General features: G+C 63.8%; 58 protein-coding genes and 1 riboswitch (2 of these 59 only partly in view). Of the genes, 18 read left to right on the top strand and 40 right to left on the bottom strand.

Annotation, left to right across the window (positions count from 1 at the left end):
• A protein-coding gene (locus DYZ14_RS00840; RefSeq protein ID WP_154718912.1) for a MarR family winged helix-turn-helix transcriptional regulator crosses the window boundary here: on the bottom strand, window positions 1-78 show its beginning. The gene continues 420 nt to the left of window position 1, outside the view; 78 of the gene's 498 nt are visible here — the first part of the coding sequence; the start codon lies at window positions 76-78; its stop codon lies beyond the left edge, outside the window.
• 78 nt (window positions 79-156) lie between these two features.
• On the opposite strand from DYZ14_RS00840, the gene DYZ14_RS00835 reads away from it, so the two are divergent.
• On the top strand, window positions 157-1044 hold the full coding sequence (locus DYZ14_RS00835) for an EamA family transporter (RefSeq protein WP_154718911.1): 888 nt from the start codon (window positions 157-159) through the stop codon (window positions 1042-1044).
• Between the two features lie 45 nt (window positions 1045-1089).
• Here the strand turns inward: DYZ14_RS00835 and DYZ14_RS00830 are convergent, their stop codons facing one another.
• From DYZ14_RS00830 to DYZ14_RS00750, 17 genes are all read right to left on the bottom strand, one after another.
• A complete protein-coding gene (locus DYZ14_RS00830) occupies window positions 1090-2343 on the bottom strand; it encodes an aminopeptidase (RefSeq protein WP_154718910.1) in 1254 nt (417 codons plus the stop codon).
• A 105-nt stretch (window positions 2344-2448) separates the two neighbouring features.
• Window positions 2449-2922 carry a Cys-tRNA(Pro) deacylase gene (gene ybaK, locus DYZ14_RS00825; protein ID WP_154718909.1) on the bottom strand — a complete coding sequence of 158 codons (474 nt, stop codon included), beginning with the start codon at window positions 2920-2922 and terminating at the stop codon, window positions 2449-2451.
• Between the two features lie 3 nt (window positions 2923-2925).
• Window positions 2926-3276 (bottom strand): ArsC family reductase, encoded by a 351-nt coding sequence (locus tag DYZ14_RS00820; RefSeq protein WP_154718908.1) that lies wholly within the window; start codon window positions 3274-3276, stop codon window positions 2926-2928.
• Between the two features lie 109 nt (window positions 3277-3385).
• Window positions 3386-4954 carry a globin-coupled sensor protein gene (locus tag DYZ14_RS00815; RefSeq protein ID WP_154718907.1) on the bottom strand — a complete coding sequence of 523 codons (1569 nt, stop codon included), beginning with the start codon at window positions 4952-4954 and terminating at the stop codon, window positions 3386-3388.
• 301 nt (window positions 4955-5255) lie between these two features.
• Window positions 5256-6818, bottom strand: coding sequence for a glutamine-hydrolyzing GMP synthase (gene guaA, locus DYZ14_RS00810; RefSeq protein ID WP_115668723.1), 1563 nt, complete (start codon window positions 6816-6818; stop codon window positions 5256-5258).
• A 181-nt stretch (window positions 6819-6999) separates the two neighbouring features.
• On the bottom strand, window positions 7000-7638 hold the full coding sequence (locus DYZ14_RS00805) for a 5'-methylthioadenosine/S-adenosylhomocysteine nucleosidase (protein ID WP_154718906.1): 639 nt from the start codon (window positions 7636-7638) through the stop codon (window positions 7000-7002).
• The gene (locus DYZ14_RS00800; protein ID WP_154718905.1) at window positions 7635-8084 is read right to left on the bottom strand and encodes a PaaI family thioesterase; all 450 of its coding nucleotides are present in this window, start codon (window positions 8082-8084) and stop codon (window positions 7635-7637) included. Before DYZ14_RS00800 ends, DYZ14_RS00805 begins: the two co-directional genes overlap by 4 nt.
• Window positions 8085-8171: 87 nt before the next feature.
• Window positions 8172-8624: a TspO/MBR family protein gene (locus DYZ14_RS00795; RefSeq protein WP_154718904.1), complete on the bottom strand. Its 453-nt coding sequence runs from the start codon at window positions 8622-8624 to the stop codon at window positions 8172-8174.
• 42 nt (window positions 8625-8666) lie between these two features.
• Window positions 8667-9749 carry a DUF1513 domain-containing protein gene (locus tag DYZ14_RS00790; protein WP_232365395.1) on the bottom strand — a complete coding sequence of 361 codons (1083 nt, stop codon included), beginning with the start codon at window positions 9747-9749 and terminating at the stop codon, window positions 8667-8669.
• A 1-nt stretch (window position 9750) separates the two neighbouring features.
• Window positions 9751-10854: an imelysin family protein gene (locus tag DYZ14_RS00785; protein ID WP_154718902.1), complete on the bottom strand. Its 1104-nt coding sequence runs from the start codon at window positions 10852-10854 to the stop codon at window positions 9751-9753.
• Window positions 10851-12383 (bottom strand): di-heme oxidoreductase family protein, encoded by a 1533-nt coding sequence (locus tag DYZ14_RS00780; protein ID WP_154718901.1) that lies wholly within the window; start codon window positions 12381-12383, stop codon window positions 10851-10853. Before DYZ14_RS00780 ends, DYZ14_RS00785 begins: the two co-directional genes overlap by 4 nt.
• A 48-nt stretch (window positions 12384-12431) precedes the next feature.
• Entirely contained in the window at window positions 12432-13712 is a 1281-nt protein-coding gene (locus tag DYZ14_RS00775; protein ID WP_154718900.1) for an imelysin family protein, read from the bottom strand.
• Window positions 13713-13854: 142 nt separating this feature from the next.
• Window positions 13855-15144, bottom strand: a complete 1290-nt coding sequence (locus DYZ14_RS00770; RefSeq protein ID WP_154718899.1) for an RsmB/NOP family class I SAM-dependent RNA methyltransferase — start codon at window positions 15142-15144, stop codon at window positions 13855-13857.
• Between the two features lie 99 nt (window positions 15145-15243).
• Window positions 15244-15606: a septal ring lytic transglycosylase RlpA family protein gene (locus DYZ14_RS00765; RefSeq protein ID WP_115668715.1), complete on the bottom strand. Its 363-nt coding sequence runs from the start codon at window positions 15604-15606 to the stop codon at window positions 15244-15246.
• A gap of 343 nt (window positions 15607-15949) precedes the next feature.
• The gene (locus DYZ14_RS00760) at window positions 15950-16843 is read right to left on the bottom strand and encodes an SDR family oxidoreductase (protein WP_154718898.1); all 894 of its coding nucleotides are present in this window, start codon (window positions 16841-16843) and stop codon (window positions 15950-15952) included.
• A gap of 4 nt (window positions 16844-16847) precedes the next feature.
• Complete coding sequence (gene queG / locus DYZ14_RS00755) at window positions 16848-18002, bottom strand: tRNA epoxyqueuosine(34) reductase QueG (RefSeq protein ID WP_154718897.1); 1155 nt, start codon at window positions 18000-18002, stop codon at window positions 16848-16850.
• 12 nt (window positions 18003-18014) lie between these two features.
• On the bottom strand, window positions 18015-18707 hold the full coding sequence (locus DYZ14_RS00750; protein ID WP_115668712.1) for a glutathione S-transferase family protein: 693 nt from the start codon (window positions 18705-18707) through the stop codon (window positions 18015-18017).
• A gap of 148 nt (window positions 18708-18855) precedes the next feature.
• On the opposite strand from DYZ14_RS00750, the gene DYZ14_RS00745 reads away from it, so the two are divergent.
• Window positions 18856-19671, top strand: a complete 816-nt coding sequence (locus DYZ14_RS00745) for an undecaprenyl-diphosphate phosphatase (protein WP_154718896.1) — start codon at window positions 18856-18858, stop codon at window positions 19669-19671.
• Window positions 19672-19740: 69 nt separating this feature from the next.
• On the opposite strand, the gene DYZ14_RS24080 is transcribed toward DYZ14_RS00745, so the two are convergent.
• The 3 genes from DYZ14_RS24080 to DYZ14_RS00735 form a co-directional block, all read right to left on the bottom strand.
• Window positions 19741-19899, bottom strand: coding sequence for a hypothetical protein (locus DYZ14_RS24080; RefSeq protein ID WP_028738715.1), 159 nt, complete (start codon window positions 19897-19899; stop codon window positions 19741-19743).
• 188 nt (window positions 19900-20087) lie between these two features.
• Window positions 20088-21068 carry a complex I NDUFA9 subunit family protein gene (locus DYZ14_RS00740; RefSeq protein WP_154718895.1) on the bottom strand — a complete coding sequence of 327 codons (981 nt, stop codon included), beginning with the start codon at window positions 21066-21068 and terminating at the stop codon, window positions 20088-20090.
• 120 nt (window positions 21069-21188) lie between these two features.
• Window positions 21189-21476 (bottom strand): DUF1330 domain-containing protein, encoded by a 288-nt coding sequence (locus DYZ14_RS00735; RefSeq protein ID WP_115668709.1) that lies wholly within the window; start codon window positions 21474-21476, stop codon window positions 21189-21191.
• Window positions 21477-21592: 116 nt separating this feature from the next.
• Here DYZ14_RS00735 and DYZ14_RS00730 point away from each other — a divergent pair, with 116 nt between their 5' ends.
• Window positions 21593-22681, top strand: coding sequence for a right-handed parallel beta-helix repeat-containing protein (locus DYZ14_RS00730; protein WP_154718894.1), 1089 nt, complete (start codon window positions 21593-21595; stop codon window positions 22679-22681).
• Window positions 22682-22710: 29 nt separating this feature from the next.
• Here DYZ14_RS00730 and pyrF read toward each other — a convergent pair whose 3' ends face one another.
• From pyrF to dnaN, 4 genes are all read right to left on the bottom strand, one after another.
• On the bottom strand, window positions 22711-23403 hold the full coding sequence (pyrF, locus tag DYZ14_RS00725) for an orotidine-5'-phosphate decarboxylase (RefSeq protein ID WP_154718893.1): 693 nt from the start codon (window positions 23401-23403) through the stop codon (window positions 22711-22713).
• A complete protein-coding gene (locus DYZ14_RS00720) occupies window positions 23400-23990 on the bottom strand; it encodes a histidine phosphatase family protein (protein WP_154718892.1) in 591 nt (196 codons plus the stop codon). Before DYZ14_RS00720 ends, pyrF begins: the two co-directional genes overlap by 4 nt.
• A gap of 25 nt (window positions 23991-24015) precedes the next feature.
• A complete protein-coding gene (pmtA, locus tag DYZ14_RS00715) occupies window positions 24016-24609 on the bottom strand; it encodes a phospholipid N-methyltransferase PmtA (RefSeq protein WP_154718891.1) in 594 nt (197 codons plus the stop codon).
• 126 nt (window positions 24610-24735) lie between these two features.
• Entirely contained in the window at window positions 24736-25854 is a 1119-nt protein-coding gene (dnaN, locus tag DYZ14_RS00710; RefSeq protein WP_154718890.1) for a DNA polymerase III subunit beta, read from the bottom strand.
• A 309-nt stretch (window positions 25855-26163) separates the two neighbouring features.
• Between dnaN and rsmI the strand changes: the two genes are divergently transcribed.
• The 9 genes from rsmI to DYZ14_RS00665 all read left to right on the top strand — a co-directional run bounded on the left by rsmI (window position 26164) and on the right by DYZ14_RS00665 (window position 35112).
• Complete coding sequence (gene rsmI, locus DYZ14_RS00705; RefSeq protein ID WP_232365418.1) at window positions 26164-27015, top strand: 16S rRNA (cytidine(1402)-2'-O)-methyltransferase; 852 nt, start codon at window positions 26164-26166, stop codon at window positions 27013-27015.
• Window positions 27012-27380 carry a YraN family protein gene (locus DYZ14_RS00700; RefSeq protein WP_154718888.1) on the top strand — a complete coding sequence of 123 codons (369 nt, stop codon included), beginning with the start codon at window positions 27012-27014 and terminating at the stop codon, window positions 27378-27380. Before rsmI ends, DYZ14_RS00700 begins: the two co-directional genes overlap by 4 nt.
• A 120-nt stretch (window positions 27381-27500) precedes the next feature.
• Window positions 27501-28799 (top strand): extracellular solute-binding protein, encoded by a 1299-nt coding sequence (locus tag DYZ14_RS00695; RefSeq protein ID WP_154718887.1) that lies wholly within the window; start codon window positions 27501-27503, stop codon window positions 28797-28799.
• 66 nt (window positions 28800-28865) lie between these two features.
• Window positions 28866-29747, top strand: coding sequence for an ABC transporter permease subunit (locus DYZ14_RS00690; RefSeq protein ID WP_154718886.1), 882 nt, complete (start codon window positions 28866-28868; stop codon window positions 29745-29747).
• An 11-nt stretch (window positions 29748-29758) separates the two neighbouring features.
• The gene (gene ugpE / locus DYZ14_RS00685; protein WP_115668699.1) at window positions 29759-30601 is read left to right on the top strand and encodes a sn-glycerol-3-phosphate ABC transporter permease UgpE; all 843 of its coding nucleotides are present in this window, start codon (window positions 29759-29761) and stop codon (window positions 30599-30601) included.
• 13 nt (window positions 30602-30614) lie between these two features.
• Window positions 30615-31730: a sn-glycerol-3-phosphate import ATP-binding protein UgpC gene (locus DYZ14_RS00680; RefSeq protein WP_154718885.1), complete on the top strand. Its 1116-nt coding sequence runs from the start codon at window positions 30615-30617 to the stop codon at window positions 31728-31730.
• A 121-nt stretch (window positions 31731-31851) separates the two neighbouring features.
• Complete coding sequence (locus DYZ14_RS00675; RefSeq protein WP_154718884.1) at window positions 31852-32352, top strand: cupin domain-containing protein; 501 nt, start codon at window positions 31852-31854, stop codon at window positions 32350-32352.
• A 90-nt stretch (window positions 32353-32442) separates the two neighbouring features.
• Window positions 32443-33390 (top strand): glutathione synthase, encoded by a 948-nt coding sequence (gene gshB / locus DYZ14_RS00670; RefSeq protein ID WP_154718883.1) that lies wholly within the window; start codon window positions 32443-32445, stop codon window positions 33388-33390.
• 189 nt (window positions 33391-33579) lie between these two features.
• Window positions 33580-35112, top strand: a complete 1533-nt coding sequence (locus tag DYZ14_RS00665; protein ID WP_154718882.1) for a YifB family Mg chelatase-like AAA ATPase — start codon at window positions 33580-33582, stop codon at window positions 35110-35112.
• A 361-nt stretch (window positions 35113-35473) separates the two neighbouring features.
• Here the strand turns inward: DYZ14_RS00665 and cysK are convergent, their stop codons facing one another.
• Together cysK and DYZ14_RS00655 are read right to left on the bottom strand one after the other, a co-directional pair.
• Complete coding sequence (gene cysK / locus DYZ14_RS00660) at window positions 35474-36442, bottom strand: cysteine synthase A (protein ID WP_154718881.1); 969 nt, start codon at window positions 36440-36442, stop codon at window positions 35474-35476.
• A gap of 135 nt (window positions 36443-36577) precedes the next feature.
• A complete protein-coding gene (locus DYZ14_RS00655) occupies window positions 36578-37192 on the bottom strand; it encodes a LysE family translocator (protein WP_154718880.1) in 615 nt (204 codons plus the stop codon).
• 131 nt (window positions 37193-37323) lie between these two features.
• On the opposite strand from DYZ14_RS00655, the gene DYZ14_RS00650 reads away from it, so the two are divergent.
• On the top strand, window positions 37324-37956 hold the full coding sequence (locus DYZ14_RS00650; protein WP_154718879.1) for a LysE family translocator: 633 nt from the start codon (window positions 37324-37326) through the stop codon (window positions 37954-37956).
• A gap of 108 nt (window positions 37957-38064) precedes the next feature.
• Here the strand turns inward: DYZ14_RS00650 and dut are convergent, their stop codons facing one another.
• A complete protein-coding gene (gene dut, locus DYZ14_RS00645; protein WP_154719387.1) occupies window positions 38065-38538 on the bottom strand; it encodes a dUTP diphosphatase in 474 nt (157 codons plus the stop codon).
• Between the two features lie 86 nt (window positions 38539-38624).
• Here dut and DYZ14_RS00640 point away from each other — a divergent pair, with 86 nt between their 5' ends.
• On the top strand, window positions 38625-40208 hold the full coding sequence (locus tag DYZ14_RS00640; protein WP_154718878.1) for a peptide chain release factor 3: 1584 nt from the start codon (window positions 38625-38627) through the stop codon (window positions 40206-40208).
• A 95-nt stretch (window positions 40209-40303) separates the two neighbouring features.
• Here DYZ14_RS00640 and DYZ14_RS00635 read toward each other — a convergent pair whose 3' ends face one another.
• Window positions 40304-40978: an HAD-IA family hydrolase gene (locus DYZ14_RS00635; protein ID WP_232365394.1), complete on the bottom strand. Its 675-nt coding sequence runs from the start codon at window positions 40976-40978 to the stop codon at window positions 40304-40306.
• Window positions 40979-41130: 152 nt separating this feature from the next.
• Window positions 41131-42657, bottom strand: a complete 1527-nt coding sequence (locus tag DYZ14_RS00630) for a ComEC/Rec2 family competence protein (protein WP_195949770.1) — start codon at window positions 42655-42657, stop codon at window positions 41131-41133.
• A 196-nt stretch (window positions 42658-42853) separates the two neighbouring features.
• Window positions 42854-42950: riboswitch (TPP riboswitch) on the top strand.
• A 54-nt stretch (window positions 42951-43004) separates the two neighbouring features.
• On the opposite strand from DYZ14_RS00630, the gene thiM reads away from it, so the two are divergent.
• The 3 genes from thiM to thiD are packed head-to-tail and all read left to right on the top strand — an operon-like array spanning window position 43005 to window position 45255.
• Window positions 43005-43808: a hydroxyethylthiazole kinase gene (gene thiM, locus DYZ14_RS00625; RefSeq protein WP_154718876.1), complete on the top strand. Its 804-nt coding sequence runs from the start codon at window positions 43005-43007 to the stop codon at window positions 43806-43808.
• On the top strand, window positions 43805-44440 hold the full coding sequence (gene thiE / locus DYZ14_RS00620; protein WP_154718875.1) for a thiamine phosphate synthase: 636 nt from the start codon (window positions 43805-43807) through the stop codon (window positions 44438-44440). Before thiM ends, thiE begins: the two co-directional genes overlap by 4 nt.
• The gene (gene thiD / locus DYZ14_RS00615; protein WP_154718874.1) at window positions 44437-45255 is read left to right on the top strand and encodes a bifunctional hydroxymethylpyrimidine kinase/phosphomethylpyrimidine kinase; all 819 of its coding nucleotides are present in this window, start codon (window positions 44437-44439) and stop codon (window positions 45253-45255) included. Before thiE ends, thiD begins: the two co-directional genes overlap by 4 nt.
• 86 nt (window positions 45256-45341) lie before the next feature.
• Here the strand turns inward: thiD and DYZ14_RS00610 are convergent, their stop codons facing one another.
• The 3 genes from DYZ14_RS00610 to DYZ14_RS00600 all read right to left on the bottom strand — a co-directional run bounded on the left by DYZ14_RS00610 (window position 45342) and on the right by DYZ14_RS00600 (window position 47530).
• Window positions 45342-45872 carry a flavin reductase family protein gene (locus DYZ14_RS00610; protein ID WP_154718873.1) on the bottom strand — a complete coding sequence of 177 codons (531 nt, stop codon included), beginning with the start codon at window positions 45870-45872 and terminating at the stop codon, window positions 45342-45344.
• Window positions 45869-46480, bottom strand: coding sequence for a hypothetical protein (locus tag DYZ14_RS00605; protein WP_154718872.1), 612 nt, complete (start codon window positions 46478-46480; stop codon window positions 45869-45871). Before DYZ14_RS00605 ends, DYZ14_RS00610 begins: the two co-directional genes overlap by 4 nt.
• 138 nt (window positions 46481-46618) lie before the next feature.
• Window positions 46619-47530, bottom strand: a complete 912-nt coding sequence (locus tag DYZ14_RS00600; RefSeq protein WP_154718871.1) for a pirin family protein — start codon at window positions 47528-47530, stop codon at window positions 46619-46621.
• 275 nt (window positions 47531-47805) lie between these two features.
• Between DYZ14_RS00600 and DYZ14_RS00595 the strand changes: the two genes are divergently transcribed.
• Window positions 47806-48633 (top strand): class II glutamine amidotransferase, encoded by an 828-nt coding sequence (locus DYZ14_RS00595; protein ID WP_154718870.1) that lies wholly within the window; start codon window positions 47806-47808, stop codon window positions 48631-48633.
• Window positions 48634-48646: 13 nt separating this feature from the next.
• On the opposite strand, the gene DYZ14_RS00590 is transcribed toward DYZ14_RS00595, so the two are convergent.
• From DYZ14_RS00590 to ubiE, 7 genes are all read right to left on the bottom strand, one after another.
• Entirely contained in the window at window positions 48647-49012 is a 366-nt protein-coding gene (locus DYZ14_RS00590) for an MmcQ/YjbR family DNA-binding protein (protein WP_154718869.1), read from the bottom strand.
• Between the two features lie 5 nt (window positions 49013-49017).
• Entirely contained in the window at window positions 49018-50229 is a 1212-nt protein-coding gene (coaBC, locus tag DYZ14_RS00585; protein WP_154718868.1) for a bifunctional phosphopantothenoylcysteine decarboxylase/phosphopantothenate--cysteine ligase CoaBC, read from the bottom strand.
• 96 nt (window positions 50230-50325) lie between these two features.
• Window positions 50326-51378, bottom strand: coding sequence for a sensor histidine kinase (locus tag DYZ14_RS00580; RefSeq protein WP_154718867.1), 1053 nt, complete (start codon window positions 51376-51378; stop codon window positions 50326-50328).
• Window positions 51379-51393: 15 nt separating this feature from the next.
• Complete coding sequence (locus DYZ14_RS00575; protein ID WP_115668679.1) at window positions 51394-51831, bottom strand: response regulator; 438 nt, start codon at window positions 51829-51831, stop codon at window positions 51394-51396.
• A gap of 3 nt (window positions 51832-51834) precedes the next feature.
• Window positions 51835-53322: a sensor histidine kinase gene (locus DYZ14_RS00570; RefSeq protein WP_154718866.1), complete on the bottom strand. Its 1488-nt coding sequence runs from the start codon at window positions 53320-53322 to the stop codon at window positions 51835-51837.
• Between the two features lie 134 nt (window positions 53323-53456).
• Window positions 53457-55031, bottom strand: a complete 1575-nt coding sequence (gene ubiB, locus DYZ14_RS00565) for a 2-polyprenylphenol 6-hydroxylase (RefSeq protein WP_154718865.1) — start codon at window positions 55029-55031, stop codon at window positions 53457-53459.
• A 5-nt stretch (window positions 55032-55036) separates the two neighbouring features.
• Window positions 55037-55170, bottom strand: the 3' portion of a protein-coding gene (ubiE, locus tag DYZ14_RS00560) for a bifunctional demethylmenaquinone methyltransferase/2-methoxy-6-polyprenyl-1,4-benzoquinol methylase UbiE (RefSeq protein WP_154718864.1). 643 nt of this gene lie beyond the right edge of the window; the window shows 134 of its 777 coding nt (coding positions 644-777); its start codon lies beyond the right edge, outside the window — the gene reads right to left on this strand; it ends in the stop codon at window positions 55037-55039.

Genomic DNA, 55170 nt, shown 5'->3' with positions numbered 1-55170 from the left:
GGAGACGTCGAGGTCGGGCCGCTCCCTGTTCCACTGGGCGAGAATCTGGTCGACGGCATCGGGCTTGGAAAAGTTCATGGGACTAGCTAGCCGAGAATTTTGCTTGACGTCAAGATATCCGCGGGTAATCTGACAATATAGTTTGAGGTCGAGATAATGGAAGTTAAGACAAAATCGCCCTTGGCGGTGATCGCCCTGACCGCGCTGGCGCCGGCGATCTGGGGCAGCACCTACATCGTCACCACCGGCCTGCTGCCGCAGGGCTACCCCCTCACGGTCGCCATGCTGCGCGCCCTGCCGGCCGGGCTTTTGCTACTCGCCATCGTGCAGCAGCTGCCGTCCGGCCGCTGGTGGCCGCGCGTGTTCGTGCTCGGCGGTCTGAACTTCACCTTCTTCTGGGCCATGCTCTTCGTCTCGGCCTATCGCCTGCCGGGCGGCGTCGCCGCCACGGTGGGGGCGATCCAGCCGCTGATCGTCATCGGCCTCGCCCGGCTCGTGATCGGCACTCCGATGCGCCGGGCGGTGGTGCTGGCGGCGGCCGGAGGGCTGTTCGGCGTGGCCCTGCTGATACTGACGCCAAAGGCGGCGCTCGACCCGCTGGGCGTGGCGGCAGGCCTTGCCGGGGCCGCGTCCATGGCGGCGGGCACGGTGCTCTCTCGCCATTGGCGTCCGCCGGTCTCCAGCCTGACCTTCACCGCCTGGCAGTTGACCGCGGGTGGCATCATGCTGGTGCCTTTGGCGCTGCTGCTGGAACCGGCGCTGCCATCCCTGACACTCGAGAACTATCTCGGCTTCATCCATCTGGGACTGATCGGCGGAGCCCTGACGTATCTCGTCTGGTTCTGGGGCCTTGCCCGCCTCGAGCCGTCGGCGGTGGCCTCGCTCGGCTTCCTGAGCCCGCTGGTCGCGACGCTGTTCGGCTGGACGCTGCTCGGCCAGAACCTGTCGCCGCTGCAAATGCTCGGCTTCGTGGCGGTGCTCGTCAGCGTCTGGTCGGCGCAGTGGGCCTCCCGGCCGCCGCCGGCAATGTCAGCCGCCGTCTGACGCTGGAAAGGCCGGCAGGACCGGCCTCTCCGATCATTGAACCGCTCAGGCCCATTCGCCCTTGCGCATCACCGGCACCTTCGCGCCGTCGGCGCGGATGCCGTCGATGTCGACTTTGTCCGAGCCGATCATCCAGTCGATGTGGATCAGCGAGGCATTGCCGCCCTGCGCCTTGATCTGGTCGGCTGTCAGCGAGGCCCCATCGAGGAAGCACTTGGAATAGCACTGGCCGAGTGCGATGTGGCACGACGCGTTCTCGTCGAACAGCGTGTTGTAGAACAGGATGCCGGAGGCCGAGATGGGCGAGGAATGCGGCACCAGCGCCACTTCGCCCAGCCTGCGCGCCCCCTCGTCGGTGTCGAGCACCTTTAGGAGCACTTCCTCGCCCTTCGACGCCTTCGCCTCGACGATGCGACCGCCCTCGAACCGCACCTGGATATTGTCGATCAGCGTGCCTTGATGCGACAGCGGCTTGGTGGACGAGACATGGCCCTCGACCTTCAGCGCATGCGGCGTGGTGAACACCTCCTCCGTCGGGATGTTGGGATTGCAGGTGATGCCGTTCTTGGCCGTGGACGCGCCGCCATGCCATTCGTGACCGTCGGCAAGGCCGACGGTCAGGTCCGTGCCGGGGCCGGCAAAATGCAGCGCCGCGAAGCGCTCACCGTTCAGCCAGGTCGACCGCTTGCGAAGCTCCGCATTGTGGGCCGCCCAGGCCGCGACCGGATCGGCCTCGTTGACCCGCGAGGCGGCGAAAATCGCCTCGGCGAGCTTTTCGACGGCCTCGGCGATCGGCAGGTCCGGGAAGACCAGTTTTGCCCAGGACGGGTTCGGATAGGAGCAGATGTTCCAGTTGATGTCGAAATTGGAGATGTGCTCCAGAGCCGGCTTGTAGGCGATCGAATTTGCCTTGTTGGCGCGCGCCACCTTGGCCGGATCCTGGCCGGACAACAGCATCGGATTGTCGCCGGCGATGGCCAGCCGCGCCGCGCCTTTCTCATAGGCCTTGGCCATGCCGTCATAGAGCCAGCCGGACGCCTTGTCGAAGCTCTCGTCCGGGGCGTGATCGTAGCGGGCAAGCGTCGCCTCTTCGTCGGCATAGAAAGTGGTGACGATGCCGGCGCCGGCCAGGTAGGCGTGCTTGGTGATCAGCCGGGCGAGCGGCAGGGCTGCCAGCGGCGCGGTCATCACCAGATCCTGGCCCTTTTCCAATTGCAGGCCGACCTTGACGGCCACTTGGGCGAGCTTTTCAAGACGGACCGGATCGACGGCGATTTCAAATTCGGGCAGGAATGTCATGGGGAAGCCTGAGGGTTGTTGGCGATAGGTGCGACCAGCCTAAAGCGCTTTGCGGCGAAAATGAAGGCGCCATGCTGGGGCAACCCCGGAAACGGAATGGCGGCTTCAACTGACCAGAGGGGCCGTGATGGCGCCCAGGACCTTCAGCGCATCTTGCGGCGAAAGCCGAACCTGGAGGCCGCGCTGGCCGCCGTTCATGTAGACCAGTGGTTCCGCCAGGGCCTCGACCTCGATCGCGGTCGGGACCGGCTTCTTCTGGCCGAAGGGGCTGATGCCGCCGACCACATAGCCGGTCGTCTTCTCGGCCACGGCCGGTTTCATCATCGCCGCATGCTTGCCGCCGAAGGCGGCTGCCAGTTTCTTCATGCTCACCTCCCTGTCGGAGGGCACCACGACACAGACCGGCTTGCCGTCGAGTTCGGCCATCAGCGTCTTCAGCACGCGGTGCGGCGCCTCGCCGATCGCCTCCGCCGCCTGCAATCCGGTGCGCTCGGCATTCGGATCGTAGTCATAGGTCACGGTGGTGAAGGCGACGCCGGCCTTTTCGAGAAACTGCGTCGCCCGTGTCGTTTTTGCCATGGCTCAGGCCTTCAGTTCGGCGGCATAGATCTCCGGCTTGAAGCCGATCAGCAGCTTGCCGTTCGCTTCCAGCACGGGCCGCTTGATCATCGACGGCTGGGCGAGCATCAGAGAGATTGCCTTTTCCGGGTCAAGATCGGCCTTGGCCTCGTTGGGCAGTTGTCTGAACGTGGTTCCGGCACGATTGAGCACGGTCTCCCAGCCGGCATCGGTGCACCAGCGCTCGAGGTGTTCCCGGTCGATCCCCGAGGCCTTGTAGTCGTGGAAGGCATAGTCGACGCCGTGTTCGTCGAGCCACAGGCGCGCCTTTTTCATCGTGTCACAGTTCTTGATGCCGTAGATCATGGCTGCCATGGAATCGGTCCTCGTCGAGGCTGGGCGGGAAAGGCGGCCAGTTCGGCACGCGCTGACTGGAATAACAAAACCGCGACATTCCGCAAGCGTGGCCGTGAACGGGGCTCCATCAGGCCGCCGGCCGCCGCCGCCCGTCGCCGGGCGCATCTTCCCCGAGGATCAAGGCCGGATTTCCCGTCTCGAACTGGCGGATCATCCCGACGATGCGGCCGATTTCGCCCGTAAGCGCGTGCGTGGCTGCCGTCGATTGCTCAACCATGGCCGCGTTCTGCTGGGTCGCCTGGTCCATACTGTTGACGGCAGTGTTGATCTCGGTGAGTGCAGTCGATTGCTCGCGGGCCGCCTGAACGATGGCGCTGATGTGATGGGCGAGTTCTCCGACATCGGTGACGATCGCCTGCAGCGCCTCGCCTGTATTGCCGACAAGCTCGACGCCATTGCGCACCTGTTCACCGGACCGGGTGATCAGGTCCTTGATCTCGCGCGCTGCCTGGGCGGATCGTTGGGCCAGTTCACGGACTTCCTGGGCTACCACCGCGAATCCTTTCCCGGCCTCGCCGGCGCGGGCCGCTTCGACGCCCGCATTCAGCGCCAGCAGGTTCGTCTGGAAGGCGATGTTGTCGATAACGCCGATGATATTGCCGATCGCGGTGGAGGAGGCTTCGATCGCGTCCATTGCCGACACGGCCTGCTTGACGATCTCACCCGAATGCTCGGCGCCGTTCTTCATCCGCTCCACCAGCAGGCTCGCCTCGCCGGCGCGCCGGGTCGAGTCGCCCACGGTCGTGGTGATTTCGTCGAGCGAGGCCGCGGTCTCCCCGAGCGAGGCCGCCTGTCGCTCGGTGCGCTTGGCCAGATCCTCCGCCGCCTGTCGGATCTCCTCGCTACCACTGTTGATGTGGCGCATCCCGGTCTCGATGGCGCCGATCGTCGCGGCCAGTTCTTGCGTCGCGTTGTTGAAGTCGCAACAGACCGAGTGATAGGCCTCGGGCGCGTCGTGACCCATGCAGTGGGTCAGGTCCTTGGCGGCGATGCGGGCCATGGCATCGCCGAAGATGTCGCAGACGAGTTTACGCTCAGCGGTGATCGCCTCGGCTTGCGCCTTCTGCTTGGCCACCTCGGCCTCGTCAATGTAGACGGAGATGGCGAGGTCCATGTCGAGCATCACGGCCTTGACCAGCGCGCCGAGCACCCGTCCGGTCTCCTCTATCTTGGCCCGTCCCATGCCGAACATGCCCTTTCCGGCAAAGGCATCGCGAACGACTTCCTGGACCAGATGATCAAGCACGATGGCGTAGCCGCCGATATACCAGCGCGGCTCGAGGCCGATGCGGGCATGCACGGTGCCGATCGTTCTGACCTTGGCGACATAGTCGGCGCTGAAGTCGCCTTGCGAGATTTTCGACCAGTGGTTCACCTGCGCGCCCTTGGCGCGATCGATATGTTCGTCGGAGGAGAAGAACCGGCGGACCTCCTGTGTCTTGCGCAGCTGCGAATAGAACTTGTCCAACCCTTTCGGTAGTTCCCGGTCAACCAGCGCCTTCAGGCTGCGGATTCCCTCCCGGTCGGACTTCGAAAGCTGCATGAAGTCGAGGCGCTGCTCGACATTTTCTCCGGCTGATGGCTCGACCGCATGGGTGGTCGTGGAATGCACGGTGTCCTGCTTGAAATTGGTCATGGCGGCCCCCTCGCCGAAAATAGATCTCTGGAAACTTCGAGTCGTCTAATATTGATCTCGAATCTTCTTTGGGGAGCGTAGAGTGGTATGGTTTATAAATTGTAACTTCTCTATGTATTGAGATAGGCTGAAATATATAATGATTATATAAATATAATACGATAGAAATTATCTTCTTAAATTGCCGATTTTGCCGTGGAACTATTCGGGGTGGTGGACTGGCAAGGGTAGGGCAAAACGAGTGGCGGCCGGTAACAAGGTCACCGGCCGCCAAGAATGTCCGAAAAAGAGGCAGGAAGCCTCATTCCCACTCGATCGTGCCGGGCGGCTTCGACGTGACGTCGTAGACGACGCGGTTGATGCCGCGCACTTCGTTGATGATGCGGGTGGCGGCGCGGCCGAGGAATTCCATGTCGTAGTGGTAGAAGTCCGCTGTCATGCCATCGACCGAGGTGACGGCGCGCAGCGCGCAGACGAATTCATAGGTGCGCCCGTCGCCCATGACGCCGACGGTCTGCACCGGCAGCAGCACGGCAAAGGCCTGCCAGATGGCGTCGTAGAGGCCGGCCTTGCGGATTTCGTCGAGATAGATGGCGTCTGCTTCGCGCAGGATCTCGAGCTTTTCGCGGGTGATGCCGCCGGGGCAGCGGATCGCCAGACCCGGACCTGGGAAGGGATGGCGGCCGATGAAGCTGTCGGGAAGGCCCAGTTCCTTGCCGAGAACGCGAACCTCGTCCTTGAACAGCTCGCGCAGCGGCTCGACGAGCTGCATGTTCATGCGCTCCGGCAAGCCTCCGACATTGTGGTGCGACTTGATCGTCACCGAGGGCCCGCCGGTAAACGAGACGCTCTCGATAACGTCGGGATAAAGCGTGCCCTGGCCGAGGAAGTCGGCGCCGCCGAGCTTCTTCGCCTCGTCCTCGAAGGTCTCGATGAACAGGCGGCCGATGATCTTGCGCTTGGTTTCCGGGTCGCTCACACCTTCCAGTTCGCCGACGAAGCGGTCGATCGCATCGACATGGATGAGGTGGAGGTTGTAGTGTTCCTTGAACATGGCGACCACGTCGGCAGCCTCGTTCTTGCGCATCAGGCCGTGGTCGACGAGGATGCAGGTCAGCTGGTCGCCGACGGCCTCGTGGATCAAAAGCGCGGCGACCGAGGAATCGACACCGCCCGACAGTGCGCAGATGACGCGCTTGTCGCCGACCTGGTCACGGATGGCCTGCACGGCCTTGGCGCGATAGGCCGACATGGTCCAGTCGCCCTTGAGCCCGGCGATCTTGTGGATGAAGTTGCCGATCAGCTTGGCGCCGTCCGGCGTGTGCACGACTTCCGGATGGAACTGCACGGCGTAATACTTGCGCTTCTCGTCGGCGATGAAGGCGAAGGGGGCGTTGGACGAGGTCGCAACGACCTCGAAGCCCGGGGGGATCGCGGTGACGCGGTCGCCGTGGCTCATCCACACCTGGTGGCGCGAGCCGGCGGACCACAGGCCCTCGAACAGCGGGCATTCCTTGTCGATCTCGAGGAAGGCGCGACCGAATTCGCGGTGGTGGCCGCTTTCGACCTTGCCGCCGAGCTGGGCGCACATCGTCTGCTGGCCATAGCAGATGCCGAAAATCGGCAGACCGCTGTCGAAGATGACCTGCGGCGCGCGAGGGCTTCCCTCGTCCAGCGTCGAGGCAGGGCTGCCCGACAGGATGATCGCCTTCGGCTTCAGCCGGTGGAAACCTTCTTCGGCGGACTGGAAGGGGACGATCTCGCAATAGACGCCGGCTTCGCGCACGCGGCGTGCGATCAGCTGCGTTACCTGGCTGCCGAAATCGATGATGAGGACGCTGTCGGGATGTGCTGTCTGGGTCATGGCGAGCCTTTAATGAAAAGCGTGGCTTCTTTCAATCGGAGAATTGTGCCGATTGTCCGCAATTCCGGGCGATCCGGCCCTACAGTCGGTCGCGTTGGTTCGGATTTCCGCGATCGGCTGCAGTCTTCTGTTTGCGCATGTCTTCTTCGCGAAACCGCTTCACAGGTTCGCGAGACATGCTTTAGAACCAGAAAACGCCGTCTTCCAGCGCCTCGAACAGGCTGTCGACCGTGAGCGCCAGCTTGCGATCGACGACGTGGAGATATTCCTTCCAGTCATCGACATGCTTGAGCTCCTGCTTGCCGTCGGAAATGCCGCGCAGTCCGATCAGCGGCAGGTTGAAGGCATGGCAGGTCCTCAGGACCGCGAAGGTTTCCATATCCACCATGTCCGCGTCGATCGCGTCATAGGTGGCGCCCGAGACGATATTGGCGCCGGTAGACAGGCTGGCGGTCGGCACGCCCGGAATGCGCAGCGGCAGTTCGACTGCGGCGGGCAGGTCGAGAAACGGCGTGCGGCCCTTTTCAAAACCGAGCGGCGAGGCGTCCATGTCGCGATAGGAGACCGAGGAGGCCTGGTAGATTTCGGTCTGCTCCAGCCTGGCCGAGCCGGCGGAGCCGAGCGAGACGACGAGATCGGGCCGCTGGTTCTCCGCCTCCAGCCCGGAGAGCGCCCGCGTCAGCGCGATGGCGGCCTCGACCGGGCCGACCCCCGTCATCAAAGGTTCGATCCGCGAGCGCAGGAATGAGCCGTATTCGGCTTCCACCGCCATGACGAAGAGGATTGATCTGCCCGAAACCGACTTGAGCTCGAACGTCATCCGGAAATCTCCTTGCGGCCGCGGACGACCATCATCGTGCTGGTCATCGAGGCAATGAGCTTGGCGGGGCCGTCGTTCAGGGCGTAGCCGCGTCCATCGGCGACGATGATCGTGGAGCCCGGCTTGGTGATCTCGCCGCGAAACAGGAAGCGCTCGCCCTTGCCGGGCGACATCAGGTTGACCTTGAACTCGATCGTCAGAAGCGAGACGTCCGGCTCGATCATCGTATAGGCGCTGTAGGTGCAGGCGGCATCGAGGGCCGCGGATATCACGCCGGCATGCAGGATGCCGTGCTGCTGGGTCAGCTTCTCGTCGAAGGGCATCTCGATTTCGACCACGCCCTGGCTGACGCTGGTGAGTTCCGCGCCGAGCGTGTGCATGGCGCCCTGCCGGGCGAAGCTCCTGCGGATCCGCTCGCCGACCGCGTCGCTATCGATTTCACTCATGGATGTGCCTCTTTTCGCAGGCGCGAAATTGGCATGCCGGATGCGCTTCGGCAAGCGGCCGAAAGGCGGATTCGGCCGCATCCTGTCCTAGTTCATCAGGAATATCGAGGCGTTGAGCAGTGTGGCGAAGCCCACCCAGGCGAGATAGGGGAAAAACAGCAGTCGCGCCACGCGATCGATCGGCCCCGCCTGCCAGATGAAGCCGATGATGGTAACGAGGAGGCCGAAGATGACCAGCAGGGCGAGGCCCGGTGCCTCGAGGCCGAAGAAGGCCGGCGACCACATCATGTTGAGCGCGATCTGGGCGAACCAGATCTGCATGGCGGCGGAGGCCGGCGCCTTGAGCCAGACCCTTGCCCCGGCAATGCCAATCAGCACGTAGAGCACCGTCCACACCGGGGCGAAGATCCAGGCCGGCGGATTGAAGAACGGTTTCTCCAGCGACCGATACCATTCGCCCGGCATGTTGGAGAGGCCCGAGAGAATGCCGAGCCCGACAACGGCGGCGATGAAGATGATGTGGATGACGGCTTTGCGCATGGACTTAAGATAGAGCGGAGGCGCTTGTCGCCAAGGGCGCGCTCACGAAATCCGCAGGATATGCTGGTCCCAGGCAAGCGGGCTTTGCGTCGTCTGGAAATGCCCGTCGTAGGAGGAGACGGCGAAGCCCGACAAGGCGGGTGCTATGCCGGCGGCATCGGCGACGACGGCTGTCGAAACCACCTTGCCGCTCCGTGCCTCGAGCGTGACGGCCAGCCCACCCTTCGGCGAGGTCAAGCCGACGAGACCGTCGCGCCGGTTGACGGCGATCGCGCCGACATAGTTGGCGAGGCCTGCGGTGATGTCTTGCGGCAGGGAGACGAAGGCAAGGGCCTCGCCCCGGGCGAAATGGCCGACCAGCGGCGGCGTATCGTTGCGCGGGCCCTCGTACTGGCAGGCGAACCAGACGCGGCCATTCTCGGCTACGTCGAGATGCCGGGTCGACAACTGGCTGAGTTCGCGCGGCATGACGTGCTTCTCGATCAGGGCGCCGGTCGCGGCATCGGCGATCACCAGCGAGGGTTCCATATGGTCGAGGTTGAGCTTGGTGCGACCGAAATCCGGATGGGTCTCGATCCCGCCATTGGCGATGATCAGGAAGCGGCCGTCGTCGCTGACCGTCATGTCATGGGTGCCGATGCCGTGGGCGGGAAATTCCCCAACCCGGCGGAATCCGTCCGTCGCATCGTAGACACCGATCATGCCGCGATTGGCGTCGAAATCGTTCTCGCTGGCATAAAGCAGGCGGCCGTCCGGCGAGAATTGGCCGTGGCCGAAGAAATGGCGGTTGTCCGGCGCGGCGATGATGATCGGTTCGCTGCGCTTGCGGGCGTTGAAGAGGACCGCAAAGGTGCCGGGACGCCGGGCGAACGCGACCGAAAGCCCGGTCGCCGGACTGTGGCCCAGGCCGTGGACCCGGTCGGGCAGGTCGATCCGATCGATGAACGTCCCGTCCTCGGCGACCAGGCCGATGCCGAAAGATCCGTCTGGCGCGCGGAAGCCGGAGGCAAAGACTGCGTCGCTGCGCTCGAGGGCGAACAGCGCGCGCGGCGAAAGCGAGGCGAGGAAGAGCGCACCTGCCGCCTTCACGAAGGATCGCCGGTCGATCAGCCCCGGTTTCCGCATCCTAGTCGCCGTCGGAGAAGGAGAAGCCGGCGGTAAGGCCGATCGCGCCGCCATAATCGTTGCTGAGGCGCAGGATCAGGTCCTTGCTGTTGAGCAGCAGGAAGTCGAGCTTGGTGCGCTCGATCGGATCGGCGACGGCCGCCTCGATATCCGGATCGATGTCGTTGGCCACCCTGACGAGCGATCTGGCGACGAAGTCGATCGAGGAGACGATCGATCGCGAATCCTCGTCGAGGAGGTCGGCCATGCCCGATTCCCGCATCAGGGTGCGGAGGGCTTCTATATTGGCCTCCACCGAATGCCAGGTGTTGCGGCTGCGCCAGTAGATAGCTTGCCGTGGGAAGGTGTTGTTGTCCGCGCCCTTGTAGAAAGTCTCGATCCGCTGGTCGCGGATCGCCTCGGCGCCATGGACCAGAATGCCGAGCAGCGCGGTAATCGCCTCGCGGCCGTCACGGAAGACCGGATTGTCGGGTCCGGGGTGTTTCCAGGCGTCCTTTATCCCGCCATCCTTGTCCCATTCGTCGGCGAGTTCGTTGCCGAGCCGCACCAGATTGCCGGCGATGGCGGCACCGTAGCGGCAGCGAAAGCCCTGCTGATCCTTCGGCAAGGCCTCGGATCCGGTGCCGAAAAGCACGAATTCAAGCGCGCCGAGCCCCTGCATGGCGACGCTCTTGTCCTTCAGTGTTTCGACCGATGTCGCGCTCTCGTCCGGCCTGGCCAGAATGGCCTGGACCTGCTTCAGCCCGGTGCTCTTGCGATCGGGATAGAAGAGGATGCGCTCGAAGCGGTTGGCCTCGATCACCGGCCCGACGCGGACGATCTCGACCGTGCTCCAGGCGGCGACCGTCTTGTCGAATGCGACACGGGCCTTGTCGAGGGCTTCGGCAGAGGGCCCGGCACAGAGCGCGTGCATGTCGGCCTCAAGGGTGGCCGACCGGTCGCGGAACCGATGGTAGCCGGGGCGAATGAAGTTTTCGACGGCCTTTTCCATGACCGCCGGGATCGCCTCGCTCTTCAGGGTCGCCGGGGTCGTCCCGGCCTCCTGCGCAGTTGCTGTCGCCGAGAAGCCAAGGGCAATGAAGAGGCCGAGAACGAGAGGTTTCATAACGACTCCAGGAAGGCAATCAGCGCCTTGCGATCATCGGGCGCGAGCCCTGCAAATGTATCTCGGGCCGCCTGCGCCTCGCCGCCGTGCCAGAGGATCGCCTCGGTGAGATTGCGGGCGCGTCCGTCATGCAGGAAGAAGGTGTGGCCGTTCACCTCTTCGGTCAAGCCGATGCCCCAGAGCGGCGCCGTGCGCCATTCCTGTCCGCCGGCATCGCCGACCTGCTGCCCATCGGCAAGCCCCTCGCCCATGTCATGCAGCAGAAAGTCGGAATGGGGCCAGATCAACTGGAACCGATGCGCCTTGTTTTCCGCCTTGCGGCTGGTCACGTATTTCGGCGTGTGGCAGGCGACGCAGCCCGAGGCGTAGAAGATCGACTTCCCCTTGAGTACGGTCGGATCGTCGATGTTACGCCGGGCCGGAAGCGCCAGGTTTTCCGAATAGAAGGTGACGAGGTCGAGGACCGGGTCGGGGGCTTCGGTGTCGCCCAGCCGGCTCTGCACGCCGGTCGGCATGGACAGGCACTTTTCCTGCGCTTGCGTGCAGTCGCCAAAGGGATGTGGGTCGTCCGGCGTCGAAATGCCGAGATCGCCCTTGAAGGCGCTGGAACTCTGGTCGCGCACGGAGGCGTTCTGTGCCTTCCAGCCGAAGCGGCCCAGTTTCAACTCGCCGGTGCGGTGATCGCGGGCCCGCGCCGCGCGGCCGGAAATGCCGTCGCCGTCGCGATCCTGCGGATCGGCCCGGGCAAGGATGTCGGCGTCAGTGATCGCCTGGATCAGCCCCATGCCGACCATCGGATTGGCGATGCGCGGCGAGAGCGTCGTCTCCGGGTCTAGCGGACCGTAGGCGAGATCGGCAATCGCATAGGTCGGCTTGCGCAGCGATATTGTCTCGCCACCGGCGAGCGTCACGGTTTCCTCGGTATAGGTGATCTTCATCCGGCCTTCGGCGGCAATGCCGGGAACGGCCAGATCCTGCAATTGGCCGCCATAGGTCGGATCGGGAAAATTGACGGCCGCAAGCTCGGCCACCGCCTGGCGTTCCTCGTCGGTGCGCGCCGGGCGGGCGAGCCTGAGGAACATCGAAGTGGCATCGGCTGCCCCCTCCGGCGGGTGGCCGCGTCCGTCCTTCAGGTGACAGCTCTGGCAGGCGCGGGCGTTGAACAGCGGCCCGAGACCGTCGGACGCCTGGGTCGAGGAGGGCGAGGAGACCCAGAACTTGCGAAACAGCGCATTGCCGAGCTTGAACTCCTCCTCCTCGGAAAAGGTGATGTTGGCGGAAAAATGCGAAAAGGCATCGCCGTTGACCGGGTGGGTCGATGTGGCAGCCCCGCCCTGCATCAGTTCGAACGGTTCCGGCTTGGAGAAGTCGGTCGTCGGGCTCGTGACCTTCTCGACGCGCTTCAGGTCTTTTGGCGTCAGATCCGTCCGCCGCACCGGATCATCGGCCAGAGCGGTGCCGAGCACGGCAAAAGACAAGGCGGTTGCGAGCAGCAGATGCCGGGGGATGCGGGCGGTGATGCGGGACATGTTGATGGAATTCGGGCCACCGGAGAGGTCCGATGGCCCGCCTTTGTCTTATTGGAACACGGCGTTAGGGTTATCCAGGCTGTCGGAACCTTCAAGCTCGATCGTACCCAGATCCAGCGACGCAATGACGCGCTCGATGGTCTTGGTCTGGTCGATCAGCCCGTCGATGGCGGCCTGGACGGTGGCGTTGCCCTCGGCATTGCCTTCACCGATCATCTGGTCATAGGCCTCGACCGTCTCGGCGCGCTTGGCCATGGCGTTCATGGCGTCGAGCGTCTTGGTGAGCTTGGCCTTCATCTCGGCGTCGAGGGCCGTATCCTTGGCGGCGACCAGTTCGGAGAGCGAAGGGCCGGTCATCTTCGTGCCGTCGGCGCGGGTATACTCGCCGGTATAGGCGGAAGCGATGCCGACGGCGTCGTTCAGATGCGAGGCGTGCGTGTTGTCGGAGAAGCAGTCGTGTTCTTCTTCCGGGTCGTGCAGCAGCACGCCGAGCTTCATGCGCTCGCCGGCCAGTTCGCCGTAGGACAGCGAGCCCATGCCGGTGAGGATGGCGGAAATGCCGGCCTTCGGATCGGCCGTCACGGTCTTCGTCGCTTCGCCGTCTGGTGCCCAAGCGGTGACCATTTCCTGGAGATCGGAAACCAGCAGCGTGGAGGCGGCCTTGAGATAGGCGGCGCGGCGGTCGCAATGGCCGTTGGTGCAGTTCTTGGTGTCGAAGTCGGTATAGGCGCGGTTGCCGGCGCCGGGACCCGTGCCGTTGAGGTCCTGGCCCCACAGCAGGAATTCGATGGCATGGTAGCCGGTCGCCACATTGGCCTCGATCTCGCCGGCTTCATGCAGCGTCTCGGAGAGGAATTCCGGCGTCAGATTGGTGGCGTCGACATCCTTGCCGTTGATCTTCAGCTTCGGGTTGGCAATCACATTGGCGACGAACAGCGCGTTCTCATCACTCTCGGTGCCGTAGGAGGCATCGACATAGTCGATCAGGCCCTCGTCGAGCGGCCAGGCATTGACCTTGCCTTCCCAGTCATCGACCACGGCATTGCCGAAGCGATAGACCTCCGACTGCTGGTAAGGCACGCGGGCCTTGATCCAGGCGGCGCGCGCGGCCTTCAGCGTCTCGTCGCTCGGGGTAGCGATCAGCGCGTCGATGGCAGCGTCGAGCGCCTTGGCGGTGTTGAGCGAATCCTCATACTTGGCATGGGCAAGCGCCGCATAATGGTTGACGACGGCGGCCGCGTCGGTGGCCGCAGCAGCGGGGCCGGCCATGAAGCTTGCCGAGGCAATCAAGAGCGCGAACGAGGCGCCAAGAATGGATTTGCGGGACATGGTCTCTCCTTCGACGCTTGCGCGCCCTCTGCGTGAAACGAACGACCTTGTCTTGGCGGAAAAAGAAACTGGTGTCAAATAGTCGAGAATAGAAAAGCGCCAACCGCTTGCGGTTCGTCAAGTCCCACCGGGCGGATGCGCCTCATGCCTTGCGGCGCATCCGGCAGAAAAAGAAACCGTCGGTATCGGTCGAGGCGGGGCTCAAGGTGACGCTGAGGCCGTTCTGCGAGCGTGGGCGCGGTGCATCCCTGCCGAACAGGCGATCCCAGCCGTCGAGCGTCGGCGCGATCTCGAACTCGGGATTGGCGGCGCAAAAGGCGGCGGCCTGGGCGTCGTTTTCCTCGGGCAGCACCGAACAGGTGACGTAGAGCAGTTCCCCGCCCGGGCGGACATAGGCTGCAGCCTCGGTCAGCGCTTCCTGCTGCTGGGCGACGCGCTCCTGCAGATTGCGCAGCGTCAGGCGCCACTTCGTATCGGGGCGCCGGCGCCAGGTGCCGGTGCCGGTGCAGGGGGCATCGACCAGCACGCGATCGACATGGCCCTTCAGGCTGTCGATGCCGCGCAGACTATCGTGCACCTGGACATTGCGGGTCCCGGCGCGCTTCAGCCGTTCGATGATCGGCGCCAGGCGCTTGCGGTCTGCGTCATAGGCATGGACCTGGCCCTTGTTGTTCATCACTGCCGCCATGGCGAGCGTCTTGCCGCCGCCGCCGGCACAGAAATCGAGAACCTGGTCGCCTTCCTTGGCGTCGACCAGGTCGGAGACGATCTGCGATCCCTCGTCCTGCACCTCGAACCAGCCCTTCTGGAAGCTGAGTTCAGCGGTGACGTTGGGCAGGCGCGAGGCACCTTCGCCTGCGGGGATACGAATGCCGAAGCGGGCAATGCTGGCGGCCTTTGCATTGGTGCGGTCGAGCGCCTTCAGAACCTTGTCGCGATTGGCCTTGATGGTGTTGACGCGCAGGTCGAGCGTCGGGCGTTCGGCGAGCGCCTTGGCTTCGCAAAGCCAGTCTTCGCCGAAGGCGGCTTCGAAGGACGGCTGGATCCATTCCGGGATGTCGCCCTGCACATGCAGCGGCGCATCTGCGAGGTCGCGGGACGAAAAGGCCGCCAGTTGCTCCGCCGTCAGCGCCTTCGGGGCAAAATTGTCGCCGTCGAACTCGGCCGCCAGTGCTTCGGGGACAAGGCCCCACTGGCGCAGCAGCACCGCCCAGCCGAGTGCTGCGGCGCTGTCGTCGTCCATCAGCCAGGTATGCGAGAGCTTCATTCTCAGCGCGTCATAGACGATGTTGCCGATCGCGGCGCGGTCGCCGGATCCGGCGAAGCGGTGCGCGAGGCCCCAGTCCTTCAGCGCGTCCGCCACCGGGCGGCGACGCGTTTCGATGTCATCCAGCACTTCGATCGCACCAGCGAGGCGGCCGCCCAGACGCATGTTCCATTCTCCTGAATTCGAAGAGAGCGTGGTAACTGCGAACCGTTTGAAGAGCAAGCGTCTAACCGGTCGGCGTCGTGTCCGGTCGCGGCTCGGCGATCAGCCGATGATCTCGTAGCAGACCTTGCCGTGGCCGGAGCGGATCATGCCGATGTTCTGCGCGGCAGCCTTGGAGAGATCGAGCACCCGGCCGCGAATGAACGGGCCGCGATCATTGATTCGCACCACGACGCTCTTGCCGTTCTTGGCATTGGTGACCTTCAGCTTGGTGCCGAAACGCAGCGACTTGTGGGCAGCGGTGAGAAGCGACGGGTTCATGCGTTCACCGGAAGCTGTCTTGGAGTGCAACGCATACCAGGATGCGCCGCCGCAGGAAGAGGCCGCGTGGGCCGAGAGCGGCAGGAAAGCAGCGAGGGCCACTATTGTTGCGACAGTGAAGGTTGAGCGCCGGATATTCGTCAATTTGCATTTCCCTAGTCGTTGACACGAGCCAAATTTTGCGTGGCGTCGCCAAAACGAGGGGAAAAATGGCAAAAACGTGCCTTTGCTGCATCACGGAATGTTTCAGGCTGTAACATTCGTGATTGTTGAAGGCGAATCGCTATGGGTGCGATTTGATCGAATTCAGCAAAAGTAGTTTAATTTCAGAGAAAAAGCGGAAATCCATTCCGGGGGATTCCCAAAATGGTGCGATCACGAAAAAAATCACGCAAAAATAATCCGAACCGCCACATTTCATGCCTGAAATGTGGAGATTCGGGGGCAGACGGCGGTGGATCGCTCGTCCGGAGGTCTTGTTGTGCTGTTAAAACGCCCGGTGGCCGGCTTTGTTCCAGGTGCCGTTCGACCAGAGATCCTGCAGCGACTGACGGTAGTCCGGATGAGAGAAGGCAAAGCCGAGCGCCTTCAGCCGGCGATTGGAGACCCGCTTGTTCTCGCCATAGAAGGACCGCGCCATCGGCGTGAGTTCGGCCGTCTCGAAGGACTGCTCCGGTGGTGGTGCGATCCCCATCAATCGTGCTGCCTCGGCAACCACGTCCTGCGGCGGGCAGGGCTCGTCGTCGGTCACGTTATATATGCCCGGCTGGAGCCTTTCGCCGAGGAAGGCGGTCGCACCGGCGATGTCCTCGACGCGGATGCGGTTGAACACCTGGTCCTTCTTGACGAGGCGCCGCGCCGTGCCGTTGGAAAGGTTGACGAAGGCGTTGCGTCCCGGACCGTAAATACCCGAAAGGCGCAGGATCGCGAGCGGCACGCCGGTGCGTTCGGCAAGCGCCTGCCAGGACATTTCGGCCTCGACGCGCTCGACCGAGCGCTGCGACACGGGATTGAGCACCGTGTCCTCATCCACCCAGGCGCCGCCATGATCGCCATAGACGCCGACGGTGGAGAGATAGGCGATCCACTCGAGCTTCGGCATCAGCGCCTTGAGTTCGTTCTCGCCGAAAAGGCGGATCAGCGGGTCACCGTCGCGGCCCGGCGCGATCGACTGGACGAGATGGGTGACCGTGGCCAGTTCGGCTTTGAGCGTCGGCGAGATTTCGCTGCCGTCGAACAGCAAGGGCGCGATCCCGCATTCTCGCAAGGCGGATTGCTTTTCGCTGCTGCGTGTCGTGCCGGCGACCCGATGTCCGGTGGAAGACAGAAGCCGGCCGATGGCCTTGCCGGAATAGCCGGCGCCGAAAATCATCACATGCATCACTTCACTCCGCCATCGTCCATTCGCGTCTTACCTCGGCTTCAGTCTCGGCCGGAAGGTACGCCTGGCGCAATTGTGCGAAATCCGCCTGCGGCAGCAGCCGCGAAAGCGCCCACACCGCCATGCCGCGAACCTCCGGCGCCGTGTCGCCGATCAGCGTCCGGCAGGCAGGGATCAGATCGATGAGGCCTGAATTGCCGGCGGCGATCAGGCAATTGCGCACGAACCGATTGCGTCCGATGCGTTTGACGGGCGAGCCGCTGAAGAAGGTGCGGAAGGTCGGGTCGTCGAGCGAAAGCAGGAAGGAAAGGTTGGGCTCTATCAGGTCGGCGCGTGCCTGAAGCTTCATCTCGCGCGCCTCGCTGGCAAACTTGTTCCACGGACAGGCCGACAGACAGTCGTCACAGCCGTAGATGCGGTTGCCAAAGGCGACACGCAGATCCGGATCGATGCTGCCCTTGTGCTCGATGGTCAGATAGGAGATGCAGCGCCGCGCATCGATCTTGTAGGGCGCGGGAAAGGCATGGGTCGGACAGGCGTCGAGGCAGGCGCGGCACGAGCCGCAATGATCCAGCTCCGCCTCGTCCAGCGACAGGTCGGCCGTGGTGAACAGGCTGCCGAGAAACAGCCAGGAGCCGAACTCGCGGCTGACCAGGTTGGTGTGCTTGCCCTGCCAGCCGAGCCCGGCCGCTGCGGCCAGCGGCTTCTCCATTACCGGGGCGGTGTCGACGAACACCTTGACGTCGGCGCCGGCGCGTGCGGCAAAGCGGGTGGCGACCTCCTTCAATCGCCCCTTCATGACATCGTGATAGTCGCGATTGCGGGCATAGACCGAGATCGCTCCCTTCTCGGGCCGCGCCTGGAGATAACGCGGGTCGAGATCGGGGCCGTAATTCATGCCGAACATGACGATCGAGCGCACGTCCGACCACAGCACGCGGGGATCGCCCCGACGCTCGCGCGTCTCCGGCATCCAGTCCATCGTGCCGTGATAGCCGGCCTCGATATAGGCGGAGAGGCGCCCCGGCGCTTCGGGAATGGCGTCAGGCGCGGTGATGCGACAGACATCGAACCCCTGCGCCTCGGCCTCCTTCTTGATGAGGGCGGTCAGCGACGCGCGTTTCTTGTCGGGGGCGGATATGGCCTGCTCTTGCGGCATGGCCCAGCTTCCTCAGAAATCCAGGTCCGCATAGTGCGAAACAGGGGTCAGGCCACGCAGGCGCTCGGCCAGCAGCGGACGGAAGGACGGGCGCGACTTGATCCGTTGGTACCATTCCTTGGCGACCGGATATTCCGCCCAGTCGATTTCCCCGAGATAGTCGAGCACGGAAATCGCCGCGGCGGCGGCGAGATCGGCATAGCTCAGCCGGTCGCCGGCAAGCCAGGGACGCGAGCCGGAAAGCCAGCTCAAGTATTTCATGTGCTGGCGGATATTGCCGCGCGCGGTGCGCAGGACTTTCGAATCGGGCGCACCGCCACCGAGCCCGTTGGGGATCAGCAGCTTGTGGACGCGTTCGCGCACCAGCGGGCGGGTCACGTCCTGCTCCATCTTCTGCAGAAACCATTCGGTCAGCCGGCGGATCTCGGCGCGCTGGAACGGATCTTCGGCCAAGAGCCGGCGATCGCGCTTCAGCACACCGTGGGTCTCGTCGAGAAATTCGGAAATGACCACAGGTCCGCACAGGACCCGCATGTTGTCATCGACATAGACCGGCAGGGTGCCGGCCGGATTGAGCGACAGGAATTCCCGGCGCTTTTCCCATGTCTGCTCCTCCACGAGATCGACCTGGAAGCCGTATTCGGAGAGCACCAGCCGGACGAACCGGGACGCGGTGGACATGGGGTGATGATACAATGTTGGCATTGTTACTCGAATTCTTCAGGCGTTTGAACACCGGCACGGGCGCGCGACTTGCGGCTGGTCATGACCACGGCTTCCAAGCTATAGGAGCTTGGTTGACGCAATACAAGCAAATCGCACGTCCTCCCGCCCCGCTTCTCAAGGACATTCCATGGAAGATCAATCCATTCTCAGCGCGCTTTTCCTTGGCCTGATCGAGGGCCTGACGGAGTTCATTCCGGTCTCCTCGACCGCCCATGTGCTGCTGGCCGGCCATTTTCTCGGCTTCAAGTCGCCGGAAAATACCTTTGCCGTTCTGATCCAGCTCGGCGCCATCCTGGCGATCCTCAGCGTCTATTTTCGCAAGCTCTTCTTGCTGGCGATCGGCCTGCCGACCGATCCGGGGAGCCGTCGATTCGTCGCGGCGATCCTTCTCGCCTTCCTGCCGGCGGCGGTGATCGGGGCACTGGCCCATGACTTCATCAAGTCGGTGCTGTTCGAAACGCCCATGGTGATCTGCGTCATGCTGATCCTCGGCGGCTTCGTGCTCTTGTGGATCGACCGGCTGAAGCTCACGCCGAAATATACCGAGGTGACGGACTATCCCCTGTCGCTCGCCTTCAAGATCGGCCTTTGCCAGTGCGTCGCCATGATCCCCGGCGTCTCGCGTTCGGGCGCCACCATCGTCGGCGCGCTGCTGCTCGGAACGGACAAGCGCTCGGCGGCGGAATTTTCCTTTTTCCTCGCCATGCCGACCATGGTCGGCGCCTTTGTCCTCGACCTTTACAAGAACCGCGATGCGCTGAGCGTCGACGATGGCGCGATCATCGCCATCGGCTTTGTCGCAGCCTTTCTCTCGGCGCTACTGGTGGTGCGCAGCCTGCTCGACTTCGTGTCGAAGCGCGGCTATGCGCCGTTTGCCTGGTGGCGGATCATTGTCGGAACGCTCGGCCTGATCGGGCTGATGCTGGGTATCGGGGGCGCTTGAGAAAGCGCCGCACAGGACATGAAAAAGGCCGCCCGGAAGCGGCCTTTTTTCGTCTGATTATACGAAAACTTACTGCGTGACCGAGATCGAGCCGGTGCTGCAGGGATCGACGCCATAGGCGGGTGCGCAATTGCCCTTGCGCGCAGCAACCGTGGACGGCGCCAGGAACGAGCCGGCGATGATGACCAGTGCCGCACACGCGAAAAACAGTGCGATAGACTTACCCATGAAGAGGCCCCTCGATATGATGCTGTGATCGTCGCCGGCGGTGTCCGCCGCGTCCGAACTGGTGGTTGTTTACGCATTGCCCGCAGGGGCATCAATAGAAGATCTTGCTGAATTCGCGGTTAACGCAAGGATTTCGTCCCTGCGTCTTTTGTGCAACGCAGAGACGGCCGATCCGGTTCCGCCAGAGGTCAGGCAGCCTTGCCCGAGCCGGTGAACTGGCCGTGCGGGCGGTAGTGGACGAGGTAGGTCGGCAGGATCGATTCGAGCGAAACCGGGTTGATCCCCATGCCTTCGAGCGTGCGGCCTTCCGCCTTGGCGGCGTCGGACACGACATTGTCGGACTTCAACAGCTTGACCTGGTCGCTGGTCAGCGCCGGCTTGACGAAGGGGATCATCGACGAAAGGCTGCCGATCAGCGAGGCGATGCCGAAGGGCAGCGTCAGGAAGGGGCGCTTGCGGCCGATCACCTCGAGCATGGCTTCGAGACATTCGCGGAACGTCATGACGTCGCGGCCGCCCAGTTCATAGACGGCGCCGGGGGTGAGCTTGCCATCGACGGAGCGGGCGACGGCCTCGGCCACGTCCTCGACATGAACCGGCTGGAACTTCGTCTTGCCGCCGCCGACGAGCGGCAGGACCGGCATGACCTTGGTCATGGCGGCGAACTTGTTGAAGAAGCCGTCTTCCGGCCCGAACACGATCGAGGGGCGCAGGATCACGGCATCGGGCAGGATCGACCGGACGGCTTCTTCGGCACGGCCCTTGGTCGCGGCATAGTCGGAATCCGACTTGGCGTCGGCGCCGATCGCCGAAATGTGGGTGAGCCTGGCGCCGACGGAACGGGCGGCCTCGGCAACGGCGCGGGCACCGAAATCCTGGACGGCGTCAAAGCTGTTGCGACCGCTCTCGAACAGGATGCCGACGCAGTTGACCACATGATCAGCACCCTGGACCGCCTTGTCGACGGAGGCGCGGTAGCGGAGATTGGCCTGGACGAATGAGATCTGCCCGACATTGCCGAGCGGTTGCAGGAAGAAGGCGAGGTCGGGGCGACGAACCGCGACACGAATGCGGTAGCCGCGCCTGGCGAGCGCCCGAACGACATGCCGCCCGACGAAACCCGATCCCCCGAACACGGTGACGAGCGGCGGAAGGTTGGACAAGGTCATGGGCTGGCTCCTTGGAATAGGCGTGCGCAGGATGCGCTGGAATTCAAGCTGTCTTTAGCCGAATCGAAAGGTAAGCGGAAGGGCCGTCAACGCGCTCGGCCCTTCGAAAAAGGTCTTAACTCAGACGCCTTCGACGACGACCATTTCCGCATCGGCCACTTGCTGGCGGATTTTCGCGGCGATCTGGTATTCAGGCGAATTGTAGCAATCGACCGCGGCCTGGTGCGAGGGAAACTCGATGACGACGTTGCGGGCCCGGGCCTTGCCTTCGAGTTCGGTGAATTCGCCGCCGCGCGCGAGGAATTTCGCGCCGTACTTTTCGAAAGCCGGCTTTGCCGCCGCGACATAACCCTTGTACCCTTCGGCATCGCGAATATCGACTCTTGCGATCCAGTAGCCCTTGGCCATTTTTTCGTCCCATCCCTGTTGGTTATCATGGTTTAATTGAGCAAATCGGCGTCCCGGTCAAGCGCTGCGCCGTGTCGCGGTGATACGGGTTTCCGCCTGTCGATGGGGAAGGGCCAATGCCGGAAACACACAGCCACGCGATCCGCTCTTTGGTCGGAGCGGGGATTGCGCTTTTTCTGCTGGCGGCTGGTGCTGTTGCGCTTTCCGCCGGATCCGCCGAGGCGAAGGCTTGCCCGGCTTCGGTCTACCAGCAATTGCGCAGCCCGCCCGGCGCCAAGGCCAGTCCCGTCGAAGTCTCCTGCGACGTGACGCTCGATCCGAAGGATGTCATTGCCCGGCCGATCGCCTTTTCCGGCGCCAAGGCGTCCGGCATTACATTCGATTGCCGTGGCGGGACGCTCGGAACGCCTGACATGCCGATCAGCCATCGTCGGCCAACGGTCATGATCCGGTCGCTGCAGGCACGAGACGGAAGCTGGAGCGTGCCGAAGGCGATCACGGTGAAGAACTGCACGGTCATCGGCAACATGCGCCTCGCCGGCCTCGGCCTGAACGGGCAGGCGGAACAGGTGCGGCGGTCATCGCTGACGTCGGGCCACACCGCGCGCGCGCAGGCGGCCGCGCCGACGGCGATCATTCTCGACAATCTCGATGTCGTCGCCCAGGGAACCTTGCCGCTCTATCTCGGGCCGGGGGTCACCGGGGTGACGGTCAGCGGATCGCGGTTCCGCGGTGAAACGACGGCAACTGCGCTCTATCTCGACGCCGAGAGCGCCGAAAACCGCATCATCGGCAACCGCTTTGCCGTGAAGACGACGCGGCGCGAGCAGGTCGCGGTCGATGGCTCTGCCCGCAACGTCATTTCCGGCAATATCTTCGAGGACGCGGTCAATGGCGGCATTTTCCTCTACCGCAACGCCGGCGAGGGCGGGACGATCCGCCATCAGCCCCCGCAATACAATCGCATCGAGGGCAATCGGTTTCACTATGAGGGGATGGTTCGTCCGCGCCCGGCGATCTGGTTGAATCAGCGCAATGGCCGCACCACCCATCGCCTCAGCGCCCCGGACCTGCCTTTGGGCAGCAGCCTCGATCCGCGGGATCTCGCCAAATACAATGTCGTACGCGGCAATCGCATTTCAGGCGGCTGGAAGGGGCTGATCCGCAATACCGACCCGTCCAACGAGATCGTCGGCAATGATTGAATGATCCGGCGTGCTGAGCCGCCGTCCTCTCAGAGGGCGGTCGCCATCTCGGCGAGGATCGCCCGCGCGGCGGCCTTCGGGTCCTCCGCCTTGACGATCGGGCGCGCGACGACGAGATGGCTGGATCCCGCCTTGAGCGCGTCGGCCGGCGTCATCACCCGCTTCTGGTCTCCCTTGTCGGCGCCGGCCGGGCGAATGCCGGGGGTTACCAGCGCCATGTCGGGGCCGATCACCTTGCGCACGGCGCTTGCCTCTTCGGCGGAGCAGACGATACCGCCCATGCCGGCAGTGCGGGCCTGTTCGGCGCGCTTCAGCACCAAGGTGTGCGGATCATATTCATAACCGGCATCGACCAGGTCCTGCTCGTCCATCGAGGTCAGCACGGTGACGCCGAGCAGGCAGAGGCCGGAGCCTTCGGCTGCCTTGACCGCGGCGCGCATGGCCTTGGGATAGGCGTGCAGCGTCAGCATCGACATGCCCATCTTGGCAATGTTCTCGACGCCGGAGGCGACCGTGTTGTCGATGTCGAGCAGTTTCATGTCGAGGAAGATCTTCTTGCCGCTCTCCGCAAGCTCGCGGGCGAACTCAAGCCCGCCGGCAAAGGCGAGCTGGTAGCCGATTTTGTAGAACAGGATGTCGTCACCGAGCGTTTGGACAATGGTTTCCGCTTCCCGGACGGTCGGCACATCCAGGCCGACGATGAGGCGTTCGCGTGGCGTCATGGCTCGATCCCCTTCCAGTCTTCGATCGGCGTCCAGTCGCATGCGATACGCCGATCCGCAAGAGAGAAGGCATAAAGATTGCCGCCGCCGGGCAGTTGATCGTGGCTGCGGCTGATCGGGATGCTCAGCAGGTGACACCTGAGCAGGGTGCCGACACCGCCATGGCCGACGAAGGCGATCGGCGCCGCCGGGTCGTGGTCGTCGAGGATGGCGTCCACGGCTAAGACGATCCGGGCCTGGGCGTCCGCCGCCCGCTCCCAGCCGCGGAAGCTCTCGTTGGGATGAGCGAAAAACCAGTCGGCGGCCTGCTCGAAGGCGTCGGGCTTCAGGAAGCCGGTCGCGGAGCGATCATTCTCATGCATCGCCTCGACCGTCTCGAAGGAGATGCCGGCGGCCCTGGCGAGGATTTCCGCGGTCTCGATCGCCTTCACCTCGGCGCTGGAGACGATACGGGCGAGGCGCTTCGCCCAGGGCCGCGTGGCAGCCTCGGTGGCGCGGTCGCGACCGAGATCCGAAAGCCCCCATTGCGGAACGGGTATGGCCGGATCGATCCTGACCTGCGGATGGGTGATGTAGAGACCGAACATCAGGTGTGCCGCCCGCCGTCAGCTATCAGCCGCGGCGGTAAATCCACAGCTGCGCCGGCGGAATATTGCGGACGATGAAATCGAAGTGCTGGATCTGGTAGCGCTCCGGTTGGGCCAGGATCGGCGAAACCGGGCCATAGGTGATCTGCACCACTGGCCGACCAGGCGGAAGGCGGTCGAGCAGGTCTTCGAGAAGTTTGACCCGGGCCGGCATGGGGAAGCTGAGAAGCGGCACCGCCGAAATGACGCAGTCGAAGGTCTGATCGGCGAACTTGCCGAGCGTGTTCGGCAGATCGAAAGCGTCGCCATGGATGAAATTGACGCCGGGAAAGTCCTGGGTCAGATGATCGTAGAAATCCTCGGAATACTCGATGGAAACGAGGTCTTCCGGTTTGACGCCGCGTGCCAGGATCGCCTTGGTGATGACCCCGGTGCCCGGGCCGAGCTCGAGAACCGGCAGACCGGACTGCGGATTGATGACGCTCGCCATCTTGCGGGCGGTGATGGACGAGGTCGGAACGATGGCGCCGACACTCTTCGGGCCCTGCATCATCCCCTTGAAGAAGCGGATCTCTTCGTCGAACTTCTTTTCGAACCGTTCCTTCAAGCGTCGAACCATGGCCTAACTCCCCACTCAAGACCGTCACGCGCGTTCATCCGCGCCAAGCGCATGTTGCGCCGGTTTGTCGCAAAAACAAGGCGAAATGGCGCGGATGGAGAAATATCCCCCGAATGCGTCGCCGAATCACACTCGCATCGGCATCAGGACATAGAGAGCGTCGTCACCGGCCGTATCGCGCACCAGTGTCGGGGAGCCCGCATCGGCCAGAAGGAAGATCGCGTCGTCGCCCGACAACTGCGCCGTAATATCCAGCAGGTACTTGGCGTTGAAGCCGATTTCCATCGGGTCGTTGTCATAGCCGACGGCGACCTCTTCGGTCGCGCTGCCGGAATCCGGATTGTTGACGGTGAGCGTCAGATGGCCCTCGTTAAGGGCAAGCTTGACCGCGCGTCCGCGCTCGGAGGAAATGGTCGAGACGCGATCGACCGCCTGCGCAAAGCTCTGGCAATCGACGCGCATTTCCTTGTCGTTCGCCTGCGGAATGACGCGCTGATAGTCGGGGAAGGTGCCGTCGATCAGCTTGGAGGTCATGACGATCTCGCCGATGGTCAGGCGGATCTTGGCGTCGGAGACTTCCACGGTGACGATCAGCTCGGGATTGTCGACCAGCTTCTGCAACTCACCGACCGTCTTGCGCGGGATGATGATGCCCGGCATGCCTTCCGAACCGGAGGGAGCCTCGACGTCGGCGCGGGCGAGGCGATGGCCGTCGGTCGCGACCGCGCGCAGCTTCAGCGCGCCGGCGCTCTCGATCGTGTGCAGGAAGATGCCGTTCAGGTAGTAGCGGGTCTCCTCGGTCGAGATCGCGAACTGGGTGCGATCGATCAGCATCTTGAGAGCCGAGGCCTTCAGCTTGAAGGAATGGGTGAAGTTGCCGGCCGTCAGGTCGGGGAAGTCGGCTTCCGACAGGCACTGCAGCGAGAATTTCGAACGGCCCGAGGCGACCGTCATGGCCGCGCCGTCGGGCGTGGTGGCCAGCAGCACTTCGGCGCCGTCCGGCAGCTTGCGGACGATTTCATAGAGCAGGTGCGCCGGAACGGTCGTCGCGCCGGCCTGTTCGACCATGGCGGGCGTCGCCTCGGTAATCTCGAGATCGAGGTCGGTCGCCTTCATCGCCAGGCTCGCGCCTTCGGCCCGAAGCAGCACGTTCGACAGGATCGGGATCGTGTTGCGACGTTCGACCACGCGATGCACGTGATTGAGCGACTTGAGAAGGTTGGACCGTTCGAGAGTAATACGCATGGACGCTTCCGCTTTCGACCTGTCGCGATCCGGTGGGCCGGGTCGCATTGTTCCTTGCCGGCCGTCGGAGGCCGGATCGTGTGGGACGGGCAAAATGGCAGGAATTGCGCGCGAAAAGCAAGAGGCAGCTGTGATGTCGCGCACCAATTTGACACCATGCCTAACGGCGCGCGGTCAATGCCGCCCTTGCCCTGCGGCAGGGGCTGGACGATAAGGTGGGACACAAGGCCAGGCGACAGGACGGACCAAGTGACGGAAGATGAAAGACAAGCGACGGCGCAGCCGCGGACCTATCGCATCAACGATGTGATGATCGCCGCCCGACCGCTGGAGCCGGCGCTCTACCTTGTCGCGACCCCGATCGGCAATCTCGGCGACATCACGCTTCGGGCGCTCGAAACGCTGGCCGGCGCTGACGTGCTCGCGTGCGAAGACACGCGCGTAACCCGGGTGCTTCTCGATCGCTACGGCATCCAGAACCGCCCCTATTCCTATCACGAATACAATGCCAACGAGGCAGGCCCGAAGCTGATCGCGGCGCTCGAGGCCGGCAGGTCCGTGGCGCTCGTCTCGGATGCAGGCACGCCACTCGTCTCTGACCCGGGCTATCGTCTCGGCCAGCTGGCGATCGAGGCGGGCCACCGCGTCGTGCCGATCCCCGGCGCCTCGGCGCCGCTCGCCGCCCTTGTCGGCTCCGGCCTGCCCAACGACGCCTTCCTGTTTGCCGGCTTCCTGCCGGTGAAGGACAAGGCGCGCCACGAGCGGCTGGCGCAATTGCGCGATGTTCCGGCCACCCTGATCTTCTTCGAGAGCCCGCACCGTATCGGCGACACGCTCGCCGCCGCCGCGGAAGAACTCGGAGCCGAACGGCAGGCTTCGGTGTGCCGCGAACTGACCAAGACCTTCGAGGAATTTCGCCGCGGCACGCTCAAGGAACTTGCCGACCAGTATGCCGACAAGGCGGTCAAGGGCGAGGTCGTCCTCGTCGTCGGCCCGCCGCTCGCAAAGGCCGCGCCGGAAGCTGGCGAGGTAGACCGGGTGCTCATCGAATTGTCGGAGACGCTGCCGACGGCCAAGGCAGCGACGGAGGCCGCCAAACTGACGGGCCAGCCGCGCAAGGAACTCTATCAGCGGCTGCTCGCGCTGAAGGGCGACGGATGACGAGGTTCGCGGCGCCGGAGGCGAGAAAGCGTGCGGAGCGCCGGGGACGCTGGTCGGAATGGACGGCTGCCCTCTACCTTATGCTGAAAGGCTATCGCATCCTCGCCATGCGCTACCGCGTCCGGGCGGGCGAGGTCGACATCATTGCGCGGCGCGGCGAGCTCGTGGCCTTCGTCGAGGTCAAGGCGCGCCGCGACCTGAAGGCCGCGGTCGACGCCGTGACTTTCGCCAGCCAAGATCGGATCCGCGCGGCGGGCGACCATTGGCTCGCCCGCCAGCCCGACGTGGCGCGGCTGTCGCTGCGCTATGATATCGTCGCGATCACGCCGTGGAAGTTGCCGCGGCACTATGAAGGCGCGTTCTAGTTTCGCTTTGCTTTCGTATCGGCGAAAACTGTAATCGAAATGACATAAAACATTTATTTTCGCGTCACAGATCGCGGCTAATGCAGTCCTCACCCCAATATTGGCGGAGAGGATTTTTCCATGTTCAAACAGATTTCCATGGCCGCTCTGGCCTTGTCCATGACCGCATCGACGACGCTGGCCGCGACCAACATCACCTGGTGGCACGGCATGGGCGGCCGCAATGGCGAAGTCATCAACGAAGTCGCCCAGAAGTTCAACGCCGCCCAGAGCGAATGCGCCCTGACGCCGGTCTCCAAGGGCACCTATGAAGAAGCCCTGTCGGCCGGCATCGCCGCCTTCCGTTCGGGCGAACAGCCGAACATCCTGCAGGTCTTCGACGCCGGCGCCGCCACCATCATCAATGCCAAGGGTGCTGCCGTTGCCGCCGAAGACCTGATCAAGGATGCAGGCTTCGAGTTCAACCGCGACGACTTCATCGAAGGCGTGCGCTATTTCTACGCCGATAGCGAAGGCAAGTTCGTCGGCATGCCGTTCAACTCCTCGGCGCCGATCATGTACGTCAACACCGACGCGCTGAAGAAGGCCGGCGTCGAAGCACCGAAGACCTGGGAAGAATTCGAAGCCATCGCTCCGAAACTGAAAGAGGCCGGCTACACCCCGCTCGTCCAGTCGCAGCTCACCTGGCAGTTCACCGAGAACTTCTTCTCGCGCCACAATCTCCAGTTCGCCTCGAACAACAACGGCTATGACAGCGTCGTCGACACGACGATCAACGTCACCGACCCGAACCACGTCATGATGTACGAAAAGCTGAAGGCCTGGTACGACCAGGGCCTGTTCGGCTATTACGGCGCCGGCTGGAGCGACAACCAGAAGCCCTTCGAAGAAGGCAAGGTCGCTCTCTGGATCGGTTCGTCGGGCTCGTTCGGCGGCCTGCAGAAGACCGCGACCATGCCCTTCTCGGCCACCTTCCTGCCCTTCTGGAAGTCGGTTCATCCGGAAGGCGTTCACACCTTCATCGGCGGCGCCGCCCTGTTCGCCATGGCCGGCAAGCCGGAAGCCGAGAACAAGTGCACCGCATCCTTCTTCCACTTCCTGACCTCGCCCGAGATCCAGAAGTTCTACCACCAGGCCACCGGCTACGTCGCCATCACCAAGGCAGCCTATGAACTGGCCAAGTCTGAAGGTTTCTACAACGAGAAGCCGGCCGCCGAAGTCGGCATCCAGCAGCTGTCCCTGCCGGGCGGCGAATGGGACAAGGGCTATCGCATGGGCTTCTATCCGCAGATCCGCTCGGTGATGGAACGCGAATACAACCGCATCTTCGCCGGCGAAACCACGCCGAAGGAAGCCATGGAAACCATCAAGAAGGAAGCCGACGAACTGCTCGCCCGCTTCGCCAAGACGGCCGGCTGATCTCCGTCGCCTTTGTCAGAACTCCCGGGGGCGCCCAGCCCCCGGGTTTTTCCTTGAAAGCACCCCATGAAGCGCGTCCAGTTCAATTCGCGATTTATTCCCTATCTGCTGCTCCTGCCGCAGTTCGCGATCATTTCGATCTTCTTCTACTGGCCGTCGGCCCAGGCGATCCACTCGTCCTTCTTCATCGAGGATCCCTTCGGCTTCGGCTCGGCCTTCGTCGGCCTCGACAACTACACCGATGCGCTGACGGCGCCGGAATACCAGAAGATCGCGCGCTTCACCGTGGCATACAGCCTGATCGTCACCTTCCTGACGCTGTCGCTCGGCCTGCTGCTGGCCTTGAAGGCGGATGCCGTCATTCGTGGCCAATCCACCTACAAGACACTGCTGATCGTCGTCTACGCCATCGCCCCGCCGGTCGCGGGCCTGATCGGCATGATGTTCTTCGACCAGCACATCGGACCCTTCGTGCATTTCGTCGCGCTGTTCGGCTGGGACATGAAGGTCGGGATCAATTATTTCGATACGGCCTTCGCCATGATCGCCGTCGCGGTCTGGAACCAGATCCCCTATAATTTCATCTTCTTCCTCTCCGGCCTGCAGGGCATTCCGGCCTCGATCCGCGAGGCAGCCGCGATCGACTGCAAGTCGGGCACCCGCCGTTTCTGGACGGTCATCCTGCCGCTGCTGACCCCCACGGCCTTCTTCCTGCTGGTCATCAACATGACCTATTCGCTGTTCGACACCTTCGGCGTGATCGATGTGATCGTGAAGGACAAGCCGGCCAACAACCCGATCACGCTGGTCTACAAGGTCTATCTCGACGGCTTCCGCGGCAACGACCTCGGCTCGTCTTCGGCCCAGTCGGTGATCCTGATGGTCATCGTGCTGGCGCTAACGCTGATCCAGTTCCGCTTCATCGAACGCCGCGTTCATTACGGTTGAGGGACGGATTGATGTATCGCACCAAGTTCTTCGACCACCTCATCCTGATCGCCGGCGTCATCCTGATGCTGGGGCCGCTGGTGGTGGCGTTCACCACCTCGACCCATACCGCGGCCGAAATCCACTCGAACGGCCTCATGCTGTCGATCGGCGGACACCTGGAGGAGACCTACGGCAAGGTCCTCTTCCGCAAGGGCGGATTTACCGGCGAAGTCACGGGCATGACCATGGCGGTGAACTCGCTGATCCTCGGCCTCGGCTTTGCCATCGGCAAGATCGTGCTGTCGATGCTGGCCGCCTATGCGATCGTCTATTTCCGTTTCCGCTTCGCCACGCTCGCCTTCTGGCTGATCTTCACCACGCTGCTGCTGCCCCTCGAGGTGCGCATCATGCCGTCCTACAAGGTGATGAGCGAGCTCGGCCTGTTGAACAGCCATGTCGGCCTGATCCTGCCGCTGTTGGCCTCGGCGACCGGTACCTTCTTCTTCCGGCAGTTCTTCAAGTCGGTGCCGGACGAACTGCTGGAGGCCGCCCGCATCGACGGCGCGGGCCCGGTGAAGTTCTTCATCGACGTGCTCGTGCCGCTGTCGCGCACGATGATCGCGGCGGTCTTCATCATCATGTTCGTCTATGGCTGGAACCAGTATCTCTGGCCCATGCTGATGACCACGGACGAGAGCTTCTACACCCTGATGCGCGGCATCAAGCAGATCCTGCAGGTCTGGGTCGGCTCGCAGATCCCCGACTACAACGAGGCTTTCGCCATGGCGGTGCTCGCCATGCTGCCGCCCGTCGTCGTCGTGGTGATCTTCCAGAGCTGGTTCATCAAGGGCCTGACCGAAAGCGACAAGTGAGAAAGGTAAACCCATGGCGTCCATTCTGATCGACCAGGTCTCGAAGATCTACGACGGCGGCGTGCACGCGGTCAAAGCCATCGACATCGCCATCGAGGACGGCGAATTCATCGTGCTGGTTGGCCCTTCGGGCTGTGGCAAGTCGACCTTGCTGCGCATGGTGGCGGGGCTGGAGGCCATATCGCAAGGCACGGTCAGCATTGGCGGGCGCGTCGTCAACAATGTCGAACCAGCCGAGCGCGACATCGCCATGGTGTTCCAGAACTATGCGCTCTATCCGCATATGAGCGTCTACGACAACCTCGCCTACGGCCTTAGGAACCGCAAGACGCCGAAGGCGGAGATCGAGGCGCGCGTCACGGAAGCGGCCCGCATGCTGGAGATCGAGCCCTATCTGAAGCGCAAGCCCAGGGCGCTGTCCGGCGGCCAGCGCCAGCGCGTCGCCATGGGCCGCGCCATCGTACGCAAGCCGGCGGTCTTCCTGTTCGACGAGCCGCTGTCGAACCTCGACGCCAAGCTGCGCGTCACCATGCGCGGCGAGATCCGCAAGCTGCAGCGGCGGCTGGCGACCACGGCGATCTACGTGACCCACGACCAGCTCGAAGCGATGACGCTGGCCGACCGGCTGGTGGTGCTGAACGGCGGGACGATCGAGCAGATCGGCACGCCGCTCGAGGTCTACCATCGTCCGGCCTCCACCTTCGTCGCGAGCTTCATCGGCGCGCCGGCGATGAATTTGCTGGATGGCGCGATCGAGGGCGACCGGCTGGTGATCGGCGACGTGTCGATGGCCTTCGGCGCTCAGCCAGGCACGACGGGTTCGGTCACTGTCGGCGTGCGTGCCGAAGACCTGACGCTGGCCGGCGAGGGTGACCAGCGCCTGCCCTTCAAGGTCGACTATGTCGAGGAACTCGGAGCGCACCGGCTGGTGCACGGGCATCTGTCTTCGCAGGCACTGACGGCCGTCGTGCCGGTGGAAGCCGAGATCACCGAGGAACTGCAATTGACCGTCGCGCCCGAGCGCATCCACTTCTTCGCCAAGGAGACGGGACGGCGCATCGAAAGGCCGGGTTCGCCTGTAGAAGGCGGCGCGGTCCGCTCGTACGCACGTGAGGCGAGTTTCGCCTGAGGCCCCCTCGCGGGCCTGTTGGAGGGCAAGGCCGATCGTTACAATTTGAACGATCGGGAAAAGCGAAACGTAACTCCCCAATGCTATCTTTCCGTGCAGATGATCTAATCTGGGAACGGACATGGCTTTCAAACTCATGCTCGTCGGCATGGCCGGCACGCTGCTTGCTGTACCAAGGACCTTTCGCAACGAGGAAATGCCGCCGCTGGTGGCCGCCCATAGCAGCCATCTGGCGCTGAAGCCGGCACCCATCAATCCCGAATGGATCCTGCGCGGCACGCCGCTCGCCCGCGTCGGCGACCATTCGTCGAGCGCCGACGAGGCGAGCTCGACGGCGGTCTGGGACTGCACGGCAGGTGAGTTCCGCTGGTATTTCGGCTGGGACGAAACCGTGGTCATCCAGGAGGGCGAGGTCCATGTGACGGCGGAGGATGGGTCCGAGCGGCTGCTGAAGGTCGGCGACATCGCCTATTTCCGCGGCGGCACCTGGGCGACCTGGCGCGTCGACGACTATGTCCGCAAGATCGCCTTTGTCCGCAGGCCTTTCCCTGAACCGCTGGCCATGCTCTACCGCATTCGCAATGCCTTGCGGTCGCCGACCGCCAAGCGCATTTTCGGCTGAGCCGAGGTTCAGGAGAATTGATGGTCCGCGTCGTTGCCTTTGGCCGGGAGGCGGCCTAAATCTCGGTTGCTTTTGAACGAGGGGCAGGCCATGGCGAAGATCAAGAATATTGCGGTCCAGATGGATCATGTCGCGGGTATCGCGATCGCGGGGGATTCGACCTTCGCGATGAGCCTGGAAGCCCAGGCGCGCGGCTACAAGCTGTTCCACTACACGCCCGACCGGCTGTCCATGCGCGATGGCAAGATCATCGCCACGGTCGAGCCGATGGAACTGCGCGACGAGAAGGGCAACCACTTCACGCTGGGCGAGCCGGAACGGGTCGATCTGTCGACCATGGACGTGGTGCTCCTGCGCCAGGATCCGCCCTTCGACATGGCCTATATCACCTCGACCCATCTTCTGGAGCGCATCCACCCGAAGACGCTGGTGGTCAACGATCCGGCCTGGGTGCGCAATTCGCCGGAAAAGATCTTCGTCACCGAATTTGCCGACCTGATGCCGCCGACCCTGATCACCCGGGATGTGACCGAGATTGCCCGCTTCCGCGAGGAGATGGGCGACATCATCCTGAAGCCGCTCTACGGCAATGGCGGCGCCGGCGTGTTCCACTCGACGCGCGACGACCGCAACTTCACCTCGCTGATCGAGATGTTCCACCAGATGTTTCGCGAGCCCTTCATCGCCCAGGCCTATCTGCCGGCGGTGCGCAAGGGCGACAAGCGCATCATTCTCGTCGACGGCGAGCCGGTGGGTGCGATCAACCGCGTGCCGGCCGAGACCGACAGCCGCTCGAACATGCATGTCGGAGGACGCGCCGAGGCCACCGAACTGACGGCGCGGGAAAAGGAAATCTGCGCCCGCATCGGCCCGGCGCTGAAGGAGCGCGGCTTCCTGCTGGTCGGCATCGACGTCATCGGCGAATACATGACCGAGATCAACGTGACCTCGCCGACGGGCATCCGCGAAGTCAAGAAGTTCGGCGGCGCCGACATTGCCGCCCTGCTGTGGGACGCGATCGAGAAGAAGCGGGCCTGAAACCCGCTCTACTCCGCGTCTGATCCCTCTTCGTTCCATCTATACAACCGGACGCAACCGCATATCGAGTATAGCGCGAACTTGTTCCGCTAATGTTCTTGTTATCGATCTCGTTCTGTGCCAGATTGCAACTCGTGGCCCGCGCAAGATGTAGTTGCGTGGCAAGGACTGGCTATTTGGGGGCGGGCAATGGTGGCGCGTGTCAGTACAGTCGCATTCCAGGGGATTGAAGGCGTTCCGGTCGATGTCCAGGTCATGGTCGCGCCGGGCAAGATCAACATGCACATCGTCGGGCTTCCCGACAAGGCGGTGGCCGAGAGCCGCGAGCGGGTGCAGGCGGCCCTGCACGCCTCTGGCCTGGCACTGCCGCCCAAGAAGGTGACCGTCAATCTGGCGCCGGCCGATCTTCCCAAGGAGGGGTCGCATTTCGATCTGCCGATCGCGCTCGGCCTGATGGCGGCGCTCGGCGCAATCCCGGGCGATGCGCTGTCGGACTATGTGGTGATCGGCGAACTCAATCTCGACGGCACGATCGCCAATGTCGCGGGCGCCCTGCCGGCCGCGATCGGCGCCAATGCCCTCGGCAAGGGGCTGATCTGTCCGGCCGGCTGCGGGGCGGAGGCCGCCTGGGCCGGCGCCGAGATCGATATCCTGGCACCACGCAGCCTGATCGCGCTCGCCAACCATTTTCGCGGTACCCAGGTGTTGACCAGGCCCGAACCGGCGGTGCGCGCGCTGCCGTCCAACCTGCCGGACCTTGCCGACATCAAGGGCCAGGAAAGCGCCAAGCGGGCGCTCGAGGTCGCGGCTGCCGGCGGGCACAATCTCCTGATGGTCGGCCCTCCGGGCTCGGGAAAGTCGATGCTCGCCGCGAGACTTCCGTCGATCCTGCCGCCGCTTTCGGCAGCCGAACTGCTGGAAGTGTCGATGATCCATTCGATTGCCGGACAGCTTTCCGGCGGCAAGCTGTCCGACCGCCGTCCGGTTCGCACGCCGCATCATTCGGCGACGATGGCGGCGCTGGTCGGCGGCGGGTTGCGCGCCCGGCCGGGTGAGGCGTCGCTTGCTCATCGCGGCGTGCTCTTCCTCGACGAACTGCCGGAATTTGCCCCGCCGGTGCTCGATGCGCTTCGCCAGCCATTGGAGACCGGCGAATGCATCATCGCGCGAGCCAATCACCGGGTCTCCTATCCCGCCGAGTTCCAGCTGGTGGCGGCCATGAATCCGTGCCGCTGCGGAATGGCCGGCGAGCCGGGCCACACCTGTGCGCGGGGGCCCCGCTGCGTTTCGGACTATCAGGGGCGGATCTCCGGGCCGCTGATGGACCGCATCGACATCCGCATCGACGTGCCGGCGGTCTCGGCATCCGACCTCATCCGGCCGATGGCGGCGGAGAGAAGCGCCGATGTGGCGCGGCGCGTGGCGCTGGCCCGCGACATGCAGCGCGAACGGTTCGAGGCGGCGGGGATCGACGGCGTGACCACCAATGCCCGCTGTTCGACGGCGCTGATCGAGAAGCTCGCCGAACCCGATCCGGCCGGCCTGCAATTGCTGCGCGATGCCGCCGACAAGTTCAAGTTCTCCGCCCGCGGCTATCACCGGGTGCTGAAGGTGGCGCGCACGCTCGCCGATCTCGACGGCGCGCCGCTGCTCGGCCGCATCCACCTGGCAGAGGCCATCTCCTACCGCATCGCCTCGGAACGGCTGTCGGCGGCGGCCTGAAGGATAGGGCCGGATGGATCGGGCGGATGGATCGGGCCTGGGCGGAGGAGCATTCGAGGGGTGAGGCGGCGACTGGAGAAGGGGCCGCAAATTGCGCGCTTGACGTGGTCTAAAGAGGGCTTGACCGTTGACGAGGTGGGGCGGAGTTCGGCCGTCTGCCCGTCGGGGCCGGCTGCGTCGGAAACGGTAGGAGGTGGTGAAGGGGGTAGCCGCAAAGAGGGCAGGGCGAGTGCTGGTGACCTCCGCGCGGGGCCGCTGTGGCGGCCATGGGAGGCGAACGCGAGGGGGCTCGGCTCAGGCCGAAACGAAAGAAGGGCGCCGCCGGGCGCCCTCCTCGAGATGAGTTGGCAAGCGATTGCGCCTATTCGCCAAGGCCGGCAAAGAGTGCGGTCGAGAGATAACGTTCGGCAAACGAGGGGATGATCACGACGATGGTCTTGCCGGCATTCTCCGCGCGTTGGCCGACCTTGATCGCGGCGGTGAGGGCAGCGCCCGAGGAGATCCCGACCGGCACGCCTTCGAGGCGGGCGACGAGGCGGGCGGTCTCGAAGGCCTCGTCATTGGTGACGGTGACGACCTCGTCATAGATATGCGTGTCGAGGATCTTTGGCGCGAAGCCGGCGCCGATGCCCTGGATCTTGTGCGGGCCGGGATTGCCGCCGGAAAGGACCGGGCTGTCGGCCGGCTCGACGGCGATGACCTTGACCTCGGGCTTTTTCGCCTTCAGCACCTGGCCGACACCGGTAATCGTGCCGCCCGTGCCGATGCCAGAAACGAAGATGTCGACGCCGCCATCGGTGTCGTTCCAGATTTCCTCGGCGGTCGTCTTGCGGTGGATTTCCGGGTTGGCCGGGTTTTCAAACTGCTGCGGGATGATCGCGTCGGGAAGCGTAGCTGCCAGTTCCTCGGCCTTGGCGATCGCGCCCTTCATGCCCTTCGGACCTTCGGTCAAAACGAGTTCGGCGCCGAGCAGGGCCAGCATCTTGCGCCGCTCGATCGACATGGTCTCGGGCATGGTGAGGATCAGCTTGTAGCCCTTGGCGGCGGCGGCGAATGCCAGTGCGATGCCCGTATTGCCGGAGGTCGGCTCGATCAGGGTGGTCTTGCCGGGGGTGATCTTGCCCTGGGCTTCCAAGCTCTCGATCATCGCCACGCCGATCCGGTCCTTGACGGAGGCGATCGGGTTGAAGAATTCGAGCTTGGCGAGAAGATTGGCCTTCACGCCCTTTTCCTTCGCCAGCTTGTCGAGGCGGACGATCGGGGTGTCGCCGATCGTTTGCGTGATCGAGGCATAGACGCGGCCGCGGCCCGGTTTCTTCGTGTCGGACATGGTGGATCTCCCTTTGGATCTGCTTTGACGGCACAATAGGGCGAAAGCCGGCCACTCGCCAGAACCCATCGCCTAGGCGGGCGCGTTTGGTTAGAAAATTCGCGCAGGCGGCCGTCCGACCCTGCGAAACTTTGTTCAGGCGCGCGCGGCGATATAGGCGGCGGTGCCCGCCAAGATGCTGGCCGCCGAGCGGTTCAGCGCCTTGAGGGAGTTGGGCTTTTTTAGGAGCGTCCGGGCCTGCGAGGCGAGCAGGATATAGGGAATGAGCACGGCGATCAGCACCACGAAGGTGACGCCGACGAGGGCGGCGTAATCGCTCGGGCCGATGGCTTCGAGCGGGATCAGGGTGGGCACGAGGGCCACGTAGAACAGCATGGTCTTCGGGTTTCCGAGCGTGACGAGCAGGCCGGAAAGGAAGGAGAGGCCGACACTATTGGAGCGCTTTGCCTGGATATCCTGCGCGATAAGGCCTGTCGTCCAGAGCTTCCAGGCGATGTAGACAAGATAGAGCGCGCCCAGATATTTGATGATCAGGAAGGGCGTGGTGAAGGTCTGCGCCACCAGTGCCAGGCCGAGGATCACGGCGGTCAGATAGCAGAGATCGCCGAGGATCAGGCCGAGCCCCATGAAGAAGGTCGGGCGAAATCCGGACCCGAGCGCTCGCGCCACGATCGCCGTCATGCCGGGGCCGGGAATGGCTGCGGCAACGAAAAGCGCGCCGCTATAGGCGAGGAGCGTTGTGGGTGTCATGGGGGCCTCCGTGGATGACGCATTGCTAGCGCCGCGCAACCGAACTTGCAATGGTGACAAGATCGCCGTTGCGGCGGGCCGAGGGCCTGGCTTAGGTCGTGGGCGAGAAACGCCAGCCGAGGCCTCGCCCCATGCCTTCTTCTTCGTCCCTGATTGCCTTCGCCTTCATCTGCCTCGGCATGGTGCTGACGCCCGGGCCGAACATGATCTATCTGGTGTCGCGCTCCATCTGCCAGGGCCCGGCCGCCGGGCTCGTCTCGCTCGGCGGCGTGGCGCTCGGCTTCGTCTTCTACATGCTGATGTCGGCGCTCGGCATCACCGTGCTGGTCATGGCCGTGCCCTTTGCCTATGACGCCCTGAAATTCGCCGGCGCCGCCTATCTGCTCTGGCTTGCCTGGCAGGCGGTGCGGCCGGGCGGGCGTTCGCCCTTCCAGGTCCGCGACCTGCCGAAGGACAGCCCGCGAAGGCTGTTCATGATGGGGCTGGTCACCAACCTTTTGAACCCCAAGGCCGCGGTCCTCTATCTGTCGCTGCTGCCGCAATTCGTCGATCCGGCGCTGGGCAGCGTGCTCCTGCAATCCGTGGTGCTCGGCGCCAGCCAAATCGCCATCAGCGTCACCGTCAACGCGATGATCGCGTTGATGGCCGGTTCGATCGCGCTCTTTCTTGCCGGCCGGCCCTTCTGGATGGTGGTGCAGCGCTGGCTGATGGGCACGGTTCTCGCCGGGTTGGCCGTCCGCATGGCGACCGAAGCGCAGCGCTAGCCGCAATCAATGGGCGGCGTTCGTCGCTCGGCCGCCACTAGAATTCGGCCGCGGGGCGGGAACGGCTCCTGAGAATGTACCGAGGCGCGCCGCCTGGGGAGGACCGTCTCAGACCCCGGTCGAACCGAAGCCGCCGGCGCCGCGCGTTGTTTCTGAAGCGTCGGAGATTTCCGAAACGCGCGCCTGCACGACCGGCGCGATCACCATCTGGGCGATCCGCATGCCGCGGCTGATCTCGAACGGCTCGTGCCCGAGATTGACCAGCAGCACCTTCACCTCGCCGCGGTAGTCGCTGTCGATCGTGCCCGGCGTGTTGAGGCAGGTGACGCCGTTCTTGAAGGCGAGGCCGGAGCGGGGACGGATCTGCGCCTCGAAGCCTTCCGGGATCTCGAAGACGAAGCCGGTCGGCACCAGCGTTCGATCGCCCGGCGAAAGAACAAGCGGCTCGCCTTCCGCGACGGCGGCCCTCAGATCCATGCCGGCGGCGCCCGCGGTCTCATAGGCCGGCAGGGCCATGTCGCGCCCGTGCGGCAGGCGAACGAGGTTGAGCATGGGGCCGAGAACATCGCGCATGACGGTCATCCTTCCTTGCGGGGGCATTCCGCTTCCCAATTGCATATTCGACCTCGACTCGCTAGATAACCGGCCAACAAAAGGAATTTCACTTCATGGCCGAAACGCTTGCAGAGGCGGTCTCCCGTCGCCGCACCTTCGCTATTATTGCCCACCCGGACGCCGGCAAGACGACGCTCACCGAAAAGCTGCTGCTGTTCGGTGGCGCCATCCAGCTCGCTGGTGAGGTCAAGGCGAAGAAGGATCGCATCCAGACCCGTTCGGACTGGATGAAGATCGAGCGCGAGCGCGGCATTTCGGTCGTCACCTCGGTGATGACCTTCGAATATGACGGCAATGTCTTCAACATTCTCGATACGCCCGGCCACGAAGACTTCGCCGACGACACCTATCGCACGCTGACGGCGGTCGACGCGGCCGTCATGGTCATCGATGCCGCCAAGGGTATCGAGCCGCGGACGCTGAAGCTGTTCGAGGTCTGCCGCATGCGCGACATCCCGATCATCACCTTCATCAACAAGATGGACCGCGAAAGCCGCGACCCCTTCGAGATCCTCGATGAGGTGGAAGAGAAGCTGGCGCTCGACACCGCGCCGGTGACCTGGCCGGTCGGCCGCTCGAAGTCCTTCTGCGGCTCCTACAATCTGGTGGAAAACACCTTCCGCGGCTCCGACAAGCAGGTCGAGGGCCTGCCGGTCAACAGCCCGGCCAATGTCGCCGAGCAGTTGCCGGAAAACGAACGCACCGCCTTCATCGAAGAGCTGGAACTGGCCCAGGAGGCCTGCCGTCCCTTCGATCGCCAGGCCTTCCTCGAAGGCCACATGACCCCGGTCTTCTTCGGCTCGGCGCTGAAGAACTTCGGCGTGCGCGACCTGATCAATGCGCTGGGCGAAATCGCACCGCCGCCGCGCGACCAGGTGGCCGACATCCGCACCGTCCATGCGGCGGAAGACAAGATGACGGCCTTCGTCTTCAAGATCCAGGCCAACATGGACCCGAACCATCGCGACCGCATCGCCTTTGCCCGCATCTGCTCGGGCAAGCTGGAGCGCGGCATGAAGGTCAGGCTCGCGCGCACCGGCAAGCAGATCGGGCTGACCGCGCCGCAGTTCTTCTTCGCCTCGCAGCGCCAGCTTGCCGATACCGCCTTTGCCGGCGACGTGGTGGGCATTCCGAACCATGGGACGCTGCGCATCGGCGATACGCTGACCGAAGGCGAGCCGCTGGTCTTCCAGGGCGTGCCGAACTTCTCGCCGGAAATCCTGCGTCGCGTTCGTCTCGAGGATGCGATGAAGGCGAAGAAGCTGAAGGAAGCCCTCCAGCAGATGGCGGAAGAGGGCGTCGTGCAGCTGTTTTCGCCGGAAGACGGCTCGCCGGCCATCGTCGGCGTCGTCGGTGCGCTGCAGCTCGATGTGTTGAAGGAGCGCCTGCAGGGCGAATACGGCCTGCCGGTCTCGTTCGAAATGTCGCGCTTCTCGGTCTGCCGCTGGATCTCCGCCGACCAGCCGGGCGAACTGGAAAAGTTCATGACGGCGCGCCGCGGCGACATCTGCCGCGACCTCGACGGCGACCCCGTCTTCATGGCGCAGGACAGTTTTTCGCTGCGCTATGAAAGCGAGCGTTATCCGGCGATCAAGATGGCCGCGATCAAGGAATATCACGCCATCAAGGCGGCGTGATCGTCCGCTCCGCAGGGCGGCGTCCTGCCCGCCCTCGATATACCGCAGCATGACGCCCGGGCGTGAACCCGGGCTTTGCCGCAGATGAAGGCCGGTCAGGTCGCCCGGACGATCTGCATATGGCCCGTCGAATCGACGCGCACGACTAGGCCCTCGTAAGACGCAATCGTCGGGTGCGGGGTTTCCATGGGATGGCCATGGGTGGCGGTGACCACCATCACGTCAGACCCTGCGGCCTCGGCTGCGAGCACCCCTGCCAGAACATCCTCGAATACGAGACAACTGGCCGGGTCTGCGCCGATATGCCGGGCGCCGAGCCGATAGCCGGCGGGATCGGGCTTGCCGATCACGACATCCTCGGCGGTCACGATCTTCGGCGGCTGCGGCAGGCCGGCGGCTTCGATCCGGGCGCGGGCGAGCGCAACCGGCGCCGATGTCACGATCGACCAGCGGTCTGACGGCAGCGCGTTGAGGAAGTCGATCGCGCCGGGCAGGGCCACCACGCCCTCGACATCCTCGATCTCGCCGCGCTCGATGACCAGCGCTTCGGCTTCGACGTCGACGCCCGGCAGGGCTAGCCCGCGAATGGTGTCGATGCCGCGCTTGCCGTGCATGGTAGGCAGGAAGGCCTCGACATCGAGCCCGTGGCGCGCCGCCCATTTTGCCCAGACCCGCTCGGCGGCGGCGATGGAATTCAGCAGCGTTCCGTCCATGTCGAACAGGAAGCCGGCATAACGCTTGTCATAGACCGTGTGTCGGGCGGTGCTCAATCGGGAAGATCCTCTGGATGGGGAAGGGCGGGCGAAAAACCGGGATAGCCGGTTTTGGCCGCTGCGGCAAATGGCACTGCCGCGAGTGTGGGCCTACGCAAGCGGGCGGAGCCGAAAGGGCACCGTCCCGGAGATTCATGCTGGGATGGCGCTCACTCCACCCGGATCAGTTCGCCTGCCGCATTGAGCGCATATTCGAAGGTGAACCACTTCTCGATCTCGCTGCCGGTCTCGATGCGGAAGGCGGCGATCAGCCGCTTGCCGTTGGTCTTGACGTAAACGGTGCCATAGACGGTGACGTTCGAGCGGCCGAGCGTCCAGATGTCGTTGATGATCTTGTCGCGTAGCGTCTTGTCCGGCTTGTCGTGCAGTTTCAGCACGGCGGTCTGCAGCGATTGCACCAGTTTCTCGTCTTCGGCCTCGCGCACCGAGCGCTGCAGTTCGGTCGAGAGAATGACCGGCGCGTCGCCGCGGCCGCGTTTGCCGAGCCGGCCAAGCAGGTCTGGCCGCGGATGGATATGGCCTTCCTCGTCCCCCGACGAGATGACGAAGGCGGCCGGGTTGACCGCGTCGAGAAAGGCATCCGTCACCTTTTCCGAGCCGTGATGGCAGACCTTCATCAGATCCGAGCGCAGCCGGGTCGACGCTTTGGCGATCATCGCCTCATAGGCCAGCGTGCCGATCTTCGGGAACTTGGCCTCTCCGCCGTAGTGGCAGAGCAGGTATTTCTCCGCCTTCTCGTTCAGGTCGCCGCCGAACAGGATTTTGAAGTCGCCATAGTGCAGGCGCAGGATGACGGAATGTCCGTTCTTCGTCTCGCCATAGTCGCCAAGCACGCGCAGGCGATCCTTGCCCGCCGCGTCCGGTTCGGGCACCGGTCCGAGCACCTCGATGCTGAAACCGCGCTGGTTAGACGGCGCAAATCCCGGCAGCCAGCCGCGGCCGTCTTCCTGGGTGCCGTGACGGGCCGACAGCATGGCGAAGTCGCCGATATTGGGATTGTCGAGCGCATGTTTCATCGTCTGGGCGAAGGCCTGCCTCTCATTGGCCGCGACGGTGCCGAAATGCCGTTCCATGTCGGCGCGCGACAGCGCCAGATCGCCGACATAGCTGATGCCGGTCGCGGCATCCTTCACCTTGCCGCCGAGCTTGTCGAATTTTTCGCCGCCGACACGCTCCACTAGGCCATTCTGGTAGACTGTTTCGAAGCCGAAATTCCGCCAGGCGAAAATCGGTTCGAAGCCGCCATAGTGGTCGATGTCCGGATGGGTGATGATCGCCGCGCGAAACTTGAAGCTGGTGTTGTAGGAGCGGAAGCGCTGGAGCAGGAATTCGTACATGTGCTCGGAGACGCCGGCATCGATGACGACGACCGCCTCGCCAAGATTCTCTTCCGGCGCGATCAGCACCGCGCCATCGCCCTGCCCGACGTCGAGAAAGACGATCTCCAGCGGCCGTTCGTCGGTGGTATGGTCCTTGGGGATGTAGAGTGTTTCGGGATTTGTGCCGGTCGGGCTCCAGAGCACTTCCAGCCAGCCATCCGCTTGCTCCGACGTGACCTGCAGCCAGTCGCCCCAGAGGACCTGGCGTTTCCTTGTCTTGCGGTTGGCGGCATAGAGATAGGTCTTTGCGGTCTTTCCCCGCGCATCCTTGGGCAATCCGACGAAACGATGATCCATGCCATTCGCCTCCTCGTTGCAGCGCCTTAGCGTCTCGGCGCGCCTCCATCTGGATGGTTCCACCATAGCGCACGCCGCAGTCTCTGACGAGATTGGGAGTTCAAAATTCGCGCAATGCGGGTATCGGTCCCACGTGCCGCCATCATGAACCGGCCAGGGAGGTGACAGCCGTCTCGGCGGTGTCTATAACGGGTCTATTGAGAGACAGGGGCGTTCGTCGCAAGACGGGCTGAGAAGTACCCTTTGAACCTGAACCAGATAATGCTGGCGGAGGGAGTCGCTCGGGGCCTTTTCGCCGTTCGCGCGTCGTCTGTCCCCTTGCACTTGCCCCGCTCGAAAGGGGCAAGATGACGAAGACCGAAACACCTGGAACCCTGCTGACCGAAATGCGAGCCACCGCGCCGCTCGTTCAGTGCATCACCAATTACGTGGCGATGAACGTCGCCGCCAATGTGCTTCTTGCAGCCGGCGCCTCGCCCGCCATGGTGCATGCGGAAGAAGAGACCGGCGAATTCGCCGGTTTCGCCGGTGCGCTCACCATCAATATCGGCACGCTCTCGCCCGCCTGGGTGGCGGGCATGAAGGCGGCGATCGGCGGTGCGAAGGCGGCCCACCGTCCCTGGGTGCTCGACCCCGTCGCCCATTTCGCCACGGCCTTTCGCCGCAAGGCGACCGCCGATCTTCTCGCGCTTGGGCCGACCATCGTGCGTGGCAACGCCTCGGAGATCATCGCCCTTGCCGGTGGGGTGAGCAGCGCCAAGGGTGTCGACAGCCGCGATCCCGTCGAGCAGGCGGAGGAGGCCGCGCGACAACTCGCGGAGACGCAAGGCTGCATCGTCGCCGTCACAGGTGTCACTGATTATGTCACCGATGGCCGTCGAGCGGCAAAGATCGAAGGCGGCTCGCCGCTGATGCCGAAGGTGACGGCGCTGGGTTGCTCGCTCACCTGCCTCGTCGGCGCCTATGCCGCGATCCGCCCGGACGATCCCTTCGACGCGACGGTGGCCGCCCTTGCCCATTTCGCCGTGGCCGGCGAGCAGGCCGGGAAAGAGGCGCAAGGGCCGGGCAGCTTTTCCGTGCGCTTCCTTGATCTTCTGGCGCAGATCGACGGCGTCATGCTCGACAACCGTGCCGGGGTGGTGCGGATGTGAAGCGCTTCGACCTTTCCCTCTATCTCGTGCTCGACCCGGAGCTTTGCCGACCGCTCGGCATGGTCGAGACCGCGCGGCTGGCCGTCGCCGGCGGTGTGACCATGGTTCAACTGCGCGACAAGGACGCCTCGCGGAGGCAGATGGTCGACACCGGACGGGCGCTGAAGGCGGTGCTTGCCGGCTCCGGTGTGCCGCTCATCGTCAACGACGATGTCGAGGCTGCGATTGCCATCGGAGCCGACGGTCTGCATGTCGGGCAGGACGATATGGATGCGCAGACCGCGCGCCGCCTGATCGGGCCGGACATGATCCTCGGGCTCTCGGTGGAAACCGAGGCACTGGCCGCGGCCGTCGACCCGGCTGTCGTCGATTATATCGGAGCCGGACCCGTCTTTGCCACCGCCACCAAGCCCGGCCACAAACCGCCGGTTGGCATGGAGGGGCTTGCCCGGCTGATCGCGGCGACCGCGCTGCCGGCCGTCGCCATCGGCGGCCTGAAGACCGGCCATGTCGAGGCGGTCCTCCGTGCGGGCGCCCGGGGCCTTGCCGTCGTCTCCGCCATCTGCGGTCAGCCGGACCCGCAGACCGCTGCGTTCGAACTCTCCGAAGCCATCCGAAAGGCACGATCATGATCCGCAACGTCTTGTCCATCGCCGGCTCCGATCCCTCGGGCGGCGCCGGCATCCAGGCCGATCTCAAGGCTTTCTCCGCGCGCGGTGTCTACGGCATGGCAGCGCTCACCGCGCTGACCGCCCAGAACACGCAAGGCGTCTCGGCCGTGCATGCCGTGCCGCCGGATTTCGTCGCCGAGCAGATCCGTATGATATTTGCCGATGTGCGTGTCGACGCGGTGAAGATCGGTATGATCGCCAATGCAGGCATTGCCGAAGCCGTCGCCGGAGCGCTGGAGCCACATCGCGGCATGCCGATCGTGCTCGATCCGGTCATGGTGGCCAAGGGCGGCGCCTCGCTGCTCGACCCGCACGCAGTCGCGGCGCTGGCGACGCGCCTTCTTCCGCTCGCCACCCTGATCACGCCCAACCTGCCGGAGGCTGCCGCCCTGCTGGGCGAACCGGAGGCCAACGACCGGGCGACGATGGAGGCGCAGGCGCTGAGGCTTCGCGCGCTGGGTCCTTCAGCCGTGCTGGTCAAGGGCGGCCATCTCGGCGGGATGGAGAGCCCCGACGTGCTGGTTTCCGACGCCGGCACGCGCTGGTTCGAGGCGCCGCGCATTCAAACGAAGAATACCCATGGAACGGGCTGCTCGCTGTCGAGCGCCATCGCCGCCGAACTTGCCAAGGGTTCCGCGCCCGCCGAGGCGGTTGCCGTCGCCAAAGTCTGGCTCGCCGGTGCGGTTGCCGCGGCGCAAGAACTCTCCGTCGGTACCGGCCACGGCCCCATCCATCATTTTCACGCACTCTGGAACACGGAAGGAAACACCCCTTGAGCCTGCCATTGAACGAACAGACGGTTCTCGTCACCGGCCGGAACCTGATCGTCGACGGCGGGTTGGTGTTGAATTGAGGCCCTGGCTTACGGCATCTTCGATGCGAGGGTGATTTCTTCGCCGTCGATCACGAAGGTGCCGTAGCCCTTGTGATGAAAGGTCTTGGGCGCGACCTGCTTCGGGTCGTGCCAGGCCTTCACCACATCGAGCACGAAGAGATTGTGGCGCTCGACGAAGTCCCGGTCCACGACCCTGCATTCGAGATTGGCGAAGCATTCGCCGATCAGCGGCGCCGAGACCTCTTCGGCGGACAGCGCGGTCAGGCCGATCTCGGCGAACTTGTCGGTGTCGCGACCGGAACAATTGCCGATTGCCACGACCTTTTCGGCCATGTCGGCCGAGGGAATGGCGATCACGCATTCGCCGGTCTTGAAAAGCGCGGAAAAACTATGGTCGGCGGAACTGACGATGCAGCCGATGCGCGGTGGCACAAATTCCATCATCATGTGCCAGGACATGGTCATGACGTTCGGCTTGCCATCGAAGGCCGTCGTCAGCAGCACCACGGGACCGGGCTCGATCAATTGGTAGACCTTGTCGAGCGGAAAAGGTTTCACGCCTGATCCTCCTTCGGTGCCTTGCCGCGGCGATAGCTTTGCATCCAGGCGCGATAGGCCTCCGCATCGCCATATTCGAGGAATTTCTCGAAATGGGGGTGTGGGTCGGCGGCGCGCGTTGCGTGCTTGATGGGGCACCAGAAGCGCTCCGTCCGCCCGGCGATCTCGCGCGCATAGGCGATCACGCCATTGGCATAGCCGCAATAGACACAGTTAAGTTTTTCAAGACCGTTCAGATAGGCGAGGTGGTGGCGATCGATGACGACATGGTCGCTGCGTGTTACCCGGTCGATACCGTAGACCCGGAAACAGATCTGCTGGTAGATCGTCACCGAAAGGTCGAGCAGGACCAGCGGAGCGATCAGGCCGTAGATCAGCGGCGCGGTCAGCAGATAGGCGAGATGTCCCCGCCTGAGGTAGCGCCACAGGCCCGTGCGATATTTCGCCTGCCAATCGCGCATGTCCTTCTCGAAACGGACCTTGCCCCTCTCCAGTTCATAGCGGAAGCGCTCGCGCTGAATCTCGATCCGTCGGTCGAGTTCGGCTTCGAACTCCTGCTGCGCGGCGCGCAGGCGTTCTCTCAACTCGTCCAATGCGGTATTTGCCATCTGTACCCCGTTGCGGCCGCGAGATGCCCTGCCATGCTTTGCAAGCCTAGGCTTTGGCTAAGGGTGTGTCGACAGGCGGGGATGCGAAAACGCCGGGCGCTGGGCCCGGCGTCTTGTGTCGCTGTCGTCTCTCGGCCTTTAGTGATCGGCCTTGATGAAGGTGCCGTTCTGCAGCTCGCGCATCGCCTGCATCAGCTCCTCGCGGGTGTTCATGACGATCGGCCCATGCCAGGCGACCGGTTCCTTGATCGGCTTTCCGGTCACCATGAGGAAGCGGATGCCCTCGTCGCCCGCCTGCACCGTCACCTCGTCGCCGGTGTCGAACACGACGAGCGTCCGGTTGCCCGAGAGATCGCGGATGTTCAGCTCCTCGCCCATGTACTCCTTCTCCACCTTCACGCCAAAGGGCTTGGAGGCGTCGCGGAAGGTGCCGGAACCGGCGAAGATATAGGCAAAGGCCGAGCGGTAGGTATCGACCGGAAAGCTCTTGCGCTTGCCCGGCGGAACCGAGATGTCGAGATAGACCGGCTCGGCGGCGATGCCGTCGACGGGCCCCGTCTTGCCCCAGAACTCGCCGGTGATCACGCGCACCACGGTGCCGTCGTCATCGACGATCACTGGGATGTCCGCGCCCTTGATGTCCTGGTAGCGCGGCGCGGTCATCTTCAGCGACGAGGGCAGGTTGGCCCACAGCTGAAAGCCGTGCATCTTGCCGGAGAAGTCGCCCTTCGGCATTTCCTGGTGCATGATACCGCTGCCGGCCGTCATCCATTGCACGTCGCCGGCGCCCAGCAGGCCGCGATTGCCCAGGCTGTCGCCGTGCTCGACGGTGCCGGCCAGCACATAGGTGATGGTCTCGATGCCGCGATGCGGATGCCAGGGAAAGCCGCGGATATAGTCAGACGGATTGTCGTTGCGGAAATCGTCCATCATCAGGAAGGGGTCGGTCATCGACGGATCGCCGAAGCCGAAGACGCGGTGCAGCTTGACGCCGGCGCCTTCCATGGCGGGCGTGGCGCGGCTCTCATGCTTGACGGGGCGTATGGACATTTGTCGTGCTCCTTTCGAGCGAGTTTCAACTTGACGCCAATATAATCGATCGCAACCACGCCCGCAGGAGGCTGGGCGGGAACGCAGTGTTCACAAAAGGCGATGTCGCACTGCAAAAAGTGATTGCCGCGTTCGTCAAAATTCTGTCATCAATAGAGCGATTGTTTAGATTTCGTTAGCCATTCGAGCAAAGACTGTCCGCAGGGACGAACCGCCGGATCGGTTATATTGCGGGCCGGGCGCATGCGGACGGACCATCGGAGATTTTGGAAAGCATGTGTCGCTGGGCAGCTTATCGCGGTGAACCGATCTATCTCGAGGAACTCGTCACCTCGCCCGCCCATTCCCTGATCGAGCAGTCGCACTGCGCCACCAAGGCCAAGACCGCCACCAATGCCGATGGCTTCGGCATTGCCTGGTATGGCGACCGGCCGGAGCCGGGCCGCTTTCGCGACGTTCTGCCCGCCTGGTCCGACTGCAACCTGAAGAGCCTTGCCCGCCAGATCCGCTCGCCGCTGTTTCTCGCCCATGTCCGTGCCGCGACCCACGGTTCGACCCGGCGCGACAACTGTCACCCCTTCGTCAACGGCTCCTGGTCGTTCATGCACAATGGCCAGATCGATCATTTCGACCGTCTGCGCCGGCCGATGGAATCGATGTTGGACGACGAGCATTTCAACGCCCGCGCCGGCTCGACCGATTCCGAGCTTCTTTTCCTGCTCGCCCTGCAGTTCGGCCTGCGGGACCGGCCGATCGCCGCGATGGCCGAGGCCGTCGGCTTCGTCGAGCAGATCAGCCGCCACCTGACGGGTACGGCCCGCGTCCGCTTCACGGCCGCCTTCTCCGACGGCCGGACGCTCTATGCCGTGCGCTATGCCACCGACGCCCATGCGCCGACGCTGTTTGCCGCGCCCATGGGCGGAAAGGGCGGGTACTGTCTCGTCTCCGAGCCGCTCAACGACGAGACCGACACCTGGGTCGAGATCCCGGCCGGCAGTGCGGTGATCCTCGACGCCAAGGGCCTCGATGCGGCCAAGTTCGAGCCGGCCTGGGAGCCCGAGACCAAGGTCGAGCGCGTGGCCGAGCCGGCCATGGCGCTCTGACATCCAGCAAGTCTCAGGCGAGCGGGACGATCCCGAGCTCGTTCTTCAGTTTTCGGGTCAGACCCTCGGCGACGAGATCGTAGGATCGCTTCACATAGTGGACGAGTTCCTCGGCCGGGAGCGACGCCTTGTCGGTGATCGAGACCCATTTGCGCTTGGCGAAATAGGGCGCTTGGCCGATGCCTTCGAGCGACGTCAGGATCTCGAAGCTCTCCTCCGTGACCTTGATGCAGATGTTTGCACCCTCGTCGCCCCGATGAAGCAGGGTGAAAACCTTGTCGCCTACCTTGGCGACATGCGATTCCCACTGGTCGACCAGCGTGACGCCGGCAAGCCCGGTGACGAAGGCATCGAAATCCGCCCGGTCGAAGAGGTTCATGGCCGTCACGCTCCTGCCAGCCTGTCGGCGATCAGTTGCGCCAGCCGGTCCGCCACCTCGTCCTTGGAAAGGTCCGGCCATTGCTCGACGCCGGCCTTGGTGATCAGCTTCACGCTGTTGCGCGTGCCGCCCATGATCCCGGTTTCCGGCGACACGTCATTGGCGACGATCAGGTCGGCGCCCTTGCGCTCCAGCTTGGCGCGCCCGTTGTCCTCGACATTCTCGGTCTCGGCGGCAAAGCCGACGACCACCTTCGGACGATGTTCGTGATGACCGACGGTATTCAGAATGTCAGGGTTCTCGGTGAGCTGCAGCGGCGCGGGCGCCTCGCCGGGTTTCTTCTTGATCTTCTGCTCCGCCGATCCGGCGACGCGCCAGTCGGCAACGGCGGCGACCATGACGGCGATGTCGCAGGGAAGCCGCGAGATCACCGCATCGCGCATCTCTTCGGCGCGTTCCACATGCACGGTGACGATACCTTGCGGATCGGCAATCGTGACAGGTCCGGAGACGAGGGTCACGTCCGCGCCGAGCCTTGCAAGTGCCGCGGCAATCGCATGGCCCTGGCGGCCCGAGGAGCGGTTGGCGATATAGCGGACCGGGTCGATCGGTTCATGGGTCGGACCGGATGTGACGATGGCGGTTCGGCCGGCAAGCGGCTTCGGCGCGTCGTCGAGCAGGCGCTCGGCGGCAGCGACGATGTCAAGAGGCTCGGCCATGCGGCCGAGCCCGTTCTCGCCGCTCTCGGCCATTTCCCCAGCCATCGGCCCGACGAAGGAAAGACCGTCGGCGACGAGCGTCGCGACGTTGCGCTTCGTCGCCGGATGCGCCCACATCTTCGGGTTCATGGCTGGCGCGACCAGCACGGGCCTGTCGGTGGCGAGCAGCACGGTCGAGGCGAGGTCGTCGGCGTGGCCGTTCGCCATCTTCGCCATCAGGTCGGCGGTCGCCGGCGCGATCACGATCAGGTCGCAGTCACGCGCAAGGCGGATATGGCCGACGTCCTGTTCGTCCTCGCGGGAAAAGAGCTCGGTATAGACATGGCTCGCAGACAGGGCGCCGACAGCGAGCGGGGTGACGAATTCCTGTGCCCCGCGCGTCATGATCGGCCGGACAGAAGCACCCCGCTCGCGCAGACGGCGCACGAGATCCAGGCTCTTATAGGCGGCTATTCCACCCGAGATGATGAGAACGATGCGCTTGCCCGCCAAGGTCATGGCTGTGGAACCCTCCTGAAATCGCGGCGACACTATCCGAATTTTGCGATCGGGGAAATCGCCGCCAACAAGCGGCGATGACGCAGGGATCAAGGGTCAGTTGGGCGCGGCAGGCGTGATGAGGATCTGTAGCGGCACCTCGACGATCGTCCCGTTCGGCGTCTCGAGATGCGACAGGCCCGGCCCAAGCGTCGCGGCCATGGACTTGACGATCCGGCTTCCGAGTCCGGTGCCGGTCGGCGCGCTTCCCGGCTGGATACCGACGCCATCGTCCTCGACCCTGAGCAGGGCCTCGTTCTCGCCGGTGCGCTTCAGCCGGACGCGGACCTCGCCGCCACCCCGCTCGGGATAGGCATATTTGAAGGCATTGGTGACGAGTTCGGTGACGATCATCCCGACGGAAACGGCACGGTCGGCGGTGATGCTGATCGGATCGGCGTCGAGGATGAGATGCAGTGGCCTGTCCGGGTTCTGCAGGGAGCCCGACAGTTCGCTGGTCAGCGTCGAGAGATAGCGGTCGAGTTCGACCCGGCTCACATCGTCGGACGTATAGAGGCTGCGATGCATGCCGGCGATCGCGGTGATCCGCGCCTGGGTTTCGGCGAGCTCGCTTTTAACTTCCTCGCTCTTGGAGTTGGAGATCTGCAGACGCAGCAGGCTGGCGACGAGCGCGAGTGAATTGGCAACGCGATGGTTGACTTCGGCCAGCAGGGCTTCCGCCCTCTCCTTGCCGAGGCGAATCTGCTCTTCCGCCCGCTCCTTGGCGATGCGCAACTGCGCATTGGCCACCGAATGCTCGATGGCGCTGACCAGCAGCGGCATGAAGTCGTCGCTGACCGTCTTGATGACATAGTCAGACGCACCGGCCTTGATCGCCTCGATGGCGATCTGCGCCTCGTTGGAGCCGGTCACATAGACGACCGGTATGGTGATGTCACGGGCGCGCAGGCGTTTCAGCACCTCGTGGCCGGTGATGTTCTGCAAATAGTGATCGAGCACCATGACGTCGAAGCTTTCCGCTTCGAGCAGGCTCAGCGCGTCCTCCGGCGTTTCCGCATGGGAAAGGCTGTAGCCGAGCCGTGCCACGGCCTTGCCCACCAGACGTACAATGGCCGCATCATCATCCAGATAGAGGATGCGGATGCTCATCGCGGAAGTCCCGTATCAGGGAATCTGCATGACCGAGAAGAACAGTCCAAGCTGCCGGATGGCATTGGCGAAATTGTCATAGTCGACAGGTTTGGTGATGTAGACATTCGCCCCGAGATCGTAGCATCGCTGGATTTCGCGCTCGTCGTCGGTCGTCGTGAGAATGACGACCGGAAGGCGACGCGTATGCGGATTGGATTTGACTTTTTCGAGAATATCCGTGCCAGACATATCCGGCAAGTTGAGATCAAGCAAGATCAGCAGATACCGGTCCATCGAGACCGTTCCGCTGCGGTCCTTGCCGAGAATGAAGTCGAGTGCTTCGGTGCCGTTGGTGAACGGGATGATCTCGTTGTTGACGCCTGCGCGCCGCACATTCTTCTCGATCAGACGGGCATGACCCTCGTCGTCCTCGACCATGACGATGGTGACTTCTTTTCCCACGGCTTTCATCTCTCAACTCCGTACAATACGCGACAAATCCGATGGCAGGCGCAGTACGAAGGTCGACCCCGAGCCAAGTTTGGACCTAACGGTTATCTCGCCGCCGAGGTTCCGGGCCAATGATCGCACATGCGCGAGCCCGATGCCTTCTCCCGACTTGTCCTGTTGTCCGGATCGGCGGAAAAGTTCGAAAATGCGCTCGTGGTCTTCGTCTGCAATGCCGCGGCCGTTGTCCTCGACTTCGATGCGCACCATGTTGCGCCCTTCGGGCAACACGCGCACCGTCAGGTTCAGCGGCCTCTCCGGTTGTTTATACTTCACGGCATTATCGAAAAGGTTACCAAGGATCTGTTCGAGAGAAAAACGGTCCGTATTGATCATCGGGACGCGGACGTCGAGCCCGACGCTGCCTTCGCTTTCGCTGATCTGATGGTGAACGCTGGCGCTCGTCGCTTCCAGCATGCCCTTGAGTTCGATCCTCTCGGGCTTGAGCGGCCGTCGGCCATCGCGTGAAATCTTCAGGATGGCGTTGATCAGGCCGTCCATCTTCTTTGTCGAAGAACGGATGAAGCCGATCGCCTCCGGCAGGTCTTCCGATGCTGCGAGCCGGGCTTCCTTGATCTGGTCCTCGCTGAGCTTGTCTCCATCCGCCAGCACATAGGCCTGCAGCGCCTTGAGCGAGGTGTCCAGCTCGGCGGTGAAGCCCATGACATTCACCAGCGGCGCGCGAAGATCGTGCGTGACGATATAGGCGAATCGCTGGATTTCCTGGTTGGCGCGCATCAGGTCCTCGGTGCGCTCGTTGACGCGATCTTCCAGCCCGGCATTGAGGGCCTCCACCTCGCGGCGGGCGTTCGAAAGGGCACGCACATGCTGGGTGATGATGGCGATCGCGCCGCCCATGACCGCAAGGATTGCGATGCCGCCGCCGATCATGAACCATTGCAGCCGGGAGTTCGCTTCGAGCTGTTCGGTGACGCCATTGTCGACATTGATATCCGACTGGGTCCGGAAGAACTCGAGGATCTCGCGGATCTGGTCCATCAGTTCACGGCCGAGTTCCGAGCGGGTGAGCTCGATTGCTTCCTCTTCCCTTCCCTGCCGTGTCAGCGCGACGGTGTGCGTCAGTTCCTCCAGCTTGCTTTCGATCAGCCGACGCAGTGTCGGCATTTTCTCTTCCTTGATTGCTCGTCCCCGGACGAGGTCGGCAACTGTCGACAGATTTTCGCGAACATGCGTCATGGCCTTTTCATAGACCTCGAGAAAGCTCTCGTCCTGGGTCAGCATGAAGCCGCGTTGGCCGGTCTCCGCATCGACGAGGGTCTGCAGAAGGTCGGCCGACGCGCGGCGGATGTCACGTTCGTGAATGATATAGGCGAAGGTCTCGCGGCTGCGGTCAACGAGCCAGAGGGAGGACAGGATGATTCCGGTCAGGACGATGGTCCCGACGATCAGCATCAGAAAAGTCGTGCGGACAAAATTGGCATTGGTGGCCGACATGGCATTTCCCGGATTATGGCGCAAAAAGAGCGCGCAAAAAGCATCGAATGGAAATGGAAGCGGCGAGAGCCGCCCATTGCGAGGTGAATGGAGCACGAGGGCGCGTCTAGGCGTAGAAAGGTTTTTCCGCCAAATCAACCGATTTTGATGGCGATCCAGAGAAGGAGCGCCGCGATCACCCACAATGCCAACCGGCCGAACCGGCCATAATGGGCTTCCGAGCGTCCGATCGCCTCGGCCGTTTCGGGATCGAACCGCAGGCCGTTCTCACTCATGTGGACGATCTCGCCGTGGAGCTTTTCCGTCTTGGCGGCGATCTCGGGGAGCGCCTCTGCCAGTCGGAACGCCGCACGCAGACCATCCTTGAGGTCGCCGGCAATGCGTTTGGGGCCGAGGTTGTCGCGGATCCACTGGGAGACCACCGGATCGGACGCCTTCCACATGTTGAAACGCGGATTGAGCATGCGCGCCACGCCCTCGACCACTACCATGGTCTTCTGCAGCATGACGAGCTCCGGCCGCGTCTCCATGTCGAACAGCTCGGTCACTTCGAACAGCAGGGTGAGCAGCTTGCCCATGGAGATGGTCTCGGCCGGCTGGCCGTGGATAGGCTCTCCGATCGCCCGGATCGCCTGGGCAAAGCTTGCGACATTGTGGTGCGAGGGAACGTAGCCGGCCTCGAAATGCACCTCGGCGACGCGCAGATAGTCGCGGGTGATGAAGCCGTAGAGGATCTCGGCGAGGAAGCGGCGTTCCTTCTTTCCAAGGCGCCCGGCAATGCCCATGTCGACGGCGACGATCATGCCGTCCGGCGCGACGAACAGGTTGCCCGGGTGCATGTCGGCATGGAAGAAGCCGTCGCGCAGCGTGTGGCGCAGGAAGGACTGGATCAGCGTATCGGCCAGATGGTCGAGATCGTGGCCGGCCGCCTTCAGCGCCTCGACATCCGACATCTTGATGCCGTCGATCCATTCCATGGTGACGACGTCGCGGCCGGTGCGCTCCCAGTCGACGATCGGCACGCGGAAGCCGGGATCGTCCTTCGTATTCTCGGTGATTTCCGAAAGCGCCGCCGCCTCCAGCCGAAGGTCCATCTCGACCTTGGTGGTTTGCTCGAGCGTGCGCGTCACTTCGACGGGACGTAGGCGCCGCGTATGCGGCAGGAAACGCTCCTGCAGATGGGAGACGAGATACATGGCCTCGAGATCTGCGGCGAAACGCTTGCGCACGCCGGGCCGGATGACCTTGACGGCCACCTTCTTGCGCCCCTCCGGGGTGTCGACTTCGGCCGGATGAACCTGGGCGATCGAGGCGGCCGCGATCGGTTCGCCGAACGAGGCGTAGAGATCGTCGATCGAGCGGCCGAGCGAGCCCGTCACGGTCGCCTTGGCGGCCTCCGTCGGGAAGAAGGCCATGCGGTCCTGCAGGCCGGCGAGGTCCTCGGCGAAATCGGCACCGACCACATCCGGCCGGGTCGCCAGGAACTGGCCGATCTTCACGTAGGAAGGGCCGAGCCGCTCGACGGCGCGGGCCAGCCGGTCGGAACGGTGTTCACGCCGGGCACGCTTGCGCGCGAAAAGACCCGCAGAACCCTTTGCCAGGGCGACGAGCGGGGGAAGGCCCTCGGAGGGCAGGGCGGAGATCACGCCTTCCCTGACCAGCACCCAGCCGACCCGCGCGAGGCGGAAATATGCTCCGACAGTGCTCATGAAGATCAGAGTTTCCAGCCGGAATGCAGTGCCGCGATGCCGCCGGAATAATTGGTGAAGGTGACGCGCGAGAAGCCGGCCTTGGAGATCATCGCGGCGAAGTCGCGCTGATTGGGGAACTTGCGGATCGATTCCACCA

The sequence above is a fragment of the Ciceribacter sp. T2.26MG-112.2 genome (assembly GCF_900492205.1).
Lineage (GTDB): Bacteria > Pseudomonadota > Alphaproteobacteria > Rhizobiales > Rhizobiaceae > Allorhizobium > Allorhizobium naphthalenivorans_A.
This window is presented reverse-complemented; position numbering and strand designations above follow the sequence as displayed.

Bases quoted from the DNA above. Each gene is read 5' to 3' on its own strand.
- DYZ14_RS00835 (WP_154718911.1), top strand. From the start codon at position 157: ATGGAAGTTAAGACAAAATCGCCCTTGGCGGTGATCGCCCTGACCGCG.
- DYZ14_RS00830 (WP_154718910.1), bottom strand. From the start codon at position 2,343: ATGACATTCCTGCCCGAATTTGAAATCGCCGTCGATCCGGTCCGTCTT.
- ybaK (WP_154718909.1), bottom strand. From the start codon at position 2,922: ATGGCAAAAACGACACGGGCGACGCAGTTTCTCGAAAAGGCCGGCGTC.
- DYZ14_RS00820 (WP_154718908.1), bottom strand. From the start codon at position 3,276: ATGGCAGCCATGATCTACGGCATCAAGAACTGTGACACGATGAAAAAG.
- DYZ14_RS00815 (WP_154718907.1), bottom strand. From the start codon at position 4,954: ATGACCAATTTCAAGCAGGACACCGTGCATTCCACGACCACCCATGCG.
- guaA (WP_115668723.1), bottom strand. From the start codon at position 6,818: ATGACCCAGACAGCACATCCCGACAGCGTCCTCATCATCGATTTCGGC.
- DYZ14_RS00805 (WP_154718906.1), bottom strand. From the start codon at position 7,638: ATGACGTTCGAGCTCAAGTCGGTTTCGGGCAGATCAATCCTCTTCGTC.
- DYZ14_RS00800 (WP_154718905.1), bottom strand. From the start codon at position 8,084: ATGAGTGAAATCGATAGCGACGCGGTCGGCGAGCGGATCCGCAGGAGC.
- DYZ14_RS00795 (WP_154718904.1), bottom strand. From the start codon at position 8,624: ATGCGCAAAGCCGTCATCCACATCATCTTCATCGCCGCCGTTGTCGGG.
- DYZ14_RS00790 (WP_232365395.1), bottom strand. From the start codon at position 9,749: ATGCGGAAACCGGGGCTGATCGACCGGCGATCCTTCGTGAAGGCGGCA.
- DYZ14_RS00785 (WP_154718902.1), bottom strand. From the start codon at position 10,854: ATGAAACCTCTCGTTCTCGGCCTCTTCATTGCCCTTGGCTTCTCGGCG.
- DYZ14_RS00780 (WP_154718901.1), bottom strand. From the start codon at position 12,383: ATGTCCCGCATCACCGCCCGCATCCCCCGGCATCTGCTGCTCGCAACC.
- DYZ14_RS00775 (WP_154718900.1), bottom strand. From the start codon at position 13,712: ATGTCCCGCAAATCCATTCTTGGCGCCTCGTTCGCGCTCTTGATTGCC.
- DYZ14_RS00770 (WP_154718899.1), bottom strand. From the start codon at position 15,144: ATGCGTCTGGGCGGCCGCCTCGCTGGTGCGATCGAAGTGCTGGATGAC.
- DYZ14_RS00760 (WP_154718898.1), bottom strand. From the start codon at position 16,843: ATGCATGTGATGATTTTCGGCGCCGGCTATTCCGGCAAGGCCATCGGC.
- queG (WP_154718897.1), bottom strand. From the start codon at position 18,002: ATGCCGCAAGAGCAGGCCATATCCGCCCCCGACAAGAAACGCGCGTCG.
- DYZ14_RS00750 (WP_115668712.1), bottom strand. From the start codon at position 18,707: ATGCCAACATTGTATCATCACCCCATGTCCACCGCGTCCCGGTTCGTC.
- DYZ14_RS00745 (WP_154718896.1), top strand. From the start codon at position 18,856: ATGGAAGATCAATCCATTCTCAGCGCGCTTTTCCTTGGCCTGATCGAG.
- DYZ14_RS24080 (WP_028738715.1), bottom strand. From the start codon at position 19,899: ATGGGTAAGTCTATCGCACTGTTTTTCGCGTGTGCGGCACTGGTCATC.
- DYZ14_RS00740 (WP_154718895.1), bottom strand. From the start codon at position 21,068: ATGACCTTGTCCAACCTTCCGCCGCTCGTCACCGTGTTCGGGGGATCG.
- DYZ14_RS00735 (WP_115668709.1), bottom strand. From the start codon at position 21,476: ATGGCCAAGGGCTACTGGATCGCAAGAGTCGATATTCGCGATGCCGAA.
- DYZ14_RS00730 (WP_154718894.1), top strand. From the start codon at position 21,593: ATGCCGGAAACACACAGCCACGCGATCCGCTCTTTGGTCGGAGCGGGG.
- pyrF (WP_154718893.1), bottom strand. From the start codon at position 23,403: ATGACGCCACGCGAACGCCTCATCGTCGGCCTGGATGTGCCGACCGTC.
- DYZ14_RS00720 (WP_154718892.1), bottom strand. From the start codon at position 23,990: ATGTTCGGTCTCTACATCACCCATCCGCAGGTCAGGATCGATCCGGCC.
- pmtA (WP_154718891.1), bottom strand. From the start codon at position 24,609: ATGGTTCGACGCTTGAAGGAACGGTTCGAAAAGAAGTTCGACGAAGAG.
- dnaN (WP_154718890.1), bottom strand. From the start codon at position 25,854: ATGCGTATTACTCTCGAACGGTCCAACCTTCTCAAGTCGCTCAATCAC.
- rsmI (WP_232365418.1), top strand. From the start codon at position 26,164: ATGATCGCCGCCCGACCGCTGGAGCCGGCGCTCTACCTTGTCGCGACC.
- DYZ14_RS00700 (WP_154718888.1), top strand. From the start codon at position 27,012: ATGACGAGGTTCGCGGCGCCGGAGGCGAGAAAGCGTGCGGAGCGCCGG.
- DYZ14_RS00695 (WP_154718887.1), top strand. From the start codon at position 27,501: ATGTTCAAACAGATTTCCATGGCCGCTCTGGCCTTGTCCATGACCGCA.
- DYZ14_RS00690 (WP_154718886.1), top strand. From the start codon at position 28,866: ATGAAGCGCGTCCAGTTCAATTCGCGATTTATTCCCTATCTGCTGCTC.
- ugpE (WP_115668699.1), top strand. From the start codon at position 29,759: ATGTATCGCACCAAGTTCTTCGACCACCTCATCCTGATCGCCGGCGTC.
- DYZ14_RS00680 (WP_154718885.1), top strand. From the start codon at position 30,615: ATGGCGTCCATTCTGATCGACCAGGTCTCGAAGATCTACGACGGCGGC.
- DYZ14_RS00675 (WP_154718884.1), top strand. From the start codon at position 31,852: ATGGCTTTCAAACTCATGCTCGTCGGCATGGCCGGCACGCTGCTTGCT.
- gshB (WP_154718883.1), top strand. From the start codon at position 32,443: ATGGCGAAGATCAAGAATATTGCGGTCCAGATGGATCATGTCGCGGGT.
- DYZ14_RS00665 (WP_154718882.1), top strand. From the start codon at position 33,580: ATGGTGGCGCGTGTCAGTACAGTCGCATTCCAGGGGATTGAAGGCGTT.
- cysK (WP_154718881.1), bottom strand. From the start codon at position 36,442: ATGTCCGACACGAAGAAACCGGGCCGCGGCCGCGTCTATGCCTCGATC.
- DYZ14_RS00655 (WP_154718880.1), bottom strand. From the start codon at position 37,192: ATGACACCCACAACGCTCCTCGCCTATAGCGGCGCGCTTTTCGTTGCC.
- DYZ14_RS00650 (WP_154718879.1), top strand. From the start codon at position 37,324: ATGCCTTCTTCTTCGTCCCTGATTGCCTTCGCCTTCATCTGCCTCGGC.
- dut (WP_154719387.1), bottom strand. From the start codon at position 38,538: ATGACCGTCATGCGCGATGTTCTCGGCCCCATGCTCAACCTCGTTCGC.
- DYZ14_RS00640 (WP_154718878.1), top strand. From the start codon at position 38,625: ATGGCCGAAACGCTTGCAGAGGCGGTCTCCCGTCGCCGCACCTTCGCT.
- DYZ14_RS00630 (WP_195949770.1), bottom strand. From the start codon at position 42,657: ATGGATCATCGTTTCGTCGGATTGCCCAAGGATGCGCGGGGAAAGACC.
- thiM (WP_154718876.1), top strand. From the start codon at position 43,005: ATGACGAAGACCGAAACACCTGGAACCCTGCTGACCGAAATGCGAGCC.
- thiD (WP_154718874.1), top strand. From the start codon at position 44,437: ATGATCCGCAACGTCTTGTCCATCGCCGGCTCCGATCCCTCGGGCGGC.
- DYZ14_RS00605 (WP_154718872.1), bottom strand. From the start codon at position 46,480: ATGGCAAATACCGCATTGGACGAGTTGAGAGAACGCCTGCGCGCCGCG.
- DYZ14_RS00600 (WP_154718871.1), bottom strand. From the start codon at position 47,530: ATGTCCATACGCCCCGTCAAGCATGAGAGCCGCGCCACGCCCGCCATG.
- DYZ14_RS00595 (WP_154718870.1), top strand. From the start codon at position 47,806: ATGTGTCGCTGGGCAGCTTATCGCGGTGAACCGATCTATCTCGAGGAA.
- DYZ14_RS00590 (WP_154718869.1), bottom strand. From the start codon at position 49,012: ATGAACCTCTTCGACCGGGCGGATTTCGATGCCTTCGTCACCGGGCTT.
- coaBC (WP_154718868.1), bottom strand. From the start codon at position 50,229: ATGACCTTGGCGGGCAAGCGCATCGTTCTCATCATCTCGGGTGGAATA.
- DYZ14_RS00580 (WP_154718867.1), bottom strand. From the start codon at position 51,378: ATGAGCATCCGCATCCTCTATCTGGATGATGATGCGGCCATTGTACGT.
- DYZ14_RS00575 (WP_115668679.1), bottom strand. From the start codon at position 51,831: ATGAAAGCCGTGGGAAAAGAAGTCACCATCGTCATGGTCGAGGACGAC.
- DYZ14_RS00570 (WP_154718866.1), bottom strand. From the start codon at position 53,322: ATGTCGGCCACCAATGCCAATTTTGTCCGCACGACTTTTCTGATGCTG.
- ubiB (WP_154718865.1), bottom strand. From the start codon at position 55,031: ATGAGCACTGTCGGAGCATATTTCCGCCTCGCGCGGGTCGGCTGGGTG.